The organism is Rothia sp. HMSC071B01, from assembly GCF_001808945.1.
GTDB lineage: Bacteria > Actinomycetota > Actinomycetes > Actinomycetales > Micrococcaceae > Rothia.
This window is the reverse complement of record NZ_KV795081.1, coordinates 172949-230619: the sequence shown is the minus strand read 5'-3', so window position 1 is coordinate 230619 and position 57671 is coordinate 172949. Positions and strand designations below refer to the sequence as shown.

50 protein-coding genes and 1 tRNA gene (2 of these 51 running past the window's edge) are annotated in these 57671 nt (G+C 59.0%); 37 read left to right on the top strand and 14 right to left on the bottom strand.

From position 1 onward, the window contains the following. On the top strand, positions 1–147 hold the end of the coding sequence (gene ilvA / locus HMPREF2527_RS09090) for a threonine ammonia-lyase (RefSeq protein WP_049358314.1). 1107 nt of this gene lie to the left of the window's left edge; 147 of the gene's 1254 nt are visible here — the last part of the coding sequence; its start codon lies beyond the left edge, outside the window; it ends in the stop codon at positions 145–147. A gap of 171 nt (positions 148–318) precedes the next feature. Here ilvA and greA read toward each other — a convergent pair whose 3' ends face one another. Further along, entirely contained in the window at positions 319–816 is a 498-nt protein-coding gene (greA, locus tag HMPREF2527_RS09085; RefSeq protein ID WP_070507873.1) for a transcription elongation factor GreA, read from the bottom strand. Positions 817–1235: 419 nt separating this feature from the next. On the opposite strand from greA, the gene mca reads away from it, so the two are divergent. The 5 genes from mca (at position 1236) to HMPREF2527_RS09060 (ending at position 6495) form a co-directional block, all read left to right on the top strand. Continuing rightward, positions 1236–2207: a mycothiol conjugate amidase Mca gene (mca, locus tag HMPREF2527_RS09080; protein WP_070507871.1), complete on the top strand. Its 972-nt coding sequence runs from the start codon at positions 1236–1238 to the stop codon at positions 2205–2207. A 279-nt stretch (positions 2208–2486) separates the two neighbouring features. Continuing rightward, on the top strand, positions 2487–3296 hold the full coding sequence (gene uppS / locus HMPREF2527_RS09075; protein WP_005508943.1) for a polyprenyl diphosphate synthase: 810 nt from the start codon (positions 2487–2489) through the stop codon (positions 3294–3296). A gap of 103 nt (positions 3297–3399) precedes the next feature. Beyond that, positions 3400–3927, top strand: a complete 528-nt coding sequence (locus HMPREF2527_RS09070; protein WP_070507869.1) for a prepilin peptidase — start codon at positions 3400–3402, stop codon at positions 3925–3927. Between the two features lie 127 nt (positions 3928–4054). Beyond that, complete coding sequence (locus HMPREF2527_RS09065) at positions 4055–4561, top strand: NUDIX hydrolase (RefSeq protein WP_049342934.1); 507 nt, start codon at positions 4055–4057, stop codon at positions 4559–4561. Between the two features lie 182 nt (positions 4562–4743). Then, positions 4744–6495 carry a pyruvate dehydrogenase gene (locus tag HMPREF2527_RS09060; protein ID WP_049350049.1) on the top strand — a complete coding sequence of 584 codons (1752 nt, stop codon included), beginning with the start codon at positions 4744–4746 and terminating at the stop codon, positions 6493–6495. Positions 6496–6673: 178 nt separating this feature from the next. Here HMPREF2527_RS09060 and HMPREF2527_RS09055 read toward each other — a convergent pair whose 3' ends face one another. Then, entirely contained in the window at positions 6674–8080 is a 1407-nt protein-coding gene (locus tag HMPREF2527_RS09055; RefSeq protein ID WP_049354998.1) for a class II fumarate hydratase, read from the bottom strand. Between the two features lie 224 nt (positions 8081–8304). Next, a complete protein-coding gene (locus HMPREF2527_RS09050) occupies positions 8305–9024 on the bottom strand; it encodes a carbonic anhydrase (protein ID WP_005508935.1) in 720 nt (239 codons plus the stop codon). A 417-nt stretch (positions 9025–9441) separates the two neighbouring features. Between HMPREF2527_RS09050 and glpX the strand changes: the two genes are divergently transcribed. Continuing rightward, the gene (gene glpX / locus HMPREF2527_RS09045) at positions 9442–10449 is read left to right on the top strand and encodes a class II fructose-bisphosphatase (protein WP_070507867.1); all 1008 of its coding nucleotides are present in this window, start codon (positions 9442–9444) and stop codon (positions 10447–10449) included. A 215-nt stretch (positions 10450–10664) separates the two neighbouring features. On the opposite strand, the gene HMPREF2527_RS09040 is transcribed toward glpX, so the two are convergent. From HMPREF2527_RS09040 to HMPREF2527_RS09030, 3 genes are all read right to left on the bottom strand, one after another. After that, complete coding sequence (locus HMPREF2527_RS09040; protein ID WP_070507865.1) at positions 10665–11666, bottom strand: lipid II:glycine glycyltransferase FemX; 1002 nt, start codon at positions 11664–11666, stop codon at positions 10665–10667. A gap of 19 nt (positions 11667–11685) precedes the next feature. After that, complete coding sequence (gene purE / locus HMPREF2527_RS09035; protein ID WP_070507862.1) at positions 11686–12324, bottom strand: 5-(carboxyamino)imidazole ribonucleotide mutase; 639 nt, start codon at positions 12322–12324, stop codon at positions 11686–11688. 99 nt (positions 12325–12423) lie between these two features. Continuing rightward, complete coding sequence (locus HMPREF2527_RS09030; protein ID WP_070507860.1) at positions 12424–13614, bottom strand: 5-(carboxyamino)imidazole ribonucleotide synthase; 1191 nt, start codon at positions 13612–13614, stop codon at positions 12424–12426. Positions 13615–13977: 363 nt separating this feature from the next. Between HMPREF2527_RS09030 and HMPREF2527_RS09025 the strand changes: the two genes are divergently transcribed. Beyond that, the gene (locus HMPREF2527_RS09025; protein WP_012904046.1) at positions 13978–14595 is read left to right on the top strand and encodes a GtrA family protein; all 618 of its coding nucleotides are present in this window, start codon (positions 13978–13980) and stop codon (positions 14593–14595) included. A 180-nt stretch (positions 14596–14775) separates the two neighbouring features. Here the strand turns inward: HMPREF2527_RS09025 and HMPREF2527_RS09020 are convergent, their stop codons facing one another. Beyond that, complete coding sequence (locus tag HMPREF2527_RS09020) at positions 14776–15576, bottom strand: TIGR03089 family protein (RefSeq protein ID WP_044150721.1); 801 nt, start codon at positions 15574–15576, stop codon at positions 14776–14778. A gap of 694 nt (positions 15577–16270) precedes the next feature. On the opposite strand from HMPREF2527_RS09020, the gene HMPREF2527_RS09995 reads away from it, so the two are divergent. The 3 genes from HMPREF2527_RS09995 (at position 16271) to HMPREF2527_RS09005 (ending at position 18410) form a co-directional block, all read left to right on the top strand. Next, on the top strand, positions 16271–16687 hold the full coding sequence (locus HMPREF2527_RS09995; protein WP_049346778.1) for a WhiB family transcriptional regulator: 417 nt from the start codon (positions 16271–16273) through the stop codon (positions 16685–16687). Between the two features lie 20 nt (positions 16688–16707). Continuing rightward, the gene (locus HMPREF2527_RS09010) at positions 16708–16929 is read left to right on the top strand and encodes a DUF3499 family protein (RefSeq protein WP_049362309.1); all 222 of its coding nucleotides are present in this window, start codon (positions 16708–16710) and stop codon (positions 16927–16929) included. Positions 16930–17075: 146 nt separating this feature from the next. Further along, a complete protein-coding gene (locus HMPREF2527_RS09005) occupies positions 17076–18410 on the top strand; it encodes a TIGR01906 family membrane protein (protein ID WP_070507858.1) in 1335 nt (444 codons plus the stop codon). Positions 18411–18591: 181 nt separating this feature from the next. On the opposite strand, the gene HMPREF2527_RS09000 is transcribed toward HMPREF2527_RS09005, so the two are convergent. Next, entirely contained in the window at positions 18592–20238 is a 1647-nt protein-coding gene (locus HMPREF2527_RS09000) for a dolichyl-phosphate-mannose--protein mannosyltransferase (RefSeq protein WP_070507856.1), read from the bottom strand. Positions 20239–20435: 197 nt separating this feature from the next. Here HMPREF2527_RS09000 and rsmI point away from each other — a divergent pair, with 197 nt between their 5' ends. The 6 genes from rsmI (at position 20436) to HMPREF2527_RS08970 (ending at position 27043) form a co-directional block, all read left to right on the top strand. After that, positions 20436–21401 (top strand): 16S rRNA (cytidine(1402)-2'-O)-methyltransferase, encoded by a 966-nt coding sequence (gene rsmI / locus HMPREF2527_RS08995; protein WP_070507854.1) that lies wholly within the window; start codon positions 20436–20438, stop codon positions 21399–21401. Between the two features lie 66 nt (positions 21402–21467). Further along, positions 21468–22541 (top strand): TatD family hydrolase, encoded by a 1074-nt coding sequence (locus HMPREF2527_RS08990; protein ID WP_012904040.1) that lies wholly within the window; start codon positions 21468–21470, stop codon positions 22539–22541. Between the two features lie 476 nt (positions 22542–23017). Beyond that, on the top strand, positions 23018–23839 hold the full coding sequence (locus HMPREF2527_RS08985) for a glycosyltransferase family 25 protein (RefSeq protein ID WP_044150717.1): 822 nt from the start codon (positions 23018–23020) through the stop codon (positions 23837–23839). A 385-nt stretch (positions 23840–24224) separates the two neighbouring features. After that, the gene (locus tag HMPREF2527_RS08980) at positions 24225–25046 is read left to right on the top strand and encodes a glycosyltransferase family 25 protein (protein WP_070507852.1); all 822 of its coding nucleotides are present in this window, start codon (positions 24225–24227) and stop codon (positions 25044–25046) included. A gap of 45 nt (positions 25047–25091) precedes the next feature. Continuing rightward, a complete protein-coding gene (gene rsmA / locus HMPREF2527_RS08975) occupies positions 25092–25964 on the top strand; it encodes a 16S rRNA (adenine(1518)-N(6)/adenine(1519)-N(6))-dimethyltransferase RsmA (protein WP_012904036.1) in 873 nt (290 codons plus the stop codon). Between the two features lie 68 nt (positions 25965–26032). Next, positions 26033–27043 carry a GHMP family kinase ATP-binding protein gene (locus HMPREF2527_RS08970; RefSeq protein WP_070507851.1) on the top strand — a complete coding sequence of 337 codons (1011 nt, stop codon included), beginning with the start codon at positions 26033–26035 and terminating at the stop codon, positions 27041–27043. 86 nt (positions 27044–27129) lie between these two features. On the opposite strand, the gene HMPREF2527_RS08965 is transcribed toward HMPREF2527_RS08970, so the two are convergent. After that, a complete protein-coding gene (locus HMPREF2527_RS08965; protein WP_070507848.1) occupies positions 27130–28959 on the bottom strand; it encodes an ABC-F family ATP-binding cassette domain-containing protein in 1830 nt (609 codons plus the stop codon). A 235-nt stretch (positions 28960–29194) separates the two neighbouring features. On the opposite strand from HMPREF2527_RS08965, the gene HMPREF2527_RS08960 reads away from it, so the two are divergent. The 3 genes from HMPREF2527_RS08960 (at position 29195) to HMPREF2527_RS08950 (ending at position 31809) form a co-directional block, all read left to right on the top strand. Continuing rightward, a tRNA-Gln gene (locus tag HMPREF2527_RS08960) sits at positions 29195–29265 on the top strand. Positions 29266–29353: 88 nt separating this feature from the next. Then, on the top strand, positions 29354–30808 hold the full coding sequence (glmU, locus tag HMPREF2527_RS08955) for a bifunctional UDP-N-acetylglucosamine diphosphorylase/glucosamine-1-phosphate N-acetyltransferase GlmU (protein WP_070507846.1): 1455 nt from the start codon (positions 29354–29356) through the stop codon (positions 30806–30808). A 20-nt stretch (positions 30809–30828) separates the two neighbouring features. Then, the gene (locus HMPREF2527_RS08950; RefSeq protein WP_012904032.1) at positions 30829–31809 is read left to right on the top strand and encodes a ribose-phosphate diphosphokinase; all 981 of its coding nucleotides are present in this window, start codon (positions 30829–30831) and stop codon (positions 31807–31809) included. A 111-nt stretch (positions 31810–31920) separates the two neighbouring features. Here the strand turns inward: HMPREF2527_RS08950 and HMPREF2527_RS08945 are convergent, their stop codons facing one another. Next, on the bottom strand, positions 31921–33087 hold the full coding sequence (locus HMPREF2527_RS08945; RefSeq protein WP_070507844.1) for an arsenate reductase/protein-tyrosine-phosphatase family protein: 1167 nt from the start codon (positions 33085–33087) through the stop codon (positions 31921–31923). 424 nt (positions 33088–33511) lie between these two features. Between HMPREF2527_RS08945 and HMPREF2527_RS08940 the strand changes: the two genes are divergently transcribed. The 12 genes from HMPREF2527_RS08940 (at position 33512) to HMPREF2527_RS08885 (ending at position 48549) form a co-directional block, all read left to right on the top strand. After that, positions 33512–35227 (top strand): ABC transporter ATP-binding protein, encoded by a 1716-nt coding sequence (locus tag HMPREF2527_RS08940; protein WP_231840259.1) that lies wholly within the window; start codon positions 33512–33514, stop codon positions 35225–35227. Positions 35228–35330: 103 nt separating this feature from the next. Next, complete coding sequence (locus tag HMPREF2527_RS08935; RefSeq protein ID WP_070507842.1) at positions 35331–36251, top strand: glycosyltransferase family 2 protein; 921 nt, start codon at positions 35331–35333, stop codon at positions 36249–36251. 224 nt (positions 36252–36475) lie between these two features. After that, complete coding sequence (locus HMPREF2527_RS08930; RefSeq protein WP_070507840.1) at positions 36476–37474, top strand: CgeB family protein; 999 nt, start codon at positions 36476–36478, stop codon at positions 37472–37474. Beyond that, the gene (locus HMPREF2527_RS08925; protein ID WP_049332971.1) at positions 37465–38565 is read left to right on the top strand and encodes a hypothetical protein; all 1101 of its coding nucleotides are present in this window, start codon (positions 37465–37467) and stop codon (positions 38563–38565) included. The genes HMPREF2527_RS08930 and HMPREF2527_RS08925 overlap by 10 nt, the downstream gene beginning before the upstream one ends. Then, the gene (locus HMPREF2527_RS08920; protein WP_070507838.1) at positions 38565–39293 is read left to right on the top strand and encodes an acylneuraminate cytidylyltransferase family protein; all 729 of its coding nucleotides are present in this window, start codon (positions 38565–38567) and stop codon (positions 39291–39293) included. The genes HMPREF2527_RS08925 and HMPREF2527_RS08920 overlap by 1 nt, the downstream gene beginning before the upstream one ends. Before the next feature lie 87 nt (positions 39294–39380). Beyond that, entirely contained in the window at positions 39381–41624 is a 2244-nt protein-coding gene (locus tag HMPREF2527_RS08915) for an N-acetylneuraminate synthase family protein (protein WP_049343032.1), read from the top strand. 11 nt (positions 41625–41635) lie between these two features. After that, positions 41636–42721, top strand: coding sequence for an acyltransferase family protein (locus tag HMPREF2527_RS08910; RefSeq protein WP_049332964.1), 1086 nt, complete (start codon positions 41636–41638; stop codon positions 42719–42721). Further along, a complete protein-coding gene (locus HMPREF2527_RS08905; RefSeq protein ID WP_070507836.1) occupies positions 42718–43833 on the top strand; it encodes a glycosyltransferase family 4 protein in 1116 nt (371 codons plus the stop codon). Before HMPREF2527_RS08910 ends, HMPREF2527_RS08905 begins: the two co-directional genes overlap by 4 nt. Then, positions 43830–45233 carry an O-antigen ligase family protein gene (locus HMPREF2527_RS08900; protein ID WP_070507834.1) on the top strand — a complete coding sequence of 468 codons (1404 nt, stop codon included), beginning with the start codon at positions 43830–43832 and terminating at the stop codon, positions 45231–45233. Before HMPREF2527_RS08905 ends, HMPREF2527_RS08900 begins: the two co-directional genes overlap by 4 nt. Positions 45234–45235: 2 nt before the next feature. Further along, entirely contained in the window at positions 45236–46276 is a 1041-nt protein-coding gene (locus HMPREF2527_RS08895; RefSeq protein WP_049352043.1) for a glycosyltransferase family 4 protein, read from the top strand. Positions 46277–46341: 65 nt separating this feature from the next. Next, entirely contained in the window at positions 46342–47289 is a 948-nt protein-coding gene (locus HMPREF2527_RS08890) for a glycosyltransferase family 2 protein (RefSeq protein ID WP_070507832.1), read from the top strand. 12 nt (positions 47290–47301) lie between these two features. Further along, the gene (locus HMPREF2527_RS08885) at positions 47302–48549 is read left to right on the top strand and encodes a glycosyltransferase (protein ID WP_070507830.1); all 1248 of its coding nucleotides are present in this window, start codon (positions 47302–47304) and stop codon (positions 48547–48549) included. 89 nt (positions 48550–48638) lie between these two features. Here the strand turns inward: HMPREF2527_RS08885 and HMPREF2527_RS08880 are convergent, their stop codons facing one another. The 4 genes from HMPREF2527_RS08880 to rfbA all read right to left on the bottom strand — a co-directional run bounded on the left by HMPREF2527_RS08880 (position 48639) and on the right by rfbA (position 52343). Continuing rightward, positions 48639–48947, bottom strand: a complete 309-nt coding sequence (locus HMPREF2527_RS08880; protein ID WP_070507827.1) for a PqqD family protein — start codon at positions 48945–48947, stop codon at positions 48639–48641. After that, positions 48944–49801, bottom strand: coding sequence for a nucleotidyltransferase family protein (locus HMPREF2527_RS08875; RefSeq protein ID WP_049356079.1), 858 nt, complete (start codon positions 49799–49801; stop codon positions 48944–48946). Before HMPREF2527_RS08875 ends, HMPREF2527_RS08880 begins: the two co-directional genes overlap by 4 nt. 112 nt (positions 49802–49913) lie before the next feature. Continuing rightward, entirely contained in the window at positions 49914–51386 is a 1473-nt protein-coding gene (locus HMPREF2527_RS08870; RefSeq protein ID WP_012904015.1) for a tyrosine-protein kinase domain-containing protein, read from the bottom strand. Between the two features lie 96 nt (positions 51387–51482). Then, positions 51483–52343 (bottom strand): glucose-1-phosphate thymidylyltransferase RfbA, encoded by an 861-nt coding sequence (gene rfbA / locus HMPREF2527_RS08865; RefSeq protein WP_012904014.1) that lies wholly within the window; start codon positions 52341–52343, stop codon positions 51483–51485. Positions 52344–52417: 74 nt separating this feature from the next. Here rfbA and rfbB point away from each other — a divergent pair, with 74 nt between their 5' ends. The 5 genes from rfbB to HMPREF2527_RS08840 form a co-directional block, all read left to right on the top strand. Beyond that, positions 52418–53416, top strand: coding sequence for a dTDP-glucose 4,6-dehydratase (rfbB, locus tag HMPREF2527_RS08860; protein WP_005506949.1), 999 nt, complete (start codon positions 52418–52420; stop codon positions 53414–53416). Further along, positions 53416–54840, top strand: coding sequence for a sugar nucleotide-binding protein (locus tag HMPREF2527_RS08855; protein WP_049350006.1), 1425 nt, complete (start codon positions 53416–53418; stop codon positions 54838–54840). Before rfbB ends, HMPREF2527_RS08855 begins: the two co-directional genes overlap by 1 nt. A 244-nt stretch (positions 54841–55084) precedes the next feature. Then, on the top strand, positions 55085–55744 hold the full coding sequence (locus HMPREF2527_RS08850) for a 50S ribosomal protein L25/general stress protein Ctc (RefSeq protein ID WP_012904012.1): 660 nt from the start codon (positions 55085–55087) through the stop codon (positions 55742–55744). 146 nt (positions 55745–55890) lie between these two features. Then, a complete protein-coding gene (pth, locus tag HMPREF2527_RS08845; protein WP_012904011.1) occupies positions 55891–56478 on the top strand; it encodes an aminoacyl-tRNA hydrolase in 588 nt (195 codons plus the stop codon). Positions 56479–56681: 203 nt separating this feature from the next. Beyond that, positions 56682–57671, top strand: the 5' portion of a protein-coding gene (locus HMPREF2527_RS08840) for an aminotransferase class V-fold PLP-dependent enzyme (protein ID WP_070507825.1). Its footprint extends 309 nt past the window's final position; the window shows 990 of its 1299 coding nt (coding positions 1–990); it begins with the start codon at positions 56682–56684; its stop codon lies beyond the right edge, outside the window.

The window sequence follows — 57671 nt, the reverse complement described above, 5'->3', positions numbered from 1 at the left end:
GGTGTGGATCACACCCGTGTGGGTGGTTCGCTGTCCATGGGTGACGTGTCGATTACGATCGACATGGAGACCAAGGGCGTGGAGCATTGCCGCCAGGTGATTTCTGCCCTGGAGGATGAGGGTTTCAAGCCCATCATCGTCTACTAAGCCGATATATTTATTAGCCGACGAGCTATAGCGTTGCCTCGAATCGGAAGGGTGGAGGCAACCAGATAGGCGCACGCAGGCAGACAAAAAACAGTGCGGGGTGCTGACCGTTATAGTCAGCACCCCGCACTGTTTGTTTTAAATCTAGCGCTGTCTCTTAGCCCTAACTTCTTAGCCCAGGTAGGGGGTTGCGGAGATAATCTTGGCGCTCAGTTCCTTACCGTTCGGAGCGGTGTAGGTGACTTCGTCACCCTGCTTAGCGCCCATAATTGCTGCGCCGAGGGGGGACTTCTCAGAGAAGACCTTCAGGTCGCTACCTGCCGGCAGAGTGTCCTCAATTTCGCGGGAGCCGAGCAGGAACTTCAGGGTGCGTCCGGCAACCTCAGCTTCGATAACCATGCCGTGTTCTACCACGCCGTCGTCAGCGGGAGTGTCGCCGATGTGCGCGGTTTCCAGCAGGTGCTTGAGCTGCTTGATGCGAGCTTCGTTCTTAGCCTGCTCGTCGCGTGCTGCGTGGTAGCCGCCGTTCTCGCGGAGGTCACCCTCGTCGCGTGCCTGCGCGATGCGGTCAACGATTTCCTGGCGGTACGGGCCGGAGAGGTGCTCCAGCTCCTGGGTGAGGCGGTCGAAGGCGTCCTGAGTGAGCCATGCACCGGTGTTTTCAGCCATGCGTGTCCTTTGCTTATGCGCCGGCTCTGCCGGTGCGAAACGAATAAACCCGCTACCGCGTGCCGCGTTCAATGCGCGGCGGTACCGGTAACGGAATGAATCAACAGACCTATTCTAGAGCACCGGAGGATTTTCGGCTGTTATGCCGGTCGTATCTTCCCCTCTGAGCGCATCTTCGTCGGTACGCACGCCTGTAGCTGAACGCTCCGCCAGCATCAGCCTGTTTCATGCCCAAGAATCTGCTGATATGACGGCATGTTTCACGATGTCACACGGCGTCATCTGCGCTAGTGTACCGGCGCTATCCTTGGGTATCATACGAGAAGCTACAACCGTAAAATTTCTGCCGTGTAGCGCTCGTATTCGCGAGTCACAGACACATCATCGACCCCCTGGCGCATCACCTAAAGGAGACCACCGTGAGCGAAGCCATTGAACAGCTGAAGGCAAATCTGCCGACTCACCCTCCCGTGGACTCCCTCAAACCGCTGGAGGAGGACTACACCGGTCTGCGCATCCTCGCGGTGCACGCCCACCCGGATGACGAGTCCTCCAAGGGTGCCGGTACCGCCTCGGCGTATATTGCCCGTGGCGCCCGCTTCATGGTGGCGACGATGACCGGCGGCGAGCGCGGTGACATCCTGAATGAGGAGATCGATAAAAGCCCGCGTGCGCACCGCGACCTACCGGGTCTGCGCCGTGCTGAGATGGCGGCTGCCCGCGAGATTATGGGTATTGAACACCGCTGGATTGGCTTCTTCGACTCTGGCCTGCCCGAGGGCGACCCGATGCCGCCGCTTCCCTTCGGTAGCTTTGGCACCATGCCCCTGGACCGTGCCGCCGCGCCGCTCGTGCGTCTGGTGCGTGAGTACCGCCCGCACATCATCATCACCTATGACGAAATCGGCGGCTACCCGCACCCCGACCACATCATGACCCACAAGGTTGCCGTGGAGGCCTTCGAGAAGGCGGGCGACCCGGATGCCTACGTGGGTGAGGGCGAGCCCTGGACCCCGCTGAAGCTCTACTACGACCGCGCATTCAACCCCGAACGCACCCTCGCCCTGCACGAGCATCTGCTCGATACGCACGGTGAGAGCCTGCTGAGCGGCTGGATTGAGAACCTCGCGCACCGCGCCTCCTCGGGTGAGGCGCCTCGCCACGAGACTACGACCCGCATCCTGGTGACCGATCACTTTGAGCAGCGCGATCAGGCTTTGCGCGCGCACGCCTCGCAGGTGGACCCGAACGGCGTGTTCTTCGCCGTTCCCAGTGAACAGCTGAAGGACATTTGGCCCTGGGAGGACTACACGCTGGCCGCCTCGCATACTGAGGTTCAGCTGCCCGAATCTAGCCTGGACGAGGGCCTGAGCGACTACTACGTTATCTAGGCTGGGGCGTAGCGCCCCGCGCGTTACAATGATGCCCTTCACCCACGATATGAGTCGTAGGTGAAGGGCATCATCCATTCTTAGGCACGCGATGTCTGCACCCCTGCACGCAACTCCGAATGCCACCACCAGATGCCACAAATTTTGAGCCGATTCTCAGCCCAACCGTGATGCCGATTGCCGCGAAGGTACGGCGCGGCGGCGTAGAATAAGAGCTTGGGCTCTTTCGTTATGAGCCTGCTGAATTATCTGCCACGACAGCCGAATGAGGTATGAGCTATGAGCGCCAACGCCCTGCCCGTGATTACTGTGCACGGCCACGCCAGCAACCCCGGCACTGTCACTGAGCCTACCGTCTATGAGCAGGCTCTGGCGCGCTCGCTGAGCCCCGAATCCCTGCCGGCACATATTGGAGTGCTGGTGGACGGTAACCGCCGCTGGGCGGCTCAGCGCGGCTTGAGCACCCGTGAGGGCCACGCCGCCGGTGCGGAGCGAATTATTGATTTTCTGGCCTGGTGTACTGAGCTGTCGATTCCGCAGGTGAGCCTGTACATGCTCTCCACTGAGAACCTGAAGCGCCCCGAGAAGGAGCTGACCGGCCTGGTCGCTGTGATTGATGCATTTCTGGTGCGTCTGGTGGAGTCCGCCTGCGGTCCGGTGCGCGCTATCGGCAATATTGACCTGATTCCTCGCCAGCTGCACGAGCGCCTGGACTGGGCGATTGAGCAGACTGCGCACCTACCCGGTGTCCGTGTGAACATTGCGGTCGGCTACGGCGGCCGCCAGGAGATTGTGGACGCGGTCCGATCGGTTCTGCGTGAGGCTGCCGCTGAGGGCGCATCCTTGGACTCGCTTGCCGAACAGCTGAGTGTGGAGGATATTTCTTCGCACCTGTACACCGCCGATATGCCCGACCCGGACCTGCTGATTCGCACTTCGGGCGAGCAGCGCCTGTCCGGTTTCATGACCTGGCAGAGCGCGTATTCTGAGTTTTATTTCTGCCGCGCCCTGTGGCCGGATTTCACACGCGTTGATTTTCTGCGTGCCCTGCGGGATTACGCGAACCGTTCCCGCCGTTTCGGCTCCTAGAACTTATACGCTCTAGCACCGGTGGTGTTGGCCTCTCGGTTCTTGTCTCCCCGGCTAGCAGCCTCCGGTAGTACAGCCCCCAGCATTACAGAATGGACGTTCTATGCTCGCTGAGCTTTCCCGCCTCTACAGCGCAGGCGGCGCCTCCGTTATTGCCGCTCTGGTGCTCGGCAGCTACCTGCTGTATTTTTTGTGGTGCACCCTGCGACTGTGGCGTATTGACGTGCGCGAGCACCGTCTGCCCCACCGCATCCTGATTCCTCTGGCTATTGCCACCTATACGGCTCTGCCGGTGTCTTTGCTTTTTGCGGGCCGTCCCGCCGATATTTGGCGCGTGATTGGTGCCGGTCTGGTGCTGTGGTTCTGCTACCTGCTTCTGCGTATCCTGTCCTTTGGCGCGCTGGGCCGCGGGGATGTGAAGCTTGCCGGCATTCTGGGCGGCGTGCTCGGGTACCTGTCCTGGGCGAACCTGGGCTGGGCGTCGCTGGTGACGTTCCTTGCCGGTGGTCTGGTGTCTTTGGCTCTAGTGCTGTTCACGAAGGCGCGCGGTAGCACCCGCATTGCGTTCGGCCCGTTTATGCTTCTGGGTGCGCTGGTGGCGTTGGCTGCTCCGGTGTATTCTCTGTGGTAGATTCCGAAGTAGGGCGACCGTCCGGCTAAGTGGCGGGTTCGTTCTTCGTGCGGTTCGCGGCTGTTTGCTCTGCTCCCTAGCACCTATTTCTCGGCAGAACTGCCGGGGCTTTTGAAAGGTTGATGTTATGCCTACTCCTCCCTATATCCGTAAGCTGCGTGAGCGGATCGGTTCGGATTACCTGTGGCTGTCCGGTGCGACGGCTGTAGTGTACCGTGAGCAGGATTCTAAGGTGCTGCTGGTGCGCCGTAGCGATAACGGGGCGTGGACCCCGATCACGGGCATTGTGGACCCGGGGGAGAGCCCCGCACTGACCTGCCTGCGTGAGGCGCAGGAGGAGGCGAACGTGCAGATTGAGGTGCTGGAGCTGGCGCAGGTGAAGGCTGACCCGCCGATGCAGTTCGGTAATGGTGACCGCTGCCAGTTCTTGGATCATACGTTCTTGTGCCGCTGGGTTTCTGGTGAGGCGAAGGTGAACGATGAGGAGTCTTCGCAGGTGCGTTGGGTGGATGTGTCTGACCCGGCGGAGCGTGCGTTGCTTTCGGAGCGGATGCTGGACCGTATTGATGCAGCGCTGAACTATGACGGCCACTGCCGTTTTGGTTTGGAGTCGGTGCCGCCGGAAGAGGACTAGCCAAGCGAGGGTTGCCCTCCGCCCTGCGCGAACGAGACCCGACTTTATGCCAAGTTGATACACCCTAAGTGTTTTAAAAGCAAGACCTTCTTTGACGAGGAAAGAGTGCTAGTCTGAGGGGATACACAGCGTTCCCCACCGGGCCGTTGCACCCCGTGGAACGCCAACGAAAGAGGGTAATTATGAACTTGGCAGAACAGATTGTCGCACAGCTCGTCGAGGCCGGTGTCACGCGTATCTACGGCGTGGTGGGCGACTCCCTGAACCCCATCGTGGACGCAGTGCGCGCCTCCGGCGGCTCGAAGAACGGCGGTATCGACTGGATTCACGTGCGCCACGAGGAAGCCGCGGCCTTTGCCGCAAGCGCCGAGGCCCAGGTGACCGGTAAGCTGGCCGTGTGCGCCGGCTCATGCGGTCCGGGCAACACCCACCTCATCAACGGTCTCTACGATGCCAACCGCTCCCACGCTCCGGTGCTGGCGATTGCTTCCCACATCCCCTCCGGCCAGATTGGTAGCGGATACTTCCAGGAAACCCACCCCGAGCGCATCTTCGAGGATTGCTCGGTCTACAACGAGATGGCAGTCTCTGGCCACCAGACCCTGCGCATCATCAACTCCGGTATGCGTCACGCTATCGCCCGCCGCGGTGTGGCCGTCGTATCGATTCCCGGCGATATTGCCATCCAGGATGCCGTTGACCACGTGCCCGCATGGGGCGACTACCGCCCCGGCACTATCGTTCCCGATGAGACCACCGTGCGCGACCTGGCCGATCGCATCAACGCGGCCAAGAAGATTTCGATTTTCGCTGGTGCCGGTGTGGCCGGTGCACATGATGAAGTCGTTCAGCTGGCCGACCGTGTCGCGGCTCCCGTGGGCCACACGATGCGCGGTAAGGAGTACATCCAGTACGACAACCCCTTCGATGTGGGAATGACCGGTCTTCTGGGCTACGGTGAGGCCGCAGAGGGTATGAAGGACTCCGACCTGATGCTCCTGCTGGGTACCGACTTCCCCTACGACCAGTTCCTGCCCAACGTGCAGACCGTTCAGATTGACCGTGCCGGCGAGGTGTTGGGCCGCCGTACCAACGTCGACCTGCTGATTGAGGCTGACGTTGCCGCAACCCTGAAGGCCGTTCTGCCCCTCGTGCAGCGCAAGAGCGACCGCTCGTTCCTGGAGAAGCTCCTGAAGAAGAACGAGAAGATCATGACCAAGGTCGTCGGTGCCTACACCCACAACCCCACCAAGGGCAAGATTCACCCCGAGTACGCCGCATCCGTGCTGGATGAGCTGGCCTCCGATGACGCCATCTTCACCGCGGACACCGGCATGTGCAACGTGTGGACCGCCCGCTACATCACCCCCAACGGCAAGCGCCGTCTGCTGGGTTCCTTCCTCCACGGCTCCATGGCGAACGCCATGCCTATGGCCCTGGGCGCCCAGATTGCCGAGCCTAACCGCCAGGTCATCTCGGTCTCGGGTGACGGTGGCCTGTCCATGATGCTGGGTGATATTCTGACAGCGGTCATGTACGATCTGCCGCTGACCATCGTGGTGTTCAACAACTCCACCCTGGGCATGGTGAAGCTTGAGCAGCTGGTTCAGGGCTTCGAGGACTTCGGCGTGGATGTGCCGCTCGTCAACTACGCCGACATCGCAACCGCCGCTGGTTTCCAAGCTCAGCGTGTTGAGAAGGCTGAAGACCTGGAAGGTGCGCTGCGCAACGCCCTGGCTCACCGCGGCCCCTCCCTGGTCGAGATCATTACCGACCCCAACGCTCTGTCGATGCCGCCCGAGGTCGAGGCCAAGCAGATCGTTGGCTTCGCCACCTCGCTCTCCAAGATTGCGCTGAACCGCGGCGCAGCGGAGGCCGTGGCAATGGCTCGCTCGAACCTGCGTAACATGTCCGCGTGGAGGCAGTTCAGCTAGTCCGTAAGGGATGCTTAACGCTACCGGAGGGGCCCGTCGAAAGGCGGGCCCCTCCGTCGTATCTACTACCTTTGCGCACGTGGGAGGCAAGACGAACATAAGAAATCGGGTGTGACGATACCGTGGGAACAGTAGCGCCACACCCGATTCTGTATGCGGTGTGATCAGACGATTTGGATTAGAAGTTGCCCAGCATCTTGGTGACGTCCAGAGCTGCATCCAGCTGCTCCTCAGTCACTTCGCCGCGCTCCACATAACCCAGAGCCACAACTGCCTCACGGACAGTCACCTTGTGAGCCACCGAGTACTTAGCAATCTTCGCAGCAGCTTCGTAACCAATCAGCTTGTTCAGCGGGGTCACGGTCGACGGCGAAGCCTCAGCCAGGAAGCGGCAACGGTCAACGTTAGCGGTCAGACCGTCAATCATCTTCTCCGCCGAAACGCGAGAAACGTTAGCGAGCAGGCGAATCGACTGCAACAGGTTAGCAGCCATCACCGGGATACCCACGTTCAGCTCAAACGCGCCGTTAGTGGAAGACAGAGCAATGGTTGCGTCGTTACCGATAACCTGAGCGGCGACCATGATGGTAGCCTCACAAATCACGGGGTTGACCTTACCGGGCATAATCGAGGAGCCGGGCTGCAGATCGGGGATGTGCAGCTCGCCCAGACCGGTGTTCGGGCCCGAACCCATCCAGCGGATGTCGTTGCTGATCTTCATCAGGCCGTACGCCAGGGTGCGCAGCTGACCGGAAACCTCAATTAGGCCGTCACGGTTAGCCTGAGCCTCGAAGTGGTTACGAGCCTCGGTCAGGGGCAGGCCGGTCTCCTCAGCGAGCAGCTCAATCACGCGAGCGGAGAAGCCGTCGGGGGTGTTAATACCGGTACCCACAGCGGTACCGCCCAGGGGAACCTCAGCCACGCGGGGCAGGGAAGCGTTCACACGCTCAATACCGTAACGCACAGTTGCGGCGTAGCCGGAGAACTCCTGGCCCAGGGTGATGGGGGTTGCGTCCATCAGGTGGGTGCGACCGGACTTCACAACGTCCTTGAACTCAGCAGACTTGCGCTCCAGGGACTCAGCGAGCACCTCGAGAGCGGGAATCAGGTCCTTCACCAGAGCCTCGGTCACAGCAACGTGCACGGAGGTGGGGAAGACGTCGTTGGAGGACTGGGAAGCGTTCACGTGGTCATTGGGGTGAACCTCAATGCCCTTGGACTCCAGGGAACGAGTTGCCAGGGTTGCCAGGACCTCGTTCGCGTTCATGTTCGAGGAGGTACCGGAACCGGTCTGGAAGACGTCAATGGGGAAGTGGGCGTCGTAGTCACCGGTTGCTACCAGATCCGCTGCGTCGCGGATAGCCTGGGCGCGCTCAGCGTCGAGCACCTTGAGTTCCTCATTGGCGGTCGCGGCTGCCTTCTTCACGAGGGCAAGCGCACGAATATGGGCGGATTCGAGGGTCTGACCCGAAATCGGGAAGTTCTCGACTGCGCGCTGGGTCTGTGCACGGTAGAGTGCATCAGCCGGAACGCGAACTTCGCCCATGGTGTCATGTTCAATGCGGTATTCAATGTTTTCAGCCATATCTCTAGGATAGGCGTTCAAAGTGGCTTACGTCGCCTCGAAAAGGTGTCAAAAGAGGAAAAACGCTCATAAATTTTGAGGCGTGAGAAGGCACGTAAAAACCCCGCCCCGGTAGATGTGCGAACACGCTACCGTGGCGGGGGTATCCCATAGAAAAATCTGTTGTTAAGTGCGAGCATGTGGGTTCTCGCGCTAAGGCTCGTAATGAGCGGAGAAGAGGAAACCTAGTCCAGGTTCTCGGCAACCACAACGCGCGGGGGAGTCTTCACGACCACCGGAAGCGTCTGAGTCGGCGGGTTCTGCGCGTCGTTCTTCTCCTCCGGCAGGGTCAGATCCTGCGAACTGAACACCAGCTCCGCCTTACCCTCCTTCAGATGGTAGAAGACACCAATCACGGCGACCTTACCCTCAACCACCGCATCCGAAATGATGTGGGACTGCTCAATAATGCGGATGGCGGTCTGGCGGGTGTGCTCACGCACCATGTCGTTAACGACCGGGTTCTCCGGCAGCTTCGGGGACATCACCGAAGGCAGGATGTGCTGCACCAGGTTACGGATGAAGCCGTGCGGCATCTCACCGGACTCCAAGGACTTGCTGGCCGCAGTCACAGCACCGCAGGAGTCGTGACCGAGAACCATCACAATGGGGGTCTCAAACTCATCAACCGCGTACTCCAACGAACCGAGCGCGGCATTCTCCAGGACGTGGCCGGCGGTACGCACCACGAACGCGTCGCCCAGGCCCAGATCAAAAATAATCTCTGCCGCGAGGCGAGAGTCACCGCAACCGAAAATCGAGGCGAACGGGAACTGACCCGATGCCAGGTCGGTACGGCGAATCGTGTCCTGGTTGGGGTGCTCGTTGCTGCCCTCAACAAAACGGCGGTTACCGTCCTTCAGACGCTTCCATGCTTCTGCGGGAGTCGGTTGGATGCCAGCCATGTGATGCTCCTTAGCGGACAAGTACAGATAACGCATGCCGTCGGAGGCAGCGAATCTGCGAACGGGTATGTGGGGCTTCAGGCGCTCGCGCTGAAGCTGAGTTTCTCGCCGGGAGCCTCCCGGAGAAAGAACCTACCTCAAATATGCCTTAAATATGCGAAAAATAGCTAGTTTGGCACGCCTTCACAACACCCAAAATCAGTGCCTCAGAGCGTATGAAGCGCCGAAGAGAGACGCAGCCCTCACCAATTTGCCGCATCTGCTCACCTTAAAGTCAACACGCACGCAAACTCGTTCAGAACAAGAAAAACGAAGCGCCCGCGCGCTATCCTGAAAGGAGCACTACTGCGTCGGCGACTTCGTGCTGGAAAGAACCAGCCAGCCGACGGTGTATTCAGAAATCTCGAAGGTGAGTCTATGACTACGAACAACAACCACGGCGATCGCAACCTCGCAATGGAACTGGTCCGCGCGACTGAGGCAGCAGCAATTGCTGCAGGCCCCTGGGTCGGCGCAGGCGAAAAGAATCTCGCAGATGGTGCAGCCGTAGACGCAATGCGCTACCGCCTCTCCACCGTCAACTTCAACGGCACCGTTGTCATCGGTGAAGGCGAGAAGGACAAGGCTCCCATGCTGTACAACGGCGAGAACGTCGGCGACGGCTCCGGTCCCTCCCTCGACGTGGCGGTTGACCCCATCGACGGTACCCGCTTGACCGCACTCGGCATGGACAATGCCCTCTCCGTGATTGCTGTGGCAGACGGCGGCACCATGTTCGACCCCTCCGCAGTGTTCTACATGGAGAAGCTGGTCACCGGCCCCGAAGCCGCAGAGTTCGTCGACCTGCGCCTGCCCGTCAAGCAGAACCTGCACCTGGTCGCTAAGGCTAAGGGCAAGAAGGTCAGCGAGCTGACCGTATGCGTGCTGGACCGCCCCCGCCACGCCAAGCTGATCCAGGAGATTCGCGAGGCCGGCGCCCGTACCCGCATCATCCTCGACGGTGACGTCGCCGGCGCTATCGCAGCCTGCCGCGAAAACACCGGCGTGGACCTCATGCTCGGCACCGGCGGCACCCCCGAAGGTGTTGTCGCAGCATGCGCTATCAAGGCAACCGGTGGCGTCATCCAGGGCCGCCTGGCACCGACCGACGAGGCAGAACGTGAAAAGGTACTGGAAGCCGGCCACGACCTCGACCGTGTGCTGACCACCAACGACCTGGTCACCAGCGACAACTGCTTCTTCGCCGCAACCGGTATCACCGACGGCAAGCTGCTGCGCGGCGTGCGCTACAGCAAGAACGTTGTGACCACCCAGTCGCTGGTTATGCGTTCCTCCTCGGGTACCGTGCGTACCGTCGAGGCAGAGCACCGCCTCTCCCGCCTGCGCGAGATTCTCTCGCACACCAAGAGCCCCGAAGAGCAGTAATCTTCGAAGCGCAGTAATCCTCGAAGCGCAGTAATCCTCGAAGGGCAGTAATCTTCGCCCCCGCAAGGGCTGAGGAGCCGCGCTAAGACTCCTCAAACATTGCACATACATACACAGGGAGCCGCCCCCACCGAAGAACTCGGTGAGGGCGGCTCCCTCATGTATTTAGCTTTTAGTTCTCAGGATACGCCCCAGTAAGGACGAGCCTGAACCCGTTAGCGAGAGCGGAAAGACTGAACCTTCGCCTTCGCCTTCGACACAGCATCACGAACTGCCGGACGAGCCTTGTACGCCAGCGTGTAGGCGCGGTAACCCAACGAGGTTACCGGAACATCCCAGGTACCCGGGTACTCCACCGACTCGCCGCCGAAGGACTTCTTGAACTTCGTGAAACCAGCCCACTCGTGATCCGGCTGATCCTCCGGCGCAATACCGAAGAGGTCAACGTACTTCAGACCCTTACGCTTAGCGTCCAGGATAAAGTTCGTCACCACCACAACACCTGCACTAAGGTTGCGGTGCTCAAAAGAAGCCGCAGCGTGCGCGTAGGTGCGGGTGTCATCCGAATCGTACACAAACGCCGCCGCGATCGGGGTGCTCTCACCGTTCTCATCGGTCAGCTTCGCAATGTACAGGGACGCCGCACCGGCGGGCATCAGCACGCGAGCAACCTGCATCAGGTACTCATCCTGCTGACGGTTAAAACCGTTACGGTCCGCGGTTTCCTCGAGGAAGCCGAAGAGAATCGTCATATCCGAGGGATTGGTCGAAACCTCAACGGTCACGCCCTTTTTGTGGAGATTACGATGACGATTACGGTAACTGGGGATCATTCCCTTGAGGATTTCGTCCTCAGTGCCCGAAAGATCAATAATCTGAGTGTGCGAAGGCTGCACCTGGCGAGGAGCCAGAACCGCGCCGCGACGAGCCAGGAAAGTAGCCGCATCCTGATCGCCCCAAATAGCGGATTCAGTGGGTTCAATGCGCACAAACAGGCAACGATGCTTCGCAGCCTCTTCCTTCAATGACGCGAGAGCCTCATCAAAAGCCACAGCGCTGGAGGCGACCGGTCCGTACGGGCTGTACAGGTAGCGGCCGGTAGCGCCGCCCTCAACGGTTGCAAGGTACGACCAGCCGTTACCGCTCTTACGAATTACGGTGTGACCATTAGATTCCTGAAAACGTGCCCAAATATCGGACTGAAGAATATTGCTCATCCTTCTAGTGTATCCGAGCTTAGGGAACGTAAGCCTGAGGCTCCGACGAAGCCTCGGGAGCAGAAACGGGGCGGGGTGCGGAGGAGCTCTCCTCCGCCTCGCGCTCAGCGGCTGCCTTAGCCTTTGCATCAGCAACGCGGGTGCGCAGAGCCGCGCCCTTGTCCATCGCGGTCTGGCGCAGATCCTGAGAGAACTGACGCAAATCAGCGTGAACCTGCTGAGCAAACGCATCGGTACCCGAACCCAGAATACGCAGAGCCAGCAGACCCGCATTGCGAGCACCGTTAATGGAGACGGTAGCTACCGGAACACCGGCGGGCATCTGAACAATCGACAGCAGCGAGTCCATGCCCTCGAGGTTCTTCAGACGCACCGGAACACCAATCACAGGCAGAGCGGTGACGGAAGCGAGCATACCGGGCAGGTGAGCGGCGCCGCCGGCGCCAGCAATAATCACGCGAATACCGCGGCTGTGAGCCTTCTTGCCGTACTCAATCATGTCCTCGGGCATGCGGTGTGCAGAAACAACATCAGCCTCGTAAGGGATGCCGAACTCGTCCAGAACCTCGGCTGCGGCCTCCATGACCGACCAGTCCGAATCCGAACCCATCACAATGCCAACAATGGGCTGGGAAGAATCATAGGGAGACTGAGACATAATCCTCATATCCTTTCAGGATGCGGTGGCGAACCACCATCAATAGGGTGCGTCGGATACGCAGGATGCTCTCACCCCACGCACCGGCTAAAAATAGGGCTACAGGGGGCGGCCGTCACGCAAAATGGAGGCGGCATTCGCGGCGCTATGGCGCAGCGCCTCAAGCTCAGCCACCGTGCCGGTAATGTTCACGTGACCAATCTTGCGGCCCGGACGGGTTTCCTTGCCGTAGAAGTGAATCTTTGCGCGCGGCTCAGCCGAAAGCGCCAGCGGGTAGACGCCGAAAATGTCTTCGTTCTCGCCGCCCAGGTAGTTCTTCATCACGGCAACGCCCTCCAGCACGGAGGTGTCACCCAGCGGCAAATCCAGCACGGCACGCAGGTGCTGCTCGAACTGGCTGGTCACCGAGCCGTCCTGAGTCCAGTGGCCGGTGTTGTGCGGGCGCATCGCCAGCTCGTTGATGTAGAAGCCGGCGGGGGAGCCGGGAACCTCGAAAAGCTCGGCAGCCATCACACCGGTGACACCCAGCTCGGAAGCAATAGTCACGGCGGCGGAGGCTGCAGCCTCAGCGATCTCGGGGTCCAGGTTCTGCGCGGGGGCAATAACCTCGTCGCAGATAGAGTTCACCTGGATGGTCTCAACGACCGGCCAGGGGCGCACCTCGCCGCTTTCACGGCGAGCAACCAGCGCGGACAGCTCACGGGTGAAGGGCACCTTCTCCTCAGCGAGCAGGGCGGAGAAATCGGTGCGGGAAGGCAGCTGCTCGAACCACTCGGCGCTGCGCTCGCGAGCCTCCTCGGGGGAATCCAGGACTAGAACGCCCTTGCCGTCGTAGCCGCCGCGCGGGGTCTTCAGCACCACGGGCCAGCCAATCTCATCACCAAAGGCGAGCAGCTCATCCAGGGTAGAAACCTCAGCCCAGCGCGGGTTCGGCAGGCCCAGGCGCTCGACAGCCTGGCGCATCAGGAGCTTGTCCTGAGCGTACTGCAGAGCTTCGGGACGGGGCTGAACATTCACACCCTCCGCCATGAGGGTGCGCAGAAATTCAGTGGGCACGTGCTCATGATCGAAAGTGATGACATCCTTGCCGCGAGCAAATTCGCGGAGGGTGTCCAGATCTTTGTAGTCCCCGACGGGAGCGGTACGTACCGCTGCCACGGCGCCAACGGTGGGCGCCTCCGCGAGAATCTGCAGGTTCAGGCCAAGGTTAGTTGCTGCGGGAGCCATCATGCGGGCCAGCTGGCCGCCGCCGATGACACCAATTACGGGTCCAGTCACAGGGTAAGTCACATCACCTAAGTGTACCGGGTTCGGAGTGCTTATGGGAGCAAGACCACATGAAGGTCGCAGAATGGGTTCAACTGGGCTTCAGAGCCCAATATTTGGGCGTGAATACCGGAAGAAATCGTAAAAACCTGCCTTCTGCGCGGTCAGGCAGAGACGAAACTATCAGCGCATGATGAAAAGAGTCACCCGGTAGCTGAGAGGTCTATGGAAAAACTCCCAAAGGGACAAACAACGTACCGGGACTGTACTAACATATAAGAGCTTGTAAAAGAGACCGAAGCGCCACGCAGTGACAACGTAACCAACGCTCACCGTCGCAGCATCGGCACCTTTTTCTCCGATAAAACCCCGCTAGATAGGCCCCGCATGAGCGCACAGACGAAACCGACCATTACCGAACGCCTGAAATCCCTCTGGGACAGCTACGGTATTGAGGTTCTCAAATTCGGTACCGTGGGCGGCGCCGCCTTCATCGTCAACTCTGTGACGGTGTGGGTGCTGATGATGACCATCATGTCGGAGTCCCACACCAAGGCGAAGGTTGTAGCGAGTGTTGTCGCAACCATCTTCTCCTGGCTCATGAACCGCCTGTGGACCTTCCGCGACTCCCGCTCCGAAAACTGGAAGCGCGAAGCTATCGAGTTCGGTCTGGTGAACCTGCTCGGTATTCTCGTCGAAGCCGGCTGTGTGGCATTCAGTACCTACGTGCTGAACCTGCGTACCCCCGAGGCGTCCTTCATCTCCGGTACGATTATCGGTACCATTCTGGGCACCATTCTTCGCTACTTCCTCTACCGCTTCTGGGTGTACGGATCGCACCGCAAGCAGGTTGAAAAGGGCGAAGGCACCGACCACGAAGAGCTCGGCCGCATGTTTGATGAGGCCGCCGCCATTCTCGACGGCGAAGAAACCACCAAGCAGAAGGCACGCTCTGAGGCGGCTGCATCCGAGGCGCAGTCGAAGCCCGGCTCGCAGAACTCCTAAGCTCCTCGGATTGTAGAAGCAGCATAGTTAGAACGTGATATAACGATTCATCCCCCGATACGAACGGTATCGGGGGATGAATCATTTAAACCCCTATGTGCTTGTTGGTGCTGTGTCTGTTGGTACCCTGCGCGGTCGTTAGCCTTCCGCGCGATTTTTCGGGCAACAGGGGAAGGCGCATTATGCGCGGGGAATCTCCACCGCACGCTCAGCAACCATCAGAGAGGCCAGCTGTCCATCCTGCCAGTTGACGCTCGGGTCAGCCACAAACACCGCATGCCCCGAAGCCAAAATAGCTAGCACCTCCAGCAGAGCGCTCAGGGTCGCCTCCGAAGCATCAAAACCGTAGTCGGGGCTCAACTCCAGTGCGAGCGCCCGCTGCCCCGAAGGTAGCGTGTACCCCGCCGTGCGATAGGTCTGTGCCTGCGCAAGAACCTGCTCGTAGGCTTCCGCATAGCTGAAACCCTCAATAATTTCTGCCGAATCATCGGGAAGTAGACCCGAGTACTGGTCGCCAAAGCTGCGCACCAGAGCGCAGTAATCGAGTACCTCCTCGGCGTGCGGAGCCAGTGCCTGCAGATCGCCGGTGTAGGAAAGAGCCAGCGGCGCACGGTCAACCGCCAGAAGGTACGCGGGGTCATTCGTGTAGCCCGCCTCCTGCTCGGTGCAGACCACGGCAACCAGCGGCTCGTCCTGATCGAGGATCGCGCCCACGCGCAGAGCCGCCAGACCCAGAACAATAGTGCGCCAGTGCAGGGGAGCCTGCAGATCAAAACCTTCATCGGGCGCCAGTTCGCATTCTTCAACCAACAGGTTTGCGCTCTTGTCTACCCAGTTCATGAGGACCCTGCCGGAGAGCTCAATACGCTCGCCTGCCGCCGAATACCAGATGAGGGCGGGGGTTTGTTGAGTGCTGAGTTTCTCGAAGAAACGGTTCAGAGTCGTGGGCGCGGACGCGCCGGTGGGGGAGAGAGTAACCATGGGTTTCACTCTACCTCACGGTTCAGAAGGAGCGGAGGCGCAGGGACAATTCCGGGAGCGGAGAGGAGGGGAGGGCCGATTGCCGGGCTAGAAAAGTACAGAAGTAAAGTAAAAACTTCTGATGGTGCTTGAAAAAACCTAATGATGAAAAACCTTTGCACTAACTAAGGTCCTATTTTGAAATAGGGCATGCAGATAAATTGGGAATATAAATGTTTCGCAATAAGCCTGGAAAAATATGCAGAACATGGATGTCAAAAAGATAAACTTTTCTTTTCGAATTTCCTGAAAATTTCTGGGAGTGGGGTTTGGGGGATTCCTACAGGGGGTTGCACCGCCGACTTCCCTTATATTTGCGGTCAAGATGCGGAATTTGCATGCGGCGGCAAGTGGTCCTGAAAGGGGAAATTTGAGGCTGGCTCAAGATGTGACCAGGGGCAAGTGAAGGGGTGAAAAATATATAAAGGTCAAATTCACATTAAATATGACGCCTGTAACATATACATCTGAACATTGATTAAGTCTAGTTTGACGAAACGGCGTGTCGCACGTCTAATAGATATATAAGCGTGTTTGCTCTGGAAGGGACCGTAGAGGCCAGAGCAAACCATGCCACACCATACACACGAAGATTCCGTCCACGACGGATCCGCAGACTCATTAAGTTCACAATGAGAATACGGAAGGAAAACCCATGGGCTCCTACATTGCATCCGACCGCTCTGTCGCGGCCGCGCGCGCATCAGGCGCTCAGCGCCGTAGCATGAATCCCACTCAGCCCCTCGAAAAAGCCGCCGACGCCTTTCTCACAGAAGCAGAACGAAACATGCCTGCCTGCACCGACGTATGGACCGCCGCGGCAGGACTCTACGGAACCGAAGGCGAAGACGGAGAACTCGCCTGGCAAGCTGAAGCGCTTTGCGCCCAAACCGACCCCGAGGCCTTCTTCCCCGAGAAGGGCGGCTCCACCCGAGACGCCAAAAGGGTATGCGGTGTATGCCCCGTGCGCGAAGAATGTCTACAATATGCAATGGACAATGACGAGCGCTTCGGAATTTGGGGCGGGCTGTCAGAACGTGAACGCCGCCGACTGCGTAAGCAGGCGAACTAAGCCAGGAAGGTACCACCCACATGCAGACCGCACGACTGTGCTCCCGCCAGACCTGCCAGCGAGAGGCGACTGTTACTCTCCACTACTCCTACGCAGACTCCACGGCACTTATCGACGCACTCTCAGAATTTCGCGAACCCCACGCCTACGACCTCTGCGACCATCACGCTGCACGGCTGACGGCACCCCAGGGTTGGCGAGTGGTCTACAAGGTACCCGTTCAGGACACCACCGAATCCTAGAATTCAAAACTAAGAATTAAACACCCGAATGCAAAGAACCTTCCGCGAATTCATGCGGAAGGTTCTTTGCATATGAGAAACTGGCAGATAGTACAGATACCCGCAACTCACTCAAACACCGATCACTCGAAAAGAACGCGAGATCCATGAGCAAAGAAACACACCGAGGAATGTGGGGCGCACTGCGCCCGGCCATCCGTCGAAATAGCGCCGAAGAACTCCTCAAAGCTCGCCGAGCAGAGACCGTGACCAGCGAACCGGCACCGCGCACCGGAGCCTTCGGACGCATCGTAGCAGACGTACCCACCGTCGCCGAAGAACCCGACCTGCCTACCGGCTCCGTACCCGTTGTCCCCGCACGCAGCAAACTCCGCGAACAGGGTGTCGGCACCCGCGTGCGCACCCGCACCAACGTCTCCACCGGCTTCGTGCCCCTCGTGCGTGACTCGCAGAGCACCCCCAAAAATCCGACCCTCAGCGACCTCAACCGCGAAACCATGCAGAGGGCAGCCGAAGCAGAAGCAGCTGCAGCAGCAGAAGCCGAAAATGCGGCTGAAGCAGAAACCGTCGCTACCGCGGAGGCGGCAAGCGCCTCCACCGCCGGACGCAAGTACCGCACCGAAACCACCCGTACCGGCCACACCCACGCGGTCGCAGACCCCAACGCACCGCTGTCCTCCCTGGCTGCCTCGCCCGAAGCTGCAGAACGCGCCGCAGCCCGCGAAGACGCCGTGGAAGACACCCCGCGCTTCCTCAAGCTCCGCGCAACCCTCATCGCGCTCACCGTACCGCTGACCGTACTCATGATTGCAATCCGCGCTGTAGCCTCCGCGCCCTTCCTCTGGCTCGAATATCACCGCCCCGGATTCCCCGAAGACAGCTACGGCTACTACCTCGTCGAGAGGATGCGCCTGGGCTCCTACGGCGTGGACTACATCAACAACTTCGCGCCGCGAGAGTACCTCGCCCGTCTCACTACCGGTGCCGACAATACCCTCGCCTTCACCGAGGCAGAAGTGAACCACATGCACGACGTGAAGTGGGTGCTGCTCATCGCCACCGTAGCCGTAGCTGCTCTCTTCCTGGTGACGCTCTTCAGCAGCATCTCTCTGCGCGAGCGCGCCCCCGGAACCATTCGCCGTAGCCTCTTCGTCGGCACCTGGATTACCCTGGGACTCATCGTGGTGCTCGGTGTTGTGGGCGTCTTTGGTTGGGAGTGGCTGTTCACCACCTTCCACCAGGTGTTCTTCCCGCAGGGCAACTGGGAATTCTCCGTACGAAGCTCCCTGATTCGCCTCTACCCGCCGCAATTCTGGATCGACGCGGCAATCGCCGTAGCGGTCCTCGTAGCAGCGCAGATTACGCTCCTGCTCGTGACCACCTGGCCCACCAAATACCGCAAGCTTAAGGCAGAACGCCGCCGCCAGGAACGCCAGGAACTGCGCGTCAAGCTCGCCTCCGCACGAGTCGGCGACAACTAAAAATCATCAGCCACTTCCCCGTGCAAACCAGCGCGGAAAGGGCACCCAAAGGGGGCTGGGCTCTACCACACGGTAGACCCCAGCCCCCTTCGCTATACCCAAGCTCGCATCGCTCGCGCCTGAACCCAGGACTAAACCTGAGTCTAAGACCAGGTCTAAAACCTCAGCCTAAAACCTGAGCCTAAATCCAGGACTTAAACCACATATGCGAATACCACTGCTCATACGGAATCACCTGAGCAGTCCACAGCGGCATAAAGTACGCACTCAACATCAGCACACCCACCAGGTAAATCGCCACCAGCGTCACGCCCAAACGGGCACGCAACACCGAACCGCGAGCACCCGACAGTGCCAGACCCAAAACACCCGCCAACAGCAGGATCAGGAACGGCTCAAAGGACAGAGCGTAGAAATAAAACATCGTGCGAGTCGGGTACATAAACCACGGGAAATAGCCCGCACCGAACACAACCAGCAGCGCACCAAAACGCCAATCACGCTTCAGCAGCAGAACCAGAAGCGCCACAATAATCGCCGGAATAAAAGCCCACCAAATCGCCGGGTTACCGATATTCAAAATAGCCTCGGAACAGGACTTCACGGTACAACCCGAAGAACCCAGCTTCGGCGACTCATAGTAGTACGAGGTCGGGCGACCCAAAACCAGCCACTGCCACGCCTGCGAAGAATACGTATGCGGGCTACTCAAACCAGAATGGAACTTAAATGCCGAGACATGGTACTCCCACAAGGAACGCAAATCCTCAGGAAGCCACATGACACCCTTGCCCGGGTTCTCAACAGCCCAACGGCGGAAATACGCATTCGACGACTGGAACCAGCCCGCCCAAGTGCTCAGATACACCAGCAGACCCACACCAATCATCTGGAAGAAGGCGGGGATGCCGTCACGCACCAGCGCCGTCAAACCCCACTTGTGCAGACCCACAATACGGCGAGCATTAATATCCCAGAACACCGTCAGCAGACCCATCGCCGCAACGAAGAACAGCGAATTCCACTTCACGCCCACCGCGGCACCGGCGCACACACCGGCAGCGAAACGCCACAGGCGCAGACCCATGCTTGGGCCCCACGGCATCGGCGGAAGCACACCGCTATTCTGGCGTGCCGCCTCCGCAATATTGCGCGCCAACACGCGCCGCGCCTGAATACGGTCAAGCACCAGACACACAAAAGTCGCCAAAATCCAGAACATCTGGAAAATATCCAGCAGAGCCAGGCGAGACTCCACCAGCATCAGGCCATCCACCGCAGCCAGCAGAGCCGCAATAGTCGCCACCGTCATCGAACGGAACAGCAGCCAGCCAGCATACGCAATCAACGCCACCGACAGGGTGCCAATCACCGCAGCAGAAACACGCCAACCAAAGGGATTATTATCACCAAAAATCGCCATGCCCGCTGCGATCATCCACTTACCCAACGGCGGATGCACCACATACTCCGGCGAATCCGTCAACAGGCCCGACGGGTGACCCGCCGCAAAGGACGCATTAGCGTCCTTCGACCAGCTCAACTCGTAGCCATAATGCACATACGAGTAAGCGTCCTTGGCGTAGTAGGTCTCATCAAAAACAATGGCGTTCGGATGCGCCAAATTATAAAAACGCAGAATACCGGCAACCAGCACAATCAGTGCGGGCGCCAGCCAACCCCAACGCGGGGCACGAATATAGGCAACAGCGAGCGCATCCAGCAGCGAATCGAGGCTGTAACGACCACGTTCAGACGAAGAACGGGCCGAATCAGCCTGACCAGCTGGAGCGGCAGATGCGGGAGAAAGTAGCTTAGGTATCTTCACCCCATCAATCCTAAAGGGTCAGAACGCACGATGCACCATTTCAGCCCGTGAACAGCATATATGACGCGCTCGGAGCCCCACCCGCACTAGCTACTTCTATCGGCGGGCTCACCCGGTAAGCCCACCCGGCACCGGATTGAGCGCGGGCGTTACACTTAGTGGGTACACGAAGACCAGACACAGACATGAGGCCTGCCATGACCGCACCCGCAGAATACACCGAAGAAACCGCCGCCCCCTCAGAAACCACAGCCCCCTCAGAAACGGTCAAGGCACTCGAGATTGACACTGCTGACACCGCAGACACCGCCGTCACCTCCGAAGAAGGCGGCGTGCTCATCCTCGGCGGCACCCCCATCGGCAACCTCGCCGACGCCTCCGACCGACTGCGCTCAGCCCTCGCCACCGCAGACCTCATCGCCGTTGAAGACACCCGCAAGCTACGAACCCTCGCCTCCGGGCTTGGCGTGCGCACCCGCGGCCGCGTCATCGTCAACCACGACCACAACGAAGCCGAACGTAGCGAAACCATCGTGCAAGCGGTACAGGACGGTCAGCGCGTGCTACTGCTCTCGGATGCGGGCATGCCCACCATCTCCGACCCCGGCTACGTTGCCGCCGCAGCCGTCGCGGAAGCCGACCTGCCCGTCACCGTGGTGCCCGGCCCCTCCGCGGCGTTGACCGCGCTCGCGCTCTCCGGTTTGCCCACCGGACGATTCACTTTCGAAGGCTTCCTCGCCCGCAAGGGCTCCGAGCGCACCCGCCGCCTCGCATCGCTAGCGGCGGAGGAACGCACCATGATCTTCTACGAATCCCCGCACCGCACTGCCGCAACCCTGGCGGACTTTGTGCAAACCTTCGGCGCCGACCGCCGTGGAACTGTCAGCCGTGAGCTAACCAAGCTCCACGAAGAGGTTCGACGCGGTACCCTGGCAGAGCTTGCCGAATGGGCTGAGTCTGAGCGCGTCCGCGGCGAAATCGTCATTATTGTCGAGGGTGCACAAGCCCCCGAAACCCCCGAAGCACAGGACGTAGTGCAACTGGTCCTCGACCGTGTAGCGGGCGGCGAGCGCCTCAAGAGCGCCTGCGCCGCGGTTGCCGCTGAGACCGGCACCTCCAAGCGCGACCTGTATGAGGCGGCACTGGCTGCCCGCTCCGAATAGCCCAGAATCACCGCGCAATTTTACCCCCTAAGTTTTACCCCGCTGTTTTATCCCGAGGATTTATCAATGTGTCAGAGCTATCCCGGTCCTGAAATCACCCAGGAGTACCTGAACTCCCTCGCCGCCCTGGCGAACTACACCCTGCCCACCCCCGCGGCACTTCAGGCAACCGCCCTGCCTAACGGCTGGGCGCCTGTCCCCGGTGAAGTCCCCGCACCCTATAAGGCGGAACTCTACACCGGCATCAGCGACGCCGAAGGGGGAGAAGGCACCCGCCGTCGCTCCACCACCGGCGAGAACGGCCGCAGCCGCAATCTGGTCTTCCCTCCCGCCCCCGAGCCGCTGCCGTACCCCATCGTGGATAACCACACCCACATGGACCTGCTCGACGGCGAAGTGGAAATCAGCGCCCGCGATGCACTCGACGCCGGCGAAAAGCTCGGCATCGCCGGCATTGTGCAGGTCGGATACGATATCCCCTCCTCCCTGTACGCGGTCGCCGCCGCGCAGGCTGATGAGCGTGTCCTCGCCGCCATTGCGATTCACCCCAATACCGCCCCCGAGCTGGCTACAGCCGGTCAGCTGGAGGCGGCGCTAGCCACCCTCGACGAGCTCGCCACCGCCGACCGTGTACGCGCTATTGGTGAGACCGGCCTGGACTATTTCCGCACCGGCGAGGAGGGTAAGGAAGCACAGCACTACAGCTTCCGCGAGCATATTCGCATTGCGAAGAAGCACAACCTGGCGTTGCAGATTCATGACCGTGACGCGCACGAGGATGTTGTGCGCATCCTGGATGAAGAGGGCGCACCGGAACGTACCGTGTTCCACTGCTACTCGGGCGGCCCGGAGCTTGCCGAAATCTGCAATGAGCGCGGCTGGTACATGAGCTTTGCCGGCACGGTGACTTTCAAGAACTCGAAGGGTATTCAGGAGTCGTTGGTGATGGCTCGTCCGGAGCTGATTCTGGCTGAGACGGATGCGCCGTTCTTGACCCCGCATCCGTTCCGTGGCCGCCCGAATGCGTCCTACATGACGAACTACACGGTGCGGTTCATGGCGGCTCACCGCGGTGAGGAGCTGGAGGCGCTCTGCCGCCGTATCCGTGAGAATTCGGAGCGCGTTTACGGTCAGTGGTAGGCGCGTACAGCCTGTAGCGGAGAGCTACTCTGGATCGCCTGCGTATTGCCTTGGCTCCAAAGATGCGTTTGGCGAATGCAAAGAACGCCCTGGACGCCACCATTGATGAGGTGAAGCAGCGTCTGGGCAAGGCGAAATAAGTAAGCCTCTTTGAGAAAGCCTTTCTTTGTCATATATGTATGGCGGGGAGAGGCTTTTTTGTAGCTATTTTCAGCTCTAGTGCGTGAGGTAGCATGTAACGTGCGAGACATAACAGGGGGCCGTACGCCAATTGTTGGGTACTATCATTCAATTGAATGATAGTGTATTTTTATACATACGATTCATCACTCACTGACTGGGCGACTTGTTATCGTGCGCGCATATTTTCTGCGCGCTTTGCGTTTGTCGTTGCCAAGTCAATACTCGGCACTCATGCGTGGCTTCTGTCGTTTCAGATAAAGACTGTATGGGCGTGCCACAGCAAAGGGAAAACCATGGCAAAAATCCTGAAATACGTTCTGGGACTGGACGACGCGAACCGTTTTGATTCTTTCTTCTCGGTGGGGGCACCCGCTCAAGATTTTCAGCGTTATTCTGCGGTGGATAACCGCGATGATCACGTCACTGATGCGCAATTCGATAGCAAGCAGTTCTTGGCTCGTTACGGTAAAGAGCCGAGGCCTGCCGAGAAGGGTTGCGCTTTGAGCCACTACCACATGTGGAAGGACTTCCTCGCTTCAGATGCCGACTGGGCTTTGTTTGCTGAGGACGATGTCCTCATTTCCCCTGACCTGCAACCTGTAGTGGATAGGATTATCGAAAAGTATCCTCACGTGCAGATGGTTAACCTGGGCGATATCTACGCTTCTGAAGCTGGCAAGCTCACCCCGCAGGTTGATTACCCTCGTCTTTCGTTGCTTTCTCCTTTTGTGTACGGCAAGTACCGTATGGGTAATGCCTATGGTTCAAAGCCTCTGTATGGTGCTGCCCTGTATCTTCTTTCGCGTTCTGGGGCTGAACGACTCGTGGAATGTTATGGAGAGACGGTTCCTGGCGTTGTTGCCGATGATTATTCCCTCTATCGAGAATGGGGGGTAGACGTATATTTGGTGCAACCCGGTCTATGCGGTTGGGAAGGTACTAGCCTCATTCAAACTTCTGGCGTTCGTCACTTGGAAAGCCTCAAGAGCACGCAGCATGGCACTGGTTTTCTCGATCGGTTGCGCATCGCCCTGGCGCCGAAGAAGCGTATTGCGAACGCGAAGAATATTCTGGAAGCCACCATTGATGATGTGAAGCAGCGCCTGGGACGATAACCCAGAGACGGATTGGGCTACTGTCATCACATAAAAATCTAAATATGTGGGTCTTCTGCCTGTCCAGTATCCCCTCCCTATTGTGTATATCCGGTAGGGAGGGGATTTTTGCTGTGCACCAGTACGACGCGTGCCACATCGCGTTTTAACCTGAGGAGACCTGAGATTGGCGCATGGTGAATGATAGAATTCTTTTTACGTTGCACTGCGGTGTGCGTATTTATCACACGCTCAATATTTCAGACTCCCTGCCGTTTACGCACTGATTTTTAAGATTGATGAACCCCTCTGTTGTGCAGGTGGTCTGAAGTTCTGAAAACTCATCATTAACCGACGCGATCTTCTACTGCTTAGGTCTTCTGGATGAGCTATTGAAGGGAAAAACATGGCAAAGATTCTGAAGTATGTTCTGGGCCTGGATGGCGCGAACCGTTTTGACTCGTTCTATTCGGTGGGCGCACCCGCGCAGGATTTTGTCCGTTATTCTGCGGTGGATAACCGCGATAATCACGTCACTGATGAAGAATTTGACGTTGAGTTTTTCCGTAGCCGCTGGCATCGCGACCCGAGCCCCGCGGAGAAGGGTTGCATGCTTAGCCACGTGAAGATGTGGCGTGACTTTGTTGCGAGCGACGCCGACTGGGCACTGATTGCTGAAGACGACATTCTTCTTTCTCCGGATGCTGAGGCGGTGGTGAACGCAATCATCACGAAGTACCCGCAGGTGCAGCTGGTGAACCTCAGCGATTCTTTTGCGAATGATGCCGGCAAGCTGAACCCGCAGGTGGAATACATCCGCCTGTCTCTGCTGTCTCCTTTTGTACACGGTAAGTACCGTATGGGTAAGCCGTACGGTACTTGGCCCCTGATTTGCACCGGTCTGTACCTGATTTCCCGTTCGGGTGCTGAGCTGCTGCTCAAGCAGTTTGAAGACAAGGTGCCGGGTACTGTGGCTGATGATTACAAGCTGTACCAGCAGTGGGGTGTGGATGTGCGTTTTGTGCAGCCGGGCCTGTGCGGCTGGGAGGGTAGTAGCGTCATCTTGGAGTCCGGTAAGCGTCATCTGGATAAGGTGAATAGCCTCCAGCACGGTACTGGTCCTCTGGATCGAGTGCGTATTGCTTTGGCTCCGAAGAAGCGTATTACGAACGCTAAGAACGTTCTGGAAGCCACTCTTGATGAGGTAAAGCAGCGTTTCTCGCGGTAATCTAAACTGTAACCTCCCCACCATCCATCTATGTGAAGGAACGCTGTGAACGATCTGCCCCTGCTCGGCCCTGCTGAGATTCGCGAGCTTGCCGAGATGCTCGGTATTCGTCCGACGAAGACTCTTGGGCAGAACTTTGTGATTGACCCCAATACGATTCGTCGTATTGTCAATGCGGCAGAGATTTCACCGGAGGAGACGGTGCTGGAGGTCGGCCCGGGCCTGGGTTCGTTGACCCTCGGCATCCTGGATGCTGCGAAGGATATGGTTGCGGTTGAGATTGACCCGCCGCTGGCGCAGCAGCTTCCGCACACGATTGAGAAGTTCCGCCCCGAGAAGGCGGACGATATTGACGTGGTGCTTATGGACGCTCTGAAGGTCACCGAGCTGCCTCGCACTCCGGATGCTCTGGTGGCGAACCTGCCCTATAACGTGGCGGTTCCGGTGCTTCTGCACCTGTTTGCGCAGTTCCCGAGTATCCGTCACGCCCTGGTGATGGTTCAGGACGAGGTTGCCGACCGTCTTTCGGCGACCCCGGGCTCGAAGATCTACGGTGTGCCCTCGGTGAAGGCTAATTGGTATGCCGAGGTGTATAAGGCGGGCGTGATTGGCAAGAACGTGTTCTGGCCTGCACCGAAGATTAACTCTGGTCTGGTGGGTTTCCGTATGCGCGAGGAGCCTCTCTCGACCGTTGACCGCGACCTGGTGTTTACGATTGTGGACGCCGCTTTCGCTCAGCGCCGTAAGACTCTGCGCGCTGCGTTGAGCTCCTGGGCGGGCTCCGGAGCGCGCGCGGAGCAGATTTTGGTGGCTGCCGGTATCGCTCCGACGGAGCGCGGCGAGAAGCTGGATATTCACGGTTTTATCCGCATTGCGGAGGCTTCGCTGACTGTCCCGGCTGAGCCTGTAGTGGAATAGCTTCTTCCCGCTCTAAATTTTTCACTGACGTTCTCACGCGAGTTCCCTCGCGAAAGGTTTATGCGCTGATGAGTACCGCCTCCCAGACCGCTATTTCGGTTGATGCTCCCGGCAAGGTCAATCTGTACCTTGCCGTGGGGGATGTTCGTCCGGACGGCTACCACCCGTTGACTACGCTTTTTGCGGCGGTCTCTTTGACGGAGACCATCACGGTCTCTGAGGGGCAGGCACCGGGGCTGAGCTTGAGCATGGATATTGTGCCCGGCTCCCTGGTAGATCAGCAGATGCAGGCGGGGCAGTTCGACCCTGCCGCTGTGCCAATGGATGAGCGGAATCTTGTGTACCATGCCGCTGCGCTGATTCTTGCGGAGCACGGCATCGAATCTGTCCCGGCGCTGCACCTGCATATTGCGAAGGCTGTGCCCGTGGCTGGCGGTATGGCTGGCGGCTCAGCGGACGCGGCTGCTGCCCTCATTGCTACGGACCGCTACCTGCACGCAACCGGCCGCACCGGTGCGCTCCTGACCCAGACGGATTATGAACGTCTTGCCGCGCAACTGGGCGCCGATATTCCCTTTAGCGTGCGTGCCGCGCTCGGGCAGACCCTCGCACTGGGGCAGGGGACCGGTACCGAGCTGCAGAATATTGCGGCGCCTCGGGAACCTCTGCACCTGGTGATTGTTGCCGCGCAGTTTGGCCTCTCCACCCCCAGCGTATTCAAGCAGCTGGACGCGGGCCGCGCCTCGGGGCTGTACCCTGCCTCAGGCAAGCTGGTGGAACCCGTAGAGCTTCTGAGCACCCTGAATTCTTATGATGGTTCGGAGGCGGCGCTCGCCTCCTTGGCACCGCTGCTACGTAACGACCTGCAGGCTCCCGCGCTTTCGTGCGCCCCGCAGCTGGAACAGACCCTGAACCTGCGCGAGAGTGAGGGCGTGTACGCCTCCCTGGTGTCCGGTTCCGGTCCGACGGTGCTTCTGCTGGTTTCTTCGCAGGCTCGGGCGGAGGCTCTTGCCTCCACTCTTCGCGCTGCGGGCAACCACGCTGTGAGCGCGGTTAGTGCGATTCTGAATCACCCTTAGTTGCCGCTGTAGCTGAGCGCTGAATATATGAAGAATGCCGGTTCTAGATTGAATCTAGAACCGGCATTCTTCTATGTCTATAGACCTTAGCCCAGCAGCTCGGAGAGCTCGAGCCAGCGCATTTCTAGCTCGTCAATCTCATCCTGAAGTGTCTGCTGCTGCTCGCCGAGTGCCGCTAAACCGGCGTAGTCGGAGGCGTCGTGCGCGCTCATCTGCTCGGAGAGCTTCTCCTGTTCTGCAGCGAGCTTGGCGAGGCGGCGTTCAATCGCACCGGATTCCTTCTGCGCCGCACGCAGCTCGGCACCGGAGACCTTCGGGGTATCCGGCTCAGCAGAAGCCTGCGCCGAGGAGGCGGCACGCGCCTGCACGCTACCGGCGGCAGAACCGCCAGCACCTGCCGCCGAGAGTGCCAGGTACTCGTCCACACCGCCGGGCAGATGGCGGAACGAACCGTCAATCACGGCGTACTGCTGATCGGTGACGCGTTCCATGAGGTAACGGTCGTGGCTGACCACCAGCAGGGTACCCGGCCAGGTGTCCAGCAGATCTTCCATCGCGGCGAGCATATCGGTGTCCAGGTCGTTGGAGGGCTCGTCGAGAATCAGCACGTTCGGCTCATCCAGCAGAATCAGCATGAGCTGCAGGCGACGCTTCTGACCACCCGAAAGGTCCTTGACCGGGGTAGACAGCTGCGCGCTCGTAAAGCCCAGACGCTCCAGCATCTGCGAAGGGGATAGCTCCTTACCATCGGCAATGTAGCTACGCTTCTTACGGCCAATCACATCCGAGACGCGGTCGTTAGCAACCTCGTTGAGCTCATCGAGTTGCTGGGTCAGGGTCGCAATCTTCACGGTCTTACCGTGCTTGACCCGGCCCTCAGTCGGCTTCAGGTCGCCCGTCACCAGGGAGAGTAGGGTGGACTTACCCGCGCCGTTCACGCCCAGGATGCCGGTGCGCTCGCCGGGGGCAATACGCCAGGTAACCTTCTTCAGCACCGGGCGCTTGCCGCCGGGCAACGAGGGGTCGTCGTAGACGACGGAAACGTTTTCAAGGTCGACCACGTCCTTGCCGAGGCGGGAAACCGCCATCTTCTTCAGCTCCACGGTGTCACGCACAGGCGGAACGTCCGCAATGAGGGCGTTGGCGGCATCAATGCGGAACTTCGGCTTGGAGGTACGTGCGGGCGCACCGCGGCGCAACCAGGCGAGCTCCTTGCGCATGAGGTTCTGGCGCTTCGCCTCCGCAGCGGCCGCCTGACGGTCACGTTCCACGCGCTGCAGGATGTACGCCGCGTAGCCGCCCTCGAAGGGCTCGACGATGCGGTCGTGCACTTCCCAGGTGTCGGTACAGATTTCGTCGAGGAACCAGCGGTCGTGGGTGACGACCATGAGTCCGCCCGCGTTCTTGGACCAGCGGGACTTCAGGTGGTTAGCGAGCCAGGTGATGGCTTCAACGTCCAGGTGGTTGGTGGGCTCGTCGAGCATCAGCACGTCCCACTCCTGCGCGAGCAGGGATGCGAGCGCTACGCGTCGGCGCTGACCGCCAGAGAGCGAAGAGACGGGTGCATCCCAGGGCAGATCGGAGACCAGGCCCGAGATGACATCGCGGATACGGGACTGCGAGGCCCACTCGTATTCGGGGGTGTCGCCCACAATCGCGTAGCCGACCGTGTGGTCGTCATCGAGTACGTCGGACTGGTCGAGGTAGCCGATGCGGGTGCCGCCGCGCACGGTAACGCGGCCGGAGTCCGGTTCGAGCCGGCCGGCAAGGATCTTCATGAGGGTGGACTTGCCGTCGCCGTTGCGACCGACAATGCCTATGCGGTCGCCTTCGTTCAGGCCGACCGTGATGCCTTCAAAGATGGTTCGGGTAGGGAATTCGAGGTGCAGCGATTCGCCGCCAAGTAGATGTGCCACGCCTTCTAGGGTACAGGGTGAGTGTTCAGTTCAAGTAGCGCTCCAAGCTTTGATGAGGGGCTACTTGGCGGTGCTGAGAAAAGCTGTGGGGATTGCGGGGCGCGCGGCTAAGTTGAGCACAGATATTTGATAAACTGAGGAAAGCATTTCCTGCATTGCGCTGTTCTGTGCCCAAAATGGCGGTCAATGACGATGAGGACCCGCTAGCGGGGGCTTGTCGTGAATGTAAGGATAATCCGCCATGGTGTAATGGCAGCACAGCGGCCTTTGGAGCCGTTTGTCTAGGTTCGAGTCCTAGTGGCGGAGCGTAAGCACTCAACGGAATCGTTGAATGAGAGTCGGCGGTTCCGCGCTCACCTCTCACTCTTACAACCTCGTATAAGGAGTCTTCTCAGTGAACACTGAACTGGCACCCTCCGCGGTGATTGTTCTCGCCGCCGGCGCTGGCACGCGCATGAAGTCCGCAACCCCCAAGGTCATGCACGGCATTGGTGGTCGATCCATGATTGAGCACGCCGTTGCCGCGGCCCGTGACTTGAACCCTGAACGCCTCGCTGTTGTGGTACGCCACCAGCGCGATAAGGTTGCTGAGCATGTGCTTGCGTTTGACCCTGAGGTAACCATCGTTGATCAGGATGAGATTCCGGGTACTGGTCGTGCGGTTGAGGTCGGTCTGAATGCCTTGGATGCGCAGGCAACCGTCTCCGGCACCGTTCTGGTGACCTACGGCGATGTTCCTCTGCTGCGCCCCGAGACTCTGCGCGAACTGATTGCCTTCCACGAGGAAGACAAGAACTCCGTAACTGTCCTGACCACCCACATTGATGAGCCCGGCTCCTACGGCCGTATCGTGCGTAACCAGGCTGGCGAGGTGACCGCCATCGTCGAGGCGAAGGACGCCTCCCCCGAAGAGCTCGAGATTACCGAGATCAACTCCGGTATCTACGCCTTTGACGCCGACGTGTTGCGCGAAGCCCTGCTTGAGGTGACCACCGATAACGCTCAGGGTGAGAAGTACATTACCGATGTGCTGTCCATCGCCCGTTCGAAGGGCCACCGTACCTCCGCCCTGGCCATTGAGGACCGCTGGGAGGTTGAGGGTGCTAACGACCGTGTGCAGCTGGCTCAGCTGGGCCGCATGCTCAACAACCGCATCCTCGAGGCTCACATGCGTAACGGCGTGACCATCGTCGATCCGCAGAACACCTGGATTGACGTGACCGTGCGCATCGAGAATGACGTGACCCTCCTGCCCGGCGTGCAGCTGCACGGCTCCACCACCGTTGCCACCGGCGCAACCATTGGCCCCGACACCACCCTGACCGATATGACCGTTGAGGCAGACGCTACCGTCATCCGCGCTCACGGCTTCGGCGCCGTGATTGGCGAGGGCGCAACCGTCGGCCCCTTCGCCTACCTGCGCCCCGGTACGACCCTGGGTAAGGGCTCGAAGCTCGGCACCTTCTGCGAGGCCAAGAACTCGCAGATTGGTGACGGTGCGAAGGTTCCGCACCTGTCCTACGTTGGCGACGCCACCATCGGTGAGGGCGCCAACATTGGTGCGGGTTCCATTTTCGCCAACTACAACGGCCTGGTGAAGAACCGTTCTGTTATTGGCGCACATGCCCGCATGGGATCCGCGGGCATCTACGTTGCACCGGTCACCGTGGGTGACGGTGCCTACTCCGGCGCGGGCGCGCTGATCCGCAAGGATGTTCCTGCGGGCGCCCTCGCCTACTCTGAGACTTCCCAGCGCACCATCGAGGGCTGGGTTCTGAAGAACCGTGCCGGTACCGAACCCGCTGAGGCTGCAAAGGCCGCGGGCGCACAGGAACCGGCAGAATCCTAATCCGAGGAAAGAACAACACCATGAGTAGCGAGATTACCAACCCCGGTGAGCGCAAGCTTGTAGTGGTCTCCGGTCGAGCACACCCCAAGCTCGCCGAGGAGATTGCGCAGGCCCTTGACCACGACCTGTTGCCCACCTCCGCATATACCTTCGCCAACGGCGAGACCTACGTCCGTTTTGAGGAGTCTGTGCGCGGTGCGGACGCATTCGTGATTCAGTCGCACCCGGCACCGATTAACGAGTGGCTCATGGAGCAACTCATCATGATTGATGCGCTCAAGCGTGCCTCCGCTCGCTCCATTACCGTGGTGTCCCCGTTCTACCCCTACGCTCGTCAGGATAAGAAGCACAAGGGTCGCGAACCCATCTCGGCTCGCCTGATTTCTGACCTGTACAAGACCGCCGGCGCGGATCGCCTGATGTGCGTCGATCTGCACACCTCGCAGATTCAGGGCTTCTTCGACGGCCCGCTGGACCACCTCTTCGCAATTCCGGTGCTGGCTAAGCACATCCGCGAGCGCGTTGAGGACCTGTCGAACGTGACCGTGGTGTCCCCGGACACCGGTCGTGTGCGCGTGGCCGAGCACTGGGCCACCCTGCTGAACGGCGCACCCCTGGCCTTCGTGCATAAGACCCGAGACATCAACGTTCCGAACCACGCGGTCTCCAAGACCGTTGTGGGTAACGTTGAGGGCCGCACCTGCGTGCTGATTGACGACATGATTGACACCGGCGGAACCATCGCCGGCGCCGTGAAGGTCCTCATGGATAAGGGCGCGAAGGAAGTTATCATCGCGGCAACCCACCCGGTTCTCTCCGATCCCGCCGTTGAGCGTCTGTCCGAGTGCGGCGCGGTCGAGGTCGTGGTGACCAACACCCTGCCCGTCCCGGAGGAAAAGCGCTTCGAGAACCTGACCGTTCTCTCCATCGCGCCCCTCATCGCTCGCGCTATTCGCGAGGTCTTTGACGAGGGCTCCGTGACCGAGATTTTCGATCACTAGGGCTTGAATAGGCTGTAGAAAATCCCCCGCTACCACGGTTGTGGTAGCGGGGGATTTTCTACGTTTCTGAGGGGGGGGGGCAGGCCCCTGCAGATTCTGTATTGCGGAGATTTAGCGGTGGGCTCGCGCCAGCCACGGCAGAATCACGCGTAGCGACTCTTCAACCTCGTCCACGGCCTTCTTCGCGGCGGCCGGGCCTCGACGGTAGGGGTCCTCGAGCTTATCGCTCGCGAGGGGAGTGCCACCGTAGGAGTAGAGGTAGGAGAGCGGCTCGGCACGGCGCGCTTCCTCACGAAGGCGAGCAGCCTGCTTGAGCAGCACGATCTTGGAATGGTACTGGGGCCACTCGCGCACGATCCAGTCGGCGTGCACCTTCTCCGCGACCAGGATGATGGTCGCGTTCTTAATGATCTCCTCGGTCAGCTGACGGGAGGCGAAACCCTCGGGATTGTAGCCACGCTCGATGAGCTCGTTGGCGATGAGCTCGTACACGCCCTGACCGACCAGCGCGCCGGTACCGGCGCTGGCGAAGGTCCACTTGTCCTCCAGCCCGTACTCTGCGGCCAGGTGCTTGGAAATAACCTCGCCGGAGGCGCTGCGGGCAATGTTGCCGGTGCACACGAAGAGCGCCTGGAAGGGGCCGTCGGTGTCGTGTGCGCCGCTGCGGGTGAAGGTACCGGGGGAGAGCTTGAAGAGCGGGGTGCGTTCGCGTTCACCCTGCGGGGCGCTTGCGGTCTCCTCACGTGCCGCGAGGGCTGTCGGAGCGGGCTCTTCTGCGGTGTCGGCCAGAACACCCGAAGCGACGGTGGGTGCGTGGTGTTCCTCGACGTGAACGGAGCGTGAGGAGGAGCCCTCTGCAGACGGTTCGTCCAGGGGGAGGATATCGGCGGCGGTACCCGAGGTTTCGGTGAGGTTCAGCGGCTGCGCATCAATGGTGACGGTGCCGTCCTCAGAGATTTCTTCGGCGTGGGAAGGCTCGGATGCTTTGGGAAGGGGCGTCTGGGCGGCGACCTCGGCGGGGGAGTGAGCCTCATACTCGCCCATGACTTCGCGGAGCGAACCCGAAGGGACCATGGAGCGCTGGGCGGCCCCGCGGCGGTTCTTGCCTGCCAGGTCGGGGTTGTTCTGGATCAGCGAGCGGACCCCTTCCGCAATGGAGGGGGCGGATGCCGGCGCAGTGGTCGCGGTGGTTTCGGGGGCCTTGGAGGAGTCGGTGATCTCCTCTGCGGAGCCCCGGGTGTACTTGTCCTTCAAGGACTTGATGTTGAAGATGCCCATCAAAAGCCTTTTCTCTTGACGTACCCAACGGTGAACAGGGAAGCCGGAAGTGTCGGGTGAAGTTGAACGAATAGTATCTATCATACCGAGTTGCTTGACTCTTCAAAGGTCTCTGAATCTCGAGTGTGGCGAATTCCCTAAGGCCTCGTCCGATACATCTTCAATGTAGGTCGCTCTGAAAGTTTCAACTTGGGGACGTGATGATGACCTAAAGTACAAACTTTATAGCGAAAGGGTTTAGAGGTCACATGCTAGAATTGGCGTGAAATGCTAGGCTTCTTCTCACTCGGAAGCCAGTGCAAACACTCACCAACGAGGACCAATGAAGAGTATTTACACTAAGCTTCGTATCTTTTTCCCAGGACGGAGCTTTACACTACTAATTGTGAATCTAATCGGCCTATTCCTTCTTTCGCTAATGGAAATGGTCGGTGTTGCTGCTGTTCTTCCCATCATGAATATTGCGATGGGCGCTGAAATTACCGGCTACCTGGCTGTAATTTCTGATATCTTCGGCAACCCTCCGCGTTCTGATTTGGTGCTCTACTTGGGTGTTGTCCTGGTGCTCGCCTTTGTGATTAAGGGTATCGCTGCGCTCCTCTTTAAGCGCTGGAGCCTGAAATTTACGGGTTACCAGCAGTTGGCGACGTCGACGACAATCCTCAATCATTACATGAAGGATAGCTACTTCAACCACAAGAAGTCTCAGCCTGAAGAAACCGCATACCTGATTAGCACCTACGTGGTGTTTGCATACCGCGGTTTTGTGGGATCGATTATTAACTTTGTGGGCGATTTCCTGTCTATCATCGTGTTGCTCATCATGATTCTTTGCGTCATGCCGGTTCCGGCGCTGATCGCTTTCGCATACTTCGGCATCACCATTGCTGTCATGCAGTTCTTCTTGCGCCGCGGTAACGCGAAGTATGGTGAGATAACGGCACGTGCAGGTCGAGACGCTTTGCGCTTCCTCCTGGATGACATCAGGGGCTTCCGCGAAATTCGTATTACGAATGCACACAAGGCTGCTATCGAGCAGTACCGCGAGCCCGCAGTACGAAGCGTTAAAAGCGACGTTAACCTCTCGTTCCTGAATGACTTCCCCAAGTACACCCTTGAAGTTATTTTCATTGTGGGTATCGCTGGTCTGTTGGCTCTGGTGACCGCAACTCAGGGTGCTGATGGTCTTCCTTCCCTCATGCTTTTCGCAACCGCATGTATCCGCATCCTTCCGAACGCTACCCGTATGATTGCTTCCCTGGGCGGTATTCGCGCGAACGAGTTCGCTAGTGAAGAGGTTGCTAAGGTCATCCGCTCGATGAGCCCGGAAGAGCAGCGCCTGCAGATGGTTGAGTTCAAGGATGAAATTGATCCGGCAACCATCATTAACTCGGGTATTGAGCCCGTGGATGTTCAGATTGATAACCTGGTCTACCGTTACCCGGACGGTGATAAGGACGTTCTCAAGGACATTCAGCTGGATGTGCCGGCTGGTACCTCGGTTGCTTTCGTGGGTGGTTCCGGTTCGGGTAAGACTACTCTGGTTGACTTGATTCTTGGTCTGCTGACCCCGACGAGCGGTACGATCTCTAGCCAGGGTAAGGACATCCATACTGACCTGCATTCCTGGTATCAGAAGATTGGTTATGTCCCTCAGGATCCCTACCTGGGTAACGGCACGCTGCGTGAGGCAGTTGCCTTCGGTATCCCCGCAAAGCACATTGATGATGACCGTGTGATCTACTGCCTCGAGCTGGCGGAGCTGATGCCCGTTGTCGAGACCCTGGAAGACGGCATTAACACCTCGATTGGTGAGAACGGTAACCGCCTTTCCGGTGGTCAGCGTCAGCGTGTGGGCATTGCGCGTGCGATGTACCGCAACCCGAGCCTGTTGGTTATGGATGAGGCAACCAGTGCACTGGACAATGAGACTGAGCACAAGATTACTCAGACCATTAACCGCATCTCCAAGGAGATTACCGTGATTATCGTGGCTCACCGTCTTTCCACGGTGCGTAACGTTAATCAGCTGGTGTACCTCTCCCAAGGCCGCATCGCCAATAAGGGTACCTTCAAGGAAGTTCAGGCGGCAAACGAAGAATTTGCGAACCTCGTTCGCCTGGGCCAGCTGCCCGACTAATTGAAACTATGGGGGTGATCGTATAGAGATATAGATACGGTCGCCCCCATATTTAACCTTCTATCGCTTGTGATTTTCAGGCGCCTCACTCAAAGGATATATTGTGACTCATACTCCCCGTGTATCTGCGGTTATTCCTTTCTACGGCGAGCCGGAACCGGTTCTCGCCATCATTGACACCCTCCACGCGCAGAAGGGGATTGACCCCTCCGATATCGAAATCGTCGTTTCGGACGACGTCTCGCCCGTTCCCTTCCCCGAGGTTGAGGGCGTGACCGTCGTGCGCCGTGCCGTCAACGGCGGCTTCGGTAAGGCCGTGAACTCCGGCGTCGCTGCCGCGACCGGCGAATGGGTGTTCATCCTCAACAGCGACCTGGAGCTGGATGACACCTTCATCTCCCGCATGCTCGCCGCAGCCGAGGCACACGGCCAGGTTCTGGCCAGCCCGCAGGTCATCGGCCACGACGGCCAGCAGCAGTGGGTGGCCCGCAAGTTCCCCACCGCCGGACATATCGCCTGGGAATGGTTCACCCCCTTGGCTCGCTTCAAGCCGACGAAGTGGTGGCACCGCGGCGTTGGACACGATGTTGAGGCATGCACCGGAACCTCCGACGCGAAGGTCGACTGGGTTATGGGTGCCTGCATGGTCGTGCCTCGCGCCGTATTCAACCGCCTCGGCGGCATGGACGAGCGCTTCTACATGAATAGCGAAGAGGTGGACTTCCAGTACCGCCTCTCGCAGGCCGGCGTGGACCGCTACCTGATTCCCTCGGTGACCGTTACCCACGAGGGCGGCGGATCTTCCCCCTCGGAGCGTCGCATCCAGTGGCTGACCACCGCACGCTTCATCTACGCCGACAAGTGGGGCTGGGAAAAGAAGCTGGCCGTAGCCCTGCGTGCAACCAGCTACGCGAACTTCCTCGTGAACTCTGTGCGTGCGCTGCGCAATAAGGATGTGGACGCTCGCGGGTTCCTCGCCGCCGACCTGGAGCGCATCGCCAAGGCCGAGCGCCGCGAAAACTAGCTCTAGTGTCCGCACCCGGTGCGGAGCGCCCCATAGCTAAACGTTGGAGGTGACACACTGCGTAAGCATGTGTCATCTTCTGCTTTCGTTGTAAAATTTTAGTAGGTATGTTTGAGCGTAAGCTCTGCTTGAAACGTGCCTCTCTGCTTCACTCCAACACATAGCACCGCACGGTTTTGCCCTGCGGGTTCTTATAGCAAACGCCGACAGGATCCATTCCTCATATGACTCAGCCCAAACTTCTACTACTCTCACCCGCATTCCACGGGTACTGGAAGGCGATTCAAGCGTCCCTGGAAGTGCACGGATACGATGTGCGCACCCACATCTACGATGCTCCGGGTACCCTCTCCGAGCGCATCCTCAACAAGCTCGCCCACGAGCTGCCCGAGAAGTACCGCCCCGAAAGCTTTGCGGCTCAGGCAACCCGTAAGGCTATCGATGCTTTCAACGAGTTCCGTCCCGACATCGTGCTGGTCATTAAGGGCGATATGCTCTCCCGCGAATGGTGGGACCTGCTGGCAACCTCCGGCGTTCGCTACGGCACCTGGCTCTACGACGAGATGCGCCGCATGAGCTACACCGAAGAGGACCTGCACCACCTGGGCTCGCTGGCAAGCTACAGCCCGCTGGACGCGCAGCACCTGCGCGAGCAGGGATTCGAGGTGCTCGACATGCCCAACGCCTACGACACCCACTGCCCGATTGTTCCTGTCCGCGAGGACTCCATCAACTTTGTGGGCGCCAAGTACCCCAACCGTGAGGAGACCCTGCAGGCCCTCGTCGCCGCCGGTCTGCCGGTGCGTGCCTACGGCCGTGCCTGGTCGCGCCACCCCTACGATATTCTGCGCACCAAGCAGTTCAAAGACTCCGGCGTACCCGCCGGCCGCGATATTGACCGCTCTGAGGCGTACGGCATCATGGCGTCCTCCCCGGCCACCCTGAACATCCACAACAACCAGGACGGCTTCACCATGCGTACCTTCGAGGCGCCCGGCGTTGGCGCCCTGCAGGTGATTGATCGCCCCGACGTGGACCGCTACTACATTCCGGGTGAAGAGGTTCTGGTGTACGAGAGCATCGATGAGCTCATCGAGATTTGTACCCGCATTTTCCGTGACCCGAAGTGGGCGCGAAAGATTCGTGAAACCGGTCAGAAGCGAACCCTGGCCGAGCACACCTTTGATCAGCGCGTCAAGATTTTGGAGCAGCTATGGGCCTAACCTACCCCCTCGACATTGATGCATGGGCCGCCTGGCAGAAGCGCCAGAACACCCTGCGCTGGGCTAAGGGCGAGGCCCGCAGCCTTATCGGACGTCTGCGCGGGGGCGCGGCGGAACAGGAAGCACCTGTTGGCGGTGTTCTCTATACCCGAGGCGCCGTACCCCGCGTGCTCATTGTGCTCGATTCTTTCTCTCCGACGAGCCGTAACTCCCTTCTGGAGCCGCTCAAGTACCTCGAGAACGTGGGCGTGGCCCTGTGGGTCCCCGAGGACGCCTCGGAGTACCTCAACGGCCAGTACGCCACCGAGCGTTACGGCCGTGATGCCTGGACCGAACAGGAAGTGACGGGCGACCAGCTGCAGGGGCTCCTGCCCGGTGTGCGCGTGGTCCTTTCCCTCGGCCACTACCTGGCCCGCGGCGCGGCCGCCTACGAGTACTCTCGCGCGATTGGTGCTGAGTACTGGGTCGTACAGCACGGTCTGCTCGTGCCGCAGGCACCGCCCCTGCCGGTTGGCGCAACTCTGTTGGCGTTCAGCGAAGCCGACGCAGAGTTCTGGGCGTCGGGTCGCCGCGACGTGACCACCCACGCGGTGGGTTCCCAGCTGCTCTACCTGGCCGCTCAGAAAGCCGCCGGCGCCGAGGCGCAGAAGCAGAACGATCTGGAACCAATCTTCTTGGGCCAGATGCACGGCGCCGAGCTACCGCGAGCATCCTTCGCTTTCGCTGCGCACTCCTTCCTGAAGAAGTACGGCGGTATCTACCGCCCGCACCCGAGCGAGAAGGACAAGCTGTCGGTGCTGACCCACAAGCTGTGGGAGAAGGAAGGCATCCGCATCGATCGTTCCGGAACCCCTCTGAACGAGGTACCGAACCCAGTCGTGTCGATTTTCTCCACCGGTGTGCTGGAGGCGGCTATCCGCGGCATCCCGGCCTGGGTGTACCACCCGGCACCGCCGGCATGGCTTGTGGAATTCTGGGACCGCTACGGCATGAACCGGTGGGGGAGCGAACCCACCCCCGCCCCGGTTCAGCCCGAGAAGGAACCGGCACGCCGCATCGCTGAACTCATCATCGAAACTCTGGAGGCATAATGCGTATTCTCTGCGTCATTCCCGTACGCGGTGGCTCAAAGGGCATTCCGCGTAAGAACCTGCGCCCCATCGCGGGTAAGCCGCTGGTCGCGTGGACCATCGAGCAGGCACTGGCTGCTAAGGAAGAAGTCGCCGGCGAGCACGAGCTGCGCGTTGTCGTCTCCACCGATGATGCCGAGCTGGCTGATATCGCCCGCGAGTACGGTGCCGAGGTGCCGTTCATCCGCCCGGCCCACCTGGCGGAGGACACCACCGCAACCGAGCCGGTCGTCGAGCACGCCATCGAGTTCTACACCGAGAACGGCTGGGCACCCGAAGCCGTCATGCTGCTGCAGGCAACCAGCCCCGTGCGTCTACCCGGAACCCTGGCACGCGCGGTCCGCCAGTTCGTCGAGAACGACAAGGACTCCATGGTCGGCGTGATCCCGATTGGCCCGTTCATTTGGACCTGGCACGCCGATGGGGAACCCACCGCGGCGTTCGAGATTATGGCTCGCCCGCGCCGCCAGGAGCTGACTAAGGAAACCTTCCGCTACCGCGAGAACGGCTCCATGTACATCACGAAGACTCCTGTGTACACTGAGCACCACAACCGCCTGGCCGGCTACCCCGGCGGTACGATTGACTTGTTCCTGCTCAACGAGGTTGAGGGCGTCGACATCGACGCGCCGATTGACTTCTCCGTGGCGGAACATCAGCTCACTCAGATTCTGAACGAGAGCAAGTAACCCTCGTCCCGGCGACATTCTCGTCGCCATCCCGGATTGACCGGCACTCAGTCATTCAATAGAACACTCACGAAAAGGTTCAAACCTATGATTATTGAACGTAATATCGCCCCGTATGTGGTCTTCGCTGAAGACCCGATTCTTACCGCACTGCAGAAGATTTCTGCCAACGGCCAGCGCATCATCTTCCTGGTCAACGAGTCCGGTATTCTGCGCGGTTCTCTCTCCGATGGCGATTTCCGCCGCTGGCTGATTGCTAACCCGACCGCGTCCCTGGAGACCAGCGCCCTGGATGCCGCTAACACCAACCCGCAGACCGCACCGGCTGATGCTGATCCCGAGACCCTGCGCGCATACTTTGCCAAGGGCATCAACCATGTTCCGCTGACCGACGAGCGCGGCCACCTCGTGGCGCTCGCCATGGACGAGCAGGACGTCCTGCGCATCGGTAAGCACACCATCAGCGAGGACTCCCCGGCCTTCATCATCGCCGAGATTGGCAACAACCACCAGGGTAGCGTTGATTTCGCTAAGGAACTGGTGGACCTGGCCGTTGAGTCCGGTGCCGACGCCGTGAAGTTCCAGCTGCGTGACATGGACGCCCTCTACCGTCAGCGCGGTGCCGCCACCGCGGGCGAGGACCTGGGCGTGCAGTACACCCTGGACCTGCTCTCCCGCTTCTCCCTGAGCGTGGACCAGATGTACGAGGTCTTCGACCACGTCAAGCAGCACAACATGGATATCATGTGCACCCCCTGGGATGCCCCCTCGGTGCAGGCACTGGTCGACTACGGTATTCAGGGCATGAAGATTGCTTCTGCCGACCTGACCAACCACGAGCTGCTGCGCGATGTCGCATCCCGTGGTCTGCCCATGCTGGTTTCCACCGGTATGAGCCGCGAGGAAGAGATTCGCGAGTCCGTGGCCCTGCTGCGTAACGCCGGCGCATCCTACGCCCTGCTGCAGTGCCAGTCGGCCTACCCCGCACCCTTCAAGGACGTGAACCTGGCCTACATGGACCGCCTGGCCGAGATTGGCCAGTGCCTGGTCGGTTACTCGGGCCACGAGCGTGGCTACCACGTGCCGATTGCCGCCGTTGCTCGCGGTGCAAAGATCATCGAGAAGCACTTCACCACCGACAAGACCCTCGAGGGTAACGACCACACCGTCTCTCTGCTGCCCGAGGAATTCAAGGCCATGGTCCAGCAGATTCGCGAGGTTGAGGCCGCTATCGGTTCTGCCGCTCCCCGCGAGGTGTCCACCGGTGAGCTGATGAACCGCGTGAACCTGGCCAAGTCCCTGGTCGCTACCCGCCACATCGCTAAGGGCGAGGTCGTGACCGAGGCCGACGTGGCCGTGAAGTCCCCCGGCCGCGGCCTGCAGCCGAACCACCTGCCGCAGCTGGTCGGCCGTACCATGCAGCGCGACGTTGAAGAAGGCTCGTTCTTCTTCGAGGGCGACCTGAAGGATGACCTGGTCACCCGCCGCGACTTCAAGTTCGATCGCCCCTGGGGTCTGCCCGTCCGCTACCACGACTACAAGCCGCTGATTGAAGAGGCTAAGCCGGACTTCCTGGAGTTCCACTTCTCCTACAAGGACCTGGACATCAACATCGACGATGTCTTCGACTCCAAGCTGGACATGGGCTTCACCACCCACCTGCCCGACCTCTTCGCAGGTGACTTCCTCGTGGACCTCGCCTCGAAGGACCCCGAGGTGTGGGAACGCTCCATCGCCGAGGTGCAGCGCACCATCGACATCACCCGTGACCTGACCCGCTACTTCACCGTGGACGAGGACCCGATCATGGTTGTGACCATGGGTGGCTTCACCAAGGACAAGCACATCCCCGTCTCCGAGCGTGCCGAAAAGTACGAGCGTATCGGCGAGGCCCTGAAGCACCTGGACGCATCCGGCGTGCGCCTGGCCGCTCAGACCCTGCCCCCGTACCCCTGGCTGATGGGTGGTCAGCAGTACCACAACCTGTTCCTGGATCCGAAGGACACCGCGGAGTTCTCGCGTGCCTACGACACCGCGCTCTGCCTGGATATCTCCCACACCATGCTGGCTTCTAACTTCCTGAACATTCCGCTGTCGGAGGCTGTTGAGCAGCTGGCACCGCTGTCGATTCACCTGCACCTGGTGGACGGCGTTGGTGTTGACGGTGAGGGCGTTCAGGTTGGCGAAGGCGACGTGGACTGGGCCGCACTGGGCAAGCAGCTGCGTGAGCTGGCCCCGAAGGCATCCTTCATCCCTGAGATTTGGCAGGGCCACATCAACAACGGTGAAGGCTTCTTCACCGCCCTGGACCGCCTCGAGAAGTGGCTGTAGGACCGGCATCTATGGCCAAGTCTCAGACCGTAAAAGCTCGGGAGGGTGACGTCCTTGATCAGGACTTCATCACTCCCGGGCGTTTCCGGGAGCTGGACGGGTTCCGCGGCCTGGCTGCTATTACCGTGGTGATTTATCACCTGGGTGTTCCCGCTACGGAGAACTATCCGCGGACTGCTCCTTCGCCCTATGACATTCCTCTGGGCGAGTTGGGTGTTCAGCTCTTCTTCATCATTTCCGGTTTCGTGATTCTGCTCAGCGCTATCAAGAGTGGGTCGGCACTGAAGTTCGCGGTTTCGCGTTTTTCTCGTATCTACCCGACCTATTGGTTTGCGCTGGCGGTATCGGCTCTGGTGTATTTCATCTACGGAAACCCCGGACGCCATATTACGATTCCGCAGACCCTGATTAACACGACGATGCTGCAACGCTTCCTGCGTGTGGATAACGTGGATCAGGTGTACTGGACGCTGGCAGTGGAACTGCAGTTCTACGTGATGGTTGCCCTGTACCTGATTATCCGGAAGGGAAAGATTTACCGTGGGGAGCTGACTACGATTCTGCTCACCTGGTCGGTTATCGGTACGGCTCTGTGTCTGCTTTTCCACCCGGAGGCTTCTCTCGGCGGAGCACCGAAGATGATTGTGTGGGCCGCGGTTGCGGAACATTCTTCGCTCTTTAGCTTGGGCATGGTGTTCTTCATGTACAGCCATGATCGAAAGTTCACCTGGCATATTCCGTACTTTGCGATTCTGGCTTCCCTCAACGCGGCACTGATGCATGATCTTGCTCATGGAATCGGTGTGGCATTGATTAGTCTGGTGTTCTTCATCGTTGTATACCTGAAGAATGTTCCGGTACTTTCGAGGGGTCCGCTGAATTTCTTGGGACGCATTTCCTATCCCCTTTACTTGGGCCACGCTATGGTCGGTTATATGCTTGTTGATATGTTCTACCCGGTGGCTGGTCCCTGGGGGGCACGTATTATTGCATTGGTTTTGGTGATCTGCTTCGCTTACCTGGTGCATATTTCCATTGAAACTAAGGTTTCTGCATCCTTCCGTTCTTTCCTCACTCGAAAGTTGACTAAGGCATGACCTCTACACCAACGGCTCTATGGGTCGTTCCGGTTCCCGATTTTGGTGGAGTAGCTCGGCACGTTGTCGATATGGCACGTGCCGGGCTCCCCGGCTTTAACCTGGTGGTTCTCGCGCCCGAGGGTAAGCTCACGAGCCGCCTCGAGGAACTGGGCGTCACCGTCATCAAGGCTGAGTTCGGCCCCGACTACGGTTTTAAGACTTCCTTTGTTTCTTTGCAGAAGGCTGTTGAGCAGCTCCGCCCGGATATTGTGCACAGCCACCTGGCGTATGCGGACGTTGTAGCGACCGCTGTGGTCAACGCACTACGCATCCGTAGCGTCATCAAGCGCGGCACCCGCGTACCGAAGCTTCTGACCACTGAGCACGGTATTGCCGGTAATGACTCGGTGTACCACGGTAGCTCCTGGCGTTCTAAGCTCATGGAGACCGTGCATCGTGTGCGCCTGTGGGGCACCGATCAGGCGATTGCTGTTTCTCGTTCTACCGCTGATCAGATGCGTGCCAAGTGGGGCGCTCGTGGCGTGGAGCTGGTGTACAACGGCGTGGATATCCCCGAGGTGCACGCGGCTGTTGAGCAACAGCGTGTTCCCGCAGAGGGAGGTCCGCGTATTCTCTCGCTGTCCCGTCTGTCCCCTGAGAAGGGTATTGACGTGCTGCTGGCTGCTTTTGCGCAGCTTCGTGTTGATTACCCGCAGGCGCATCTTGAGATTGCGGGCTCTGGTGATTTGGCGTCCGAGTTGCAGGCTCAGGCTCAGCGCCTGAACCTGGGTGATTCGGTGACCTTCAGCGGCTTCGTTAACCCGATTGAGGCGATGGGCCGTAGCGACATGATTGTTCAGCTGTCGGTGTGGGAGAACTGCTCCTACACTCTGCTGGACGCTAAGGCAGCTGGTCTGAAGACGGTCGCTACCGCTGTGGGCGGCAACCCGGAGATTTTGGGCGCCGACGAGCTGGTAGACCGCCAGAGTGCAACCCTGACTCAGGATGTTCTGCAGGCTATGCGTGCGCAGCTGCAGAAGGATGAGTCTGAGCCTTTCACCTGGATTTCGAATGAGCAGATGGCTGCTCAGACGGTTGATATTTACACTCGCACATTGGAGAAGAAATGACCGTGTCTTTCTCGCAAAGTACAGAGACCGCAGCTTCTCAGCAGGATAAAAATCCTAATTCTCTCCAGGCATATCGCATTGGGCAGGCCACCGCGGGTGAAGTAAAGTACCTTGTCGGTAGCGTCTCAAGACTGTCAATGCTTGATTTTTGGGCTGGTTTTGGTCTGATCTTCATCGGCGTCCCTACGCCCATTGTGACCATGCCTGTGGGTACCGTTGTTGTGATGTTGTTTGTCTTGTACAAGCTGACAAAACCTGCCACCTTGGAGACACGGTATAACTCCTTGTTCTTCTCAATCATCTTGTTTGCTGTTGGCTGGGCTTTGTTTGAAAGTCTAGCTTTTAACGGCATTTCTGTTGATGAAGCGATTCGCCGTGCAATCCGCATGGCTGTGGTCCTTCTTCTGGCGTTGCAGATTGCTCAAAAGAGGATTGACATTCGTTCCCTCATCTTTGGCGTGGCTGCGGGCCTTATTTTCAACCTCATTGGATTTTATGCAGGTATTGCGCCCGATAACTACGGCGGTACGCTGACCGGCTGGCTGAACGATAAGAATCAGTCTGGTCTGTATTACGCAATTTTTGGCTTCCTTTTCGTGGCTATGGTCCGAAAGACAAGTCACCGTATCGTTGCTTTTGTTGTTACCTCCGGCATGCTGTGGCTGACCGGTTCCCGTACCTCTCTTGCCGCATATGCTTTTGCTGTCCTGTGGTTGTACTTCTCTCATCGCCTGAATTTGTTCGGTAAAGCAGTTCTTGCGTTGTTGTTTTACCAGGCTGTGAACTACCTGGAAGATAATTTTGCGCGTGCCGGTGCCTTCGCGGATCGACTCGGTAGTGACCTTCTGCGTGAACGAATCGATGAGACCATGTACCGCATGATTGATATGGTTCCTTGGTATGGTGGCGGTCTGGGTACCGCTCAGGTGCCACTTCAGAATCGTTACTTCTATTTCCACAATTCATATATGACGCTGGTCCAGGAGGCCGGATGGCTCTATATGATTGTGATTGTAGGCCTGATGATTTCTGCCGCATTCATCTGGAAGCAGCCGCGTGCTCAGCGCATTGTTATCGCCGAAGCCGCAATGGTGATTATCATTATTACCTCCCAGCGTCTTGGTGAGGTGATTCTGACTGTGCCGTGGGCTATCGTGGTGGGTCTTGCACTGCTGTACCTGAACCCGGATAAGGATCTGGACGCTTCGGATAGCGGTCATCATGAACCAGGTGCTATGCAGAAGGTGCAGAGCAGTGATGAAAAACCTGAGCCGCAGAACGGCAAGCTCATCGAGCAAGAAGCTCCTGTCTCTGTACCCCCCCAAGAAACGCCTAAGAAGCCGACTACTTCTAAATCGTTTGACGTCAGTTCTATCCGCCAGCGGGCAAGGAAAATATAACGATGAAAGAGCTTTATATAGCTACCAATAACGGTGACATAGGCGGCGGCGAGGTCATGCTCCTGAATATTGCTCGCGCAGCCCGTAGCCTTGGCTACAAGGTCACTATTGTGGGTCCTTCCGAGCCGAAGCAGCTTGTAGAAGCTGCTGCGGATGAGGGGTTCCCCCGCATTGTCTTGCCGGCTAAGAACCGCGCACAGTACATGGTGGCTCTGCGTAGCTGGCACGCTCGCCATAAGGACGTTCTGTTGTGGTGCAATGGTCTGGTTCCCGCAGCGGCAACGGGCGGCCGTAAGAACCGCATCGTGCACCTGCACCAGCTGCCTACCGGTGTGAACGCGAAGCTCGTACCCTTTGCCCGCCATAAGGCGTCTGTCACCCTGGTGCCTAGCCGCTATGTGGCTCGTGCCTGCCCCGGTAGCGAGCTGTTCGCGAACTGGGTCAGTGGTGTGTCCACTGAGCTGGATCACCGGGTGGGGGAGCGACGCCTCCGTATCGGTTACCTGGGACGTTTGACCCCGTCCAAGGGTATTGCAACCCTGTGCCAGGCGATGAGCTCCTTGAACGCTAACGGCATTGAATACGACCTGGTGATTGGTGGCGAGCCTGTCTTCGCAACTGATGAAGAACGTGCTGAGGTTGAGGACGCCCTAGCCCGTGTTGCTACGTTCAGCACGCGTTTGGGCTGGACTACCCCAGACCGTCTTTTCGGTGACATTGACATGCTTGTTGTACCTTCGATTGCCCCTGAGTCCTTTGGCTTGGTGGTCGCTGAAGCGATGAGCGCGCGCGTCCCTGTGGTTGTCAGTGATGCTGGTGCTCTGTCGGAGGTGCTGGGCGGCGCGTCGTACCCGTACGTTGTGCCTGCTGATCAGCCGGTAGCTCTTGCACAGGCCATTAAGAGCCTGGGTACTGAGCTTCGAGAAGATACGGATGCCCTGGCGGAGCGAACCTCCGAGCTGTTCTGGCGTTGGCAGGAGAACTATTCGCCTGAGGCTGGTCAGGTCCGTGTCGGTGAGATCCTGGAACGTTTTATCCGCTAAGGTGCTTCTAAACCTATAGATCATTCCCAACGGATATCCTCTCACTCAAACCCCGAAGGAAAATTATGACGACTACCCACCGCTACAAGGCTGCGGTTATCATTCCCTCTCGCGGTGGTGCAGATATTCTGCACTACCCGCTGGATGCGCTTGCCGCCCAGACCGAGAAGGACTTCCAGGTTATCGTGGTCCTCGACGGCGATATTGACAACAGCGAAGCTGTGCTTGACCGCTACATTGCGGAAGGCAAGCTGAACCTGACCAAGATTGTTTTCGAGGAGAACCGCGGTCGTGTGGCAGCGCTGAACGCTGGTCACCGTGCGGCTGATGCGGATATCCTCATCCGTTGTGATGACGATCTTGAGCCTGCTGCTGACTATGTCGAGGCGCAGATTCGCCTGCACCGTGATTATGACGGTGTGATTGGTACCTTGAAGAACGTGTACCCGGACACTCCCTATTCTCGTGTGTACGGTAACTTCCGCGATGCCCGATTCAAGGAGGGAGCCCTCAGCGTAGCTGAAGAAGGCCGTTGGCTGTACTGGAACGGCAACTCTTCTATCTCTGCGGAGTACTTTGACCGTACTGGCGGATACGACCCTGCGTACCGCCTCTACGGGTGGGAAGACGTAGACATGGGCAAAATGGTCCATGACGCTGGTGGCCGCATCATCATCTCTGATGAGGTTGAAGTCAAGCACTATGCTGAGGCTACCACCACTGCGGTGCGTGCCCTGCGTGCCCTACACTCGGGTTCTGCTCGCACCATCTTCGTGCGTAAGCACGGCGATGCGGCGCACCCTGCCCCGAACCCGACCGGTCCCTGGGGTTTCTTGGTCAAGACCCTCGCTCGTTTCACCACCGAGAAGACCATCAAGGCTCTGGGGGATGCGAGCGATAAGATTCTGCTCAAGCTGCCGGCTAAGGCGGCTGAGAAGCTTGTGGCTTTGCAGGTTGAGGCTGCATCTTACGCCGGTATTCACTATCCTGAGCGAGCTCAGAAAGTTTTCTAGGAGGAAAAGAAAATGTCACTCACTCAGCTCTTGACCTCCGCTCCGTTTACCGGGCCGAAGAACCCTGACGCGGTGCTTGCGGATATCCCGAAGAGCCTCAAGAAGCTTGGCCGCCTGGTGCGTCGTTACGTGCCGCTGGTGAAGCCTGAGGCTACTGAAGAGATTGCAATTGCCCACGACTACCTGACTCAGCGCGGCGGTGCGGAGCGTGTTGTGCTGGCAATGCACCGTGCGTTCCCGGATGCACCGATTTACACGACTCTGTACGACCCGGAGGGCACCTTCCCCGAGTTCAAGGACGCGAAGATTATCACGAGTCCGCTGAACAAGATTGGCTACCTGCGTCGTAACCACCGTATGGCTCTGCCGATTCTGCCGTTTGCTTCTTCTCTCTTGAAGGTGCCGGCTGAGCGTGCTGTGGTGTCGACGACCGGCTGGGCGCACGGCTTCAACTTTGCTGGTCGTAAGTTCATTTACTGCCATTCGCCGGCGCGTTGGCTGTACCTGAGCGATCAGTACCTGGGTGAGAAGAGCACCGGTCCCGTGCCGTTGCTGCTGAAGACTCTGCGTCCTGCACTGATGCTGTGGGATCACTGGGCGGCTCACTGTTCGGCGGTGTACGTGGCGAATGCGAGCGTGATTAAGAAGCGTATTGAGAACGTCTACGGTAAGAAGGACGTTCCGATTTTCTTCCCGCCGCACTCGGTAGACGCCACCGCACCGGTTGAGCCTATTCCGGGTCTGGAAGAGTTTACCGAATCGGACGATTACTTCCTGATTGTTTCGCGTCTGCTGCCCTACAAGAATGTTGATAAGGCTGTTGAGGCGTGTAATGAGTTGGGTAAGAAGCTGCTGGTGATTGGTCGCGGCCCGGAGAAGGAACGCCTGGAGGCCCTTGCTGGCCCGACTGTTCGTATTGCTTCGGGTGTCTCGGATGCGCAGCTTCGTTACGCGTACCGTCACTGCTTGGCGCTGCTGGCTATCTCTTATGAGGACTTCGGTATTACCCCGCTGGAGGCGGGCGCTAGCGGCAAGGCCGTGATTGCCTACCGTGCGGGTGGCTTCCTGGATACCATTCAGGAAGGTAAGACCGGCATGTTCATCAACCAGCCGACTGTGGAACAGCTGGTGGAAGCCCTCAAGGCTTTCAATCCGGATGACTGGGATGCCGACTACATCCGTGAGCACGTTGATGGCTTCTCGGAGGCTCGTTTCATCAGCCGCCTGAAGATGTACGTGCAGGCTCTGCCTGAAGACTAAAAGAGCTCAACGGCTCATAGAAGAAGGCGGGGCGGTAGAAACTAAGGTTTTTTTCTACCGCCCCGCCTTCTTTGCGCCTTCTGGAGGCCTTAGCGGGCCTCTAGGAGCCCCTTGGAGAGCAACTCGGGAATAAAACCCTCAATCTGCGGCCCCATAGTCTCTACGGGCTGTTCATACATCTCGCAGAGCACGTCGATAGCCTCCTGCAGAGACATCGGGTCTTCAAAAATACTCCAAATAATGGAGGCTGAGTCCTGAAGGACAGACAGCTCCCCGTTGGCAAGATTCGCGAGATAAGTTGCCGTGGGGGAGTACTTAGCGAACTCTTCAGAATGAACGTACGCGATGTTCTCGGGAATACCGTAGACGGTCTGACGGGAATCTACCGGATTGCTCATTTTTTCACCTTGATTCCGAAACGCTCAAAGAACTTTGCACGTATCTCTGCCTTAGTGGGGGTGCGTCCCAGCTGCATCGCCAAATGGTCCTTGTTCACAAAGAAAATATTTTTGAGGGTGCGCAGCTTATCGTGCAGGGTGGATGCCGACTGCAAACGCCCAATCCACTGAATGTAGTGGGGCACATCCTGCGAGACCGACAGCCACAGCAGGTAGTCTCGGTCGTCACGGTACTGCTCCAGACCGCCCATAGCCGCGCTATATGCGAGGGAGGAGTCAAGCTCTTCCGCGCGGGCTCGCAGGCGCTGCCAATCGCTGTACGAGAGCAGGGAGACCAGGTAGTTAATATCTGCGCTGTAACGTGAGGCAGCGCGGGCGCGGTGAAGCACCACGAGAAGACGCGCGTCCAGGTCACTGGGGACAGTGCAGGGGCGGTGTGCAATCATACGGGTCTTGCGCGCTGCCCAGATGCGGTCAAACGCCTTCTCGTAGTCGCCGTGGCGTCCCAGACCGGGGAAGAAACGATGAATATCGGTCAGGCCCCATGAAGCGTGGTAGAGCGTCATCGCGTGCTCGAACACGGAACCTGTTTCGAAGTGGGCTTGGATACGCCATCCATCTGCCAGAAGGATCTCTACAAAGCGGTCCACGTGAGAGGGACGGACGAGCAGGTCAGCGTCGGAGCTGTACCTGCCCTTGCGGTAAATTTCCTGGGAGAAAGCGTAGCCTTTGACATGCAGAATATCGATGGAGTGCATGTCGGCAATTCGCTGGAAGTAGGCGTGCGCAAGCCGAATCCGTGCCGCGAGCGGAGTAGTCTGCGGCTCCGGGGTATTGGATGAGTGAGTGGTCACAATAGCCTTTCGGTGCACATGTATACCAGATAAGTATAAGGCGGGACAGACAGAAAATACTGCCCATCCCGCCCTAAGTCGCTCCCTATAATTTAGGGCGCTTATTACGTTATTACTTCTTAGCCGAGGACTTCTTTGACGACTTCTTGTCGCCGTCCTTGCCGTAACCGTAGTAGGTTGCATAACCAACGTAGGCGCTTGCGTAGCCGAAGCCGTAGTAGGAGTTACCCAGACCCTTACGGGGTGCACGGTTCAGAACCATACCGAGGAGGTTAGCGTTGACCTTCTTCAGGATGTTGGCAGCCTCGGTCATCTGCTCACGGTGGCTTCGGCCGATAGAACCAACGAGGATCACGCCATCCACGGAGTGGGAGAGCAGCGAAGCGTCGGTCACGGGCAACAGCGGCGGAACGTCAACGACCACGATGAACTCTTCGGAGAGCTCGTTAATCAGCTGGCGCATCTTATCCGAACCCAGAAGTTCGGAGGGGTTCGGGGGGATACGGCCTGCAGGCAGGACGAAGAGGTTCGAATCACCCAGCTGGTGCACAGCGTTAGCAATCTCAACCTGACCAGCCAGAACCTGGGTCAGACCGACCTTAGCGTCGAGCTTCAGCTTCTTAGCCACGGTCGGGCGGCGCAGGTCGGCGTCAATGAGGATGACGGGCGAACCCGCATCAGCCATTGCGCGAGCCAGCGACAGCGACACGGTAGACTTACCTTCACCGGGCACTGCGGAGGTGACGATGAACGAACGCGGGGGAGTGTCAACGTTCACGAAGCGCAGGTTGGTGCGCAACTGACGAATGGATTCCTGTGCGATGTGGTCGTCGGTGTTGCCGTTAACGATGTTTTCTTCGTTCAGGTCGTCACTGACGGGCAGAACACCCAGGATGCTCGCGCCGGTTGCCTTGGTAGCATCGTCACGAGTGCGGATGCGCTGATCCAGTGCGCGGCGCAGGAAGATTGCAGCGTAGACCAGAACCAAACCGGTGCCAGCACCGATAAGAGTGTTCTGCTGGTAATTCGGAGCTACCAGCGGCGGGTTCACGCTTGCGTTATTCAGCGGAATCACGCGAACGGTGTTGCCGCCAGTCGGGGATGCACCGGTGTTTTCGCCGTTTACCAGAGCCTGAGCATTACCGGGGTTCTGCTCAATCTCCTTGATGTAGTCGGCGGTAGCCTGCAACGCACCGTTAGCGAGCAACTGTGCGTTCTTCGGGGAAGAAGCCTGCGCGCTCACGGTAATCAGCGCGGCGTTATCACCCGCAGTTGCAGTGAGGCTTGCACGAATCTGCCCGGTAGTCATGGAGAGTTCGGGGTTGTTCTGCTTAATCTTCTGTGCCACGGCCTCAGAGGAGACGATAGCAGCGTAGGAACGAGCGCGCTCCTTAGCGGCTGTAGAGCCGGAGAGAACATCCACCGTACCGGACTCGCCCACGGTCACGTAGCCCGAGGACGAAGCAGCGTAGACCCTCGGCTGGAGAGAGGCATAGCCGAAGCCCGCTGCGGCACCGACAACGATGCCAATAATCAGCAGCCAGAGGTTAGCCCTCGTGGTGCGGAAAAATTCCAAAATGGTCATGGTAGTGAGAATACTCCAGAAAGTTTGAGTTAGTGTACCTGCAACGTGGAGTGTTGTTGCAGGCGGTGAAGGGATACGAAAATCCCCTGGTGTTTATTAGCGGAGCAATCCGAGCAGGTAGCTACCGTAACCGCTCTTAACAAGCGGGGTAGCAATGTCGCGCAACTGCTCATCGGAGAGCCAACCGTGGCGCCACGCAATTTCCTCCGGGCAACCAACTGACAGGCCCTGACGGCTCTGAACAGTGCGGATGAAGTTAGTGGCATCAGCGAGTGAATCAAAGGTTCCGGTATCGAGCCACGCGGTACCGCGAGGCAGAACCTCAACCTTCAGTTTACCCTGTTCCAGGTAGACGCGGTTGAGGTCAGTGATTTCCAACTCACCGCGCGGAGAAGGCTTAATCTGACGTGCATACTCTACAACCTTGGAGTCGTAGAAGTACAGACCCGGAATAGCGTAGTCGCTCTTGGGGTTCTCGGGCTTCTCTTCGATGGACAGTGCGTTGAAGTTCTCGTCGAACTCCACCACGCCGTAGGCGCGAGGATCAGCAACCCGGTAAGCGAAGACGGTTGCGCCGTCCTTCTGCTCGTAGGTGGCAAGCTGAGTACCCAGACCGGGACCGTAGAAGATGTTGTCACCGAGCACGAGGGCTACGGGGTCATTACCAATAAAGTCGGCACCCAGAATAAATGCCTGTGCAAGACCGTCCGGGGAAGGCTGCACCTTGTATTCGAGATTAATACCGAAACGGGAACCGTCACCGAGCAGTCGCTGGAACTGCTCCTGGTCGGCAGGAGTGGTAATAATCAAAATATCGCGGATACCCGCCAGCATGAGAGTGGACAGCGGGTAGTAAATCATCGGCTTGTCATAGACCGGAGTGAGCTGCTTGCTAATGCCCTGAGTGATAGGGTGCAAACGGCTTCCGGTACCGCCGGCAAGAATAATTCCCTTCATAACTTCTTATTGTGTCATGTTTATCTCTTTGTTGAGGCATAAAAATCGCTGTTTAGCCAGGTAAAATCTACCGTATGGCTCACATTCTTGTTACCGGCGGCGCCGGTTTTATTGGTTCGAACTTTGTTCACCACCTCATCGATAACACTGATCACACTATTACTGTGCTGGATAAGATGACCTATGCCGCAAATGCTGCGTCTTTGGAGGGTCTTCCCGAATCCCGCTTCAAGCTCGTCGTAGGCGACATTGCCGACCGCGAGCTGGCTGACGAGCTGGTCGGCAAGGCAGACGCTGTCGTTCACTACGCAGCGGAATCGCACAACGACAACTCCCTGTCCAACCCCGAACCGTTCATTCACACTAACCTCATCGGTACTTTCAGCCTCCTGGAAGCAGTCCGTAAGCACGGCACTCGCTACCACCACATCTCCACCGACGAGGTCTTCGGTGACCTCGAGCTGGACGATCCGGCAAAGTTTACCGAAACCACCCCCTACAACCCCTCTTCCCCTTACTCCTCCACTAAGGCAGGCTCCGACCTGCTCGTGCGCGCATGGGTCCGCTCCTTCGGTATTGAAGCAACCATCTCTAACTGCTCCAACAACTACGGCCCCTACCAGCACATCGAGAAGTTCATCCCCCGCCAGATCACTAACATCCTCTCGGGTTTGACCCCGAAGCTGTACGGCGAGGGCCTGAACGTTCGTGACTGGATTCACGCATCCGACCACTCTTCTGCTGTGCTGCGCATCCTGGAGCAGGGCAAGATTGGCGAAACTTACCTCATCGGTGCAGACGGCGAAGAGAACAACATCACCGTTCTGCGCACCATCCTGCGCCTAATGGGCAAGGACGAGAACGACTTCGAGCACGTGGTTGACCGCCCCGGTCACGACCTGCGCTACGCAATCGACGGTAGCCGCCTGCGTGCAGAGCTCGGCTGGGAGCCGAAGTTCACCGACTTCGAGTCCGGTCTTGCCGACACCATTAAGTGGTACACCGAGAACCGCGGCTGGTGGGAGCCTCTGAAGGCTGAGGTTGAGGCTAAGTACGCAAAGGCTGGCCAGTAATGACTAAGGAATTGAAGGTTACTGAAACCGAGATTCCGGGTCTGCTCATTATTGACCTGCCGGTTCACGGCGATAACCGCGGCTGGTTCAAGGAAAACTGGCAGCGCGAGAAGATGCTCGCCGCCGGTCTGCCCGACTTCAACCCCGTCCAGAACAACATCTCGTTCAACGCTTCGGTAGGTACCACTCGCGGTATCCACGCCGAGCCGTGGGATAAGTACGTTTCTGTTGCGACCGGCCGTATCTTTGGTGCGTGGGTTGACCTGCGTGCGGGCGAGTCCTTCGGCAAGGTCGTCACCGTGGAGCTGGGCCCGGACACCGCAATCTTCGTGCCCCGCGGCGTGGGTAACTCCTTCCAGACCCTGGAAGAGAACACCGCCTACACCTACCTGGTGAACGACCACTGGTCGGCGGACGCAGTATCCGGCTACAGCTTCCTGAACCTTGCCGATGAGACCGTCGCAATCGACTGGCCCATCGACCTGGCGAAGGCAGAGCTCTCCGAGAAGGACCGTAACCACCCGCGTCTGAACGAGATCAAGCCCCTGGAAGCCGACCCGATCCTGATCATTGGCGCGGGCGGTCAGCTCGGCACCGAGCTGGTTCGCCAGCTCACCGAGCAGAACGTACCCTTCCTGGCTGTGGATCGCGACCGCCTCGACCTGGGCAAGCCCGAGCAGTGGCGCGACGCATTCCGTTGGCGTTCCTTCCGCGCGGTCATCAACGCTGCAGCGTACACCGCAGTGGATCAGGCTGAAACCCCCGAGGGTCGCTGCGACGCCTGGGCAGCTAATGCCCTAGGCGTGAGCGCTCTTGCCTCCATCTGTGAAGAAGCTAACCTGCCGCTGGTTCACGTATCCACCGACTACGTCTTTGACGGCTCCTTGCCCCTGGGCGAGGAATACCCGGAGGATTACCCCCTGGCACCGCTGAGCGTCTACGGCGCGTCCAAGGCTGCCGGTGAGGTTGCCGCTGCCGCATGGCGTAAGCACTACACCCTGCGCACCAGCTGGGTTGTTGGCGCCGGCAAGAACTTCGTTGGCACCATGGCATCCCTGGCTGAGCGCGGTATCGACCCGTCCGTGGTCGCCGACCAGTGGGGCCGCCCGACCTTCACCCAGGACCTGGCAGCTGCTGCTCTGCACCTGCTCTTCTCCGGCGCTGAATACGGCACCTACAACGTGTCGAACACCGGTGAAGTCATCAACTGGGCACAGTTCGCTCGTGCGGTGTACGAGGGCACCGGCCACGACCCGGCACGAGTCAGCGACACCACCACCGAGGAATACTTCGCCAACGCTGAGCTCTTCGCTCACCGTCCGACGAACTCGGCAATGGACCTGTCCAAGCTGATTGCTGCAGGCTTCACCCCGCGCGATCACCGCGAGGCGCTTGCCGCCTACTTGGCAGAAATGGGCTCCTAATCCTCTAAGGAATTGGCTCTATATCTGCTGACAACAGCATAAAAGGCGTGAAAAGCGCCATATCACAGGTTCCCGGCCCTTGAAGAAGAGCCGGGAACCTGTACAATATTGTCTTGGCCAAGGCGGTGGAATACACGAAACGTGTAGGTCCGTAACTGACGGTGGCTGGTTGGAAAGAGATTTCTGGCGCCAGTCCCTATTCCACTTGGCGCATAACTTCTAACCAAGAAAGGGTGGACAACTCATGTCAGATACCATCAAAATTTCAGCTACCGTACGTAGCGACTTCGGCAAGGGCTACGCGCGCCGCATCCGCATGGCAGGCGACATCCCCGCCGTCATCTACGGCCACGGCGAAGAGCCCAAGCACGTAGTACTCCCCGGCCACGCAACCACCCTGGCTGCCCGCGTCCCCAACGCTATCCTCGACCTCGACATCGAAGGTGAATCACACCTCGCAATGATCAAGGACATCCAGCGTCACGCAATCCGCCCTGAACTGCAGCACATCGACCTGCTGACCGTTAAGCGCGGCGAGCGCGTTGAGATTGAGGTTCCTGTACACGTTGAAGGCGAGCCTGCTGTTGGCGCCGTTGCTAACCAGGAAGAAACCGTTCTTCTGGTTGAAGCTGACGCACTGAAGGCACCCGAAGCTTTGACCGTGAGCATCGAAGGCCGCGAAGCTGGCGCTCACGTTCTGGCATCAGACGTTGAACTGCCCTCAGGCGTAACCCTGGTTGCAGACGCTGAACTGCTGATCGTTAACGTTTCTGAGCCCGAGGAACTCGACGTTCCCGAGCCCGGTGAAGAAGGCGAAAACGCACCCGAGGGTGACATCGTTGAAGCTTCCGAGGAATCAGATCAGGCTGGCGAAGCTCACGACTCAGATAACTCAAAGCACTAGACCGCGCCCTGCGCCTAGCGCAACAATGATTTGTGGATGGCCCGCCGCTACCTCTCTTCTGAGGTGGTAGCGGGCCATACTCATAGAATGGTGTAGTCCATGAATTTTCTAAAAACCTTTTACAGCGCCGTGGAAAGGGCGAAGATATGTCTGATGCGTGGCTCATTGTTGGTCTGGGGAACCCGGGCCCGGAGTACGAGAAAACCCGCCATAACATCGGCCAGATGGTGGTTGATGAACTGGCGCGTGAAGTAGGCGGTGGCTTCAAGAAGCACGGACGCGCGCGCGCCCAGGTGCTGGAAGGACGTTTGGGTATAGGCGGACCCAAGGTAGTGCTGGCCAAGCCCCTGACCTATATGAACACCTCGGGCGGCCCGGTATCGGCTCTAGCCCAGTTCTACGATATTAACCCCGACCGTATCATCGCGGTGCACGATGAACTGGATATCCCCTTCGACACCATTAAGCTCAAGATCGGTGGGGGAGAGGGCGGCCACAACGGTCTGCGCGATATCACCAAGGCGCTGGGCACCAAGGACTACTACCGTGTTCGCACCGGCATCGGTCGTCCTCCCGGACGCATGGACACCGCAGACTTCGTGCTCAAGCCCTTCAGTAGCACCGAAGCGAAGGACCTGCCCTTCCTCATCTCAAACGCAGCGGATGCAACCATGATGCTCGTAAAGGAAGGCCTGCTGGCAACCCAGCAGCGCTACCACGGCGCAGGTTCCTAGCCGTATGACCCGTGCCGGGTAAACACTGAACTGGGTCAACACTGAACTGGGGTAATGCATGATGCGGGCCGATGTGTGAACTAGGCTCTACCTAACTATGCAAGAGCCCGGTGAGGGAATAAGCTAGAAAAGAATGACGTTATACGCTCCACGACGGGAAAACACCCGACCGTGGAGCGTATGAGCGAGAGAAGAAGGTACCCGTGGCTGAATACTCCACCCCCGCCAACACCCCGCTGAGCGACGACATTGTACGCCAGCTTCGTAAGGATTTTCCTATCCTCAACACTGAGGTTAACGGGCATCCTCTGGTCTACCTGGATTCGGGGGCGACCAGTCAGAAACCGCTTCAGGTGCTCGACGCTGAACGTAACTTCTACCTGCACGCTAACTCTGCTGTACACCGTGGCGCACACACCCTCGCGGTTGAGGCAACCGACCTGTTCGAGGACGCGCGCATCACCGTTGCGAACTTCGTTGGCGCCACTGATGAAGAGCTCGTGTGGACCTCTAATGCAACCGAGGCGCTGAACCTGGTCGCCTACTCCATTGGCAACGCCTCTCAGGGTATCGGCGGTCCGGCTGCTGAGCGTTTCGCACTGGGCCCTGGCGACGAAATTGTCACCACCGAGATTGAGCACCACGCGAACCTCATTCCCTGGCAGATTCTTGCTCAGCGAACCGGCGCAACTCTGCGCCACATCCCCTCCACCGAGGACGGTCAGCTCGACTACGCTGCTGCCGAGGGCATCATCAACGAGAAGACCCGCATCGTGGCGTTCACCCACGTCTCGAATGTGACCGGCGCGATTACCGATGTGCCCCGCATGGTCGCCATGGCTCGTAAGCACGGCGCTCTCGTTGTGCTGGACGCCTGCCAGTCCGTGCCGCACATGCCCGTAGACTTCCACGCCCTGGACGTCGACTTTGCGGCGTTCTCCGGCCACAAGATGCTGGCTCCCACCGGCATTGGCGCCCTCTACGGTCGTGCCGAACTGCTTGAGGCCCTGCCACCCTTCCTGACCGGTGGCTCCATGATTACCCGCGTGGGTCTGCAGGATGCCGAATACATGCCCGCCCCCATCAAGTTTGAAGCGGGTACCCAGCGCGTCTCGCAGGCAGTCGCCTTCGCCGCCGCCGTGCGTTACCTGCAGCACTTGGGCATGGAGAACGTTGAGGCATGGGAGCACGAA

Bases quoted from the DNA above. Each gene is read 5' to 3' on its own strand.
- greA (WP_070507873.1), bottom strand. From the start codon at position 816: ATGGCTGAAAACACCGGTGCATGGCTCACTCAGGACGCCTTCGACCGC.
- uppS (WP_005508943.1), top strand. From the start codon at position 2,487: ATGAGCGCCAACGCCCTGCCCGTGATTACTGTGCACGGCCACGCCAGC.
- HMPREF2527_RS09070 (WP_070507869.1), top strand. From the start codon at position 3,400: ATGCTCGCTGAGCTTTCCCGCCTCTACAGCGCAGGCGGCGCCTCCGTT.
- HMPREF2527_RS09065 (WP_049342934.1), top strand. From the start codon at position 4,055: ATGCCTACTCCTCCCTATATCCGTAAGCTGCGTGAGCGGATCGGTTCG.
- HMPREF2527_RS09060 (WP_049350049.1), top strand. From the start codon at position 4,744: ATGAACTTGGCAGAACAGATTGTCGCACAGCTCGTCGAGGCCGGTGTC.
- HMPREF2527_RS09055 (WP_049354998.1), bottom strand. From the start codon at position 8,080: ATGGCTGAAAACATTGAATACCGCATTGAACATGACACCATGGGCGAA.
- HMPREF2527_RS09050 (WP_005508935.1), bottom strand. From the start codon at position 9,024: ATGGCTGGCATCCAACCGACTCCCGCAGAAGCATGGAAGCGTCTGAAG.
- glpX (WP_070507867.1), top strand. From the start codon at position 9,442: ATGACTACGAACAACAACCACGGCGATCGCAACCTCGCAATGGAACTG.
- HMPREF2527_RS09040 (WP_070507865.1), bottom strand. From the start codon at position 11,666: ATGAGCAATATTCTTCAGTCCGATATTTGGGCACGTTTTCAGGAATCT.
- purE (WP_070507862.1), bottom strand. From the start codon at position 12,324: ATGTCTCAGTCTCCCTATGATTCTTCCCAGCCCATTGTTGGCATTGTG.
- HMPREF2527_RS09025 (WP_012904046.1), top strand. From the start codon at position 13,978: ATGAGCGCACAGACGAAACCGACCATTACCGAACGCCTGAAATCCCTC.
- HMPREF2527_RS09020 (WP_044150721.1), bottom strand. From the start codon at position 15,576: ATGGTTACTCTCTCCCCCACCGGCGCGTCCGCGCCCACGACTCTGAAC.
- HMPREF2527_RS09995 (WP_049346778.1), top strand. From the start codon at position 16,271: ATGGGCTCCTACATTGCATCCGACCGCTCTGTCGCGGCCGCGCGCGCA.
- HMPREF2527_RS09010 (WP_049362309.1), top strand. From the start codon at position 16,708: ATGCAGACCGCACGACTGTGCTCCCGCCAGACCTGCCAGCGAGAGGCG.
- HMPREF2527_RS09005 (WP_070507858.1), top strand. From the start codon at position 17,076: ATGAGCAAAGAAACACACCGAGGAATGTGGGGCGCACTGCGCCCGGCC.
- rsmI (WP_070507854.1), top strand. From the start codon at position 20,436: ATGACCGCACCCGCAGAATACACCGAAGAAACCGCCGCCCCCTCAGAA.
- HMPREF2527_RS08990 (WP_012904040.1), top strand. From the start codon at position 21,468: ATGTGTCAGAGCTATCCCGGTCCTGAAATCACCCAGGAGTACCTGAAC.
- HMPREF2527_RS08985 (WP_044150717.1), top strand. From the start codon at position 23,018: ATGGCAAAAATCCTGAAATACGTTCTGGGACTGGACGACGCGAACCGT.
- HMPREF2527_RS08980 (WP_070507852.1), top strand. From the start codon at position 24,225: ATGGCAAAGATTCTGAAGTATGTTCTGGGCCTGGATGGCGCGAACCGT.
- HMPREF2527_RS08970 (WP_070507851.1), top strand. From the start codon at position 26,033: ATGAGTACCGCCTCCCAGACCGCTATTTCGGTTGATGCTCCCGGCAAG.
- HMPREF2527_RS08950 (WP_012904032.1), top strand. From the start codon at position 30,829: ATGAGTAGCGAGATTACCAACCCCGGTGAGCGCAAGCTTGTAGTGGTC.
- HMPREF2527_RS08945 (WP_070507844.1), bottom strand. From the start codon at position 33,087: ATGGGCATCTTCAACATCAAGTCCTTGAAGGACAAGTACACCCGGGGC.
- HMPREF2527_RS08940 (WP_231840259.1), top strand. From the start codon at position 33,512: ATGGTCGGTGTTGCTGCTGTTCTTCCCATCATGAATATTGCGATGGGC.
- HMPREF2527_RS08930 (WP_070507840.1), top strand. From the start codon at position 36,476: ATGACTCAGCCCAAACTTCTACTACTCTCACCCGCATTCCACGGGTAC.
- HMPREF2527_RS08925 (WP_049332971.1), top strand. From the start codon at position 37,465: ATGGGCCTAACCTACCCCCTCGACATTGATGCATGGGCCGCCTGGCAG.
- HMPREF2527_RS08920 (WP_070507838.1), top strand. From the start codon at position 38,565: ATGCGTATTCTCTGCGTCATTCCCGTACGCGGTGGCTCAAAGGGCATT.
- HMPREF2527_RS08915 (WP_049343032.1), top strand. From the start codon at position 39,381: ATGATTATTGAACGTAATATCGCCCCGTATGTGGTCTTCGCTGAAGAC.
- HMPREF2527_RS08910 (WP_049332964.1), top strand. From the start codon at position 41,636: ATGGCCAAGTCTCAGACCGTAAAAGCTCGGGAGGGTGACGTCCTTGAT.
- HMPREF2527_RS08905 (WP_070507836.1), top strand. From the start codon at position 42,718: ATGACCTCTACACCAACGGCTCTATGGGTCGTTCCGGTTCCCGATTTT.
- HMPREF2527_RS08900 (WP_070507834.1), top strand. From the start codon at position 43,830: ATGACCGTGTCTTTCTCGCAAAGTACAGAGACCGCAGCTTCTCAGCAG.
- HMPREF2527_RS08895 (WP_049352043.1), top strand. From the start codon at position 45,236: ATGAAAGAGCTTTATATAGCTACCAATAACGGTGACATAGGCGGCGGC.
- HMPREF2527_RS08890 (WP_070507832.1), top strand. From the start codon at position 46,342: ATGACGACTACCCACCGCTACAAGGCTGCGGTTATCATTCCCTCTCGC.
- HMPREF2527_RS08885 (WP_070507830.1), top strand. From the start codon at position 47,302: ATGTCACTCACTCAGCTCTTGACCTCCGCTCCGTTTACCGGGCCGAAG.
- HMPREF2527_RS08880 (WP_070507827.1), bottom strand. From the start codon at position 48,947: ATGAGCAATCCGGTAGATTCCCGTCAGACCGTCTACGGTATTCCCGAG.
- HMPREF2527_RS08870 (WP_012904015.1), bottom strand. From the start codon at position 51,386: ATGACCATTTTGGAATTTTTCCGCACCACGAGGGCTAACCTCTGGCTG.
- rfbA (WP_012904014.1), bottom strand. From the start codon at position 52,343: ATGAAGGGAATTATTCTTGCCGGCGGTACCGGAAGCCGTTTGCACCCT.
- rfbB (WP_005506949.1), top strand. From the start codon at position 52,418: ATGGCTCACATTCTTGTTACCGGCGGCGCCGGTTTTATTGGTTCGAAC.
- HMPREF2527_RS08855 (WP_049350006.1), top strand. From the start codon at position 53,416: ATGACTAAGGAATTGAAGGTTACTGAAACCGAGATTCCGGGTCTGCTC.
- HMPREF2527_RS08850 (WP_012904012.1), top strand. From the start codon at position 55,085: ATGTCAGATACCATCAAAATTTCAGCTACCGTACGTAGCGACTTCGGC.
- pth (WP_012904011.1), top strand. From the start codon at position 55,891: ATGTCTGATGCGTGGCTCATTGTTGGTCTGGGGAACCCGGGCCCGGAG.